Annotated in this window: 50 protein-coding genes and 1 tRNA gene (1 of these 51 running past the window's edge); 30 read left to right on the top strand and 21 right to left on the bottom strand. The window is 43.8% G+C overall.

The window, feature by feature from the left end:
• The 3 genes from siaM to HOP38_RS17275 all read right to left on the bottom strand — a co-directional run.
• Positions 1-906, bottom strand: the 5' portion of a protein-coding gene (siaM, locus tag HOP38_RS17285) for a sialic acid TRAP transporter large permease SiaM (RefSeq protein WP_198558574.1). The gene continues 378 nt to the left of window position 1, outside the view; the window shows 906 of its 1284 coding nt (coding positions 1-906); its start codon is at positions 904-906; the stop codon falls past the left edge of the window.
• A 9-nt stretch (positions 907-915) separates the two neighbouring features.
• Entirely contained in the window at positions 916-1425 is a 510-nt protein-coding gene (locus HOP38_RS17280) for a TRAP transporter small permease (RefSeq protein ID WP_006075311.1), read from the bottom strand.
• Between the two features lie 79 nt (positions 1426-1504).
• On the bottom strand, positions 1505-2470 hold the full coding sequence (locus HOP38_RS17275; protein WP_006075310.1) for a sialic acid TRAP transporter substrate-binding protein SiaP: 966 nt from the start codon (positions 2468-2470) through the stop codon (positions 1505-1507).
• 248 nt (positions 2471-2718) lie between these two features.
• Between HOP38_RS17275 and HOP38_RS17270 the strand changes: the two genes are divergently transcribed.
• The 3 genes from HOP38_RS17270 to nagA all read left to right on the top strand — a co-directional run bounded on the left by HOP38_RS17270 (position 2719) and on the right by nagA (position 5478).
• A complete protein-coding gene (locus tag HOP38_RS17270; RefSeq protein WP_088878935.1) occupies positions 2719-3435 on the top strand; it encodes a putative N-acetylmannosamine-6-phosphate 2-epimerase in 717 nt (238 codons plus the stop codon).
• Positions 3416-4276 (top strand): N-acetylmannosamine kinase, encoded by an 861-nt coding sequence (locus HOP38_RS17265; RefSeq protein WP_198558573.1) that lies wholly within the window; start codon positions 3416-3418, stop codon positions 4274-4276. The genes HOP38_RS17270 and HOP38_RS17265 overlap by 20 nt, the downstream gene beginning before the upstream one ends.
• Positions 4277-4341: 65 nt before the next feature.
• On the top strand, positions 4342-5478 hold the full coding sequence (nagA, locus tag HOP38_RS17260; RefSeq protein WP_198558572.1) for an N-acetylglucosamine-6-phosphate deacetylase: 1137 nt from the start codon (positions 4342-4344) through the stop codon (positions 5476-5478).
• A 15-nt stretch (positions 5479-5493) separates the two neighbouring features.
• Here the strand turns inward: nagA and HOP38_RS17255 are convergent, their stop codons facing one another.
• Entirely contained in the window at positions 5494-5967 is a 474-nt protein-coding gene (locus HOP38_RS17255; RefSeq protein WP_006069378.1) for a DM13 domain-containing protein, read from the bottom strand.
• A gap of 60 nt (positions 5968-6027) precedes the next feature.
• Positions 6028-6873: a LysR family transcriptional regulator gene (locus tag HOP38_RS17250; RefSeq protein WP_107306607.1), complete on the bottom strand. Its 846-nt coding sequence runs from the start codon at positions 6871-6873 to the stop codon at positions 6028-6030.
• A gap of 412 nt (positions 6874-7285) precedes the next feature.
• Between HOP38_RS17250 and gntH the strand changes: the two genes are divergently transcribed.
• From gntH to HOP38_RS17225, 5 genes are all read left to right on the top strand, one after another.
• Positions 7286-8914, top strand: coding sequence for a guanitoxin biosynthesis MBL fold metallo-hydrolase GntH (gene gntH, locus HOP38_RS17245; RefSeq protein WP_198558571.1), 1629 nt, complete (start codon positions 7286-7288; stop codon positions 8912-8914).
• Between the two features lie 80 nt (positions 8915-8994).
• Positions 8995-9366, top strand: a complete 372-nt coding sequence (locus tag HOP38_RS17240; RefSeq protein WP_107306605.1) for a hypothetical protein — start codon at positions 8995-8997, stop codon at positions 9364-9366.
• Positions 9363-9791, top strand: coding sequence for a hypothetical protein (locus HOP38_RS17235; protein ID WP_031494541.1), 429 nt, complete (start codon positions 9363-9365; stop codon positions 9789-9791). Before HOP38_RS17240 ends, HOP38_RS17235 begins: the two co-directional genes overlap by 4 nt.
• Positions 9792-9965: 174 nt before the next feature.
• Positions 9966-12149, top strand: a complete 2184-nt coding sequence (locus HOP38_RS17230; RefSeq protein ID WP_198558570.1) for a TonB-dependent receptor domain-containing protein — start codon at positions 9966-9968, stop codon at positions 12147-12149.
• Between the two features lie 151 nt (positions 12150-12300).
• Positions 12301-13185, top strand: coding sequence for a DMT family transporter (locus HOP38_RS17225; protein ID WP_198558569.1), 885 nt, complete (start codon positions 12301-12303; stop codon positions 13183-13185).
• A gap of 41 nt (positions 13186-13226) precedes the next feature.
• Here HOP38_RS17225 and HOP38_RS17220 read toward each other — a convergent pair whose 3' ends face one another.
• A complete protein-coding gene (locus HOP38_RS17220) occupies positions 13227-16277 on the bottom strand; it encodes an efflux RND transporter permease subunit (protein ID WP_124941715.1) in 3051 nt (1016 codons plus the stop codon).
• A gap of 263 nt (positions 16278-16540) precedes the next feature.
• Here HOP38_RS17220 and HOP38_RS17215 point away from each other — a divergent pair, with 263 nt between their 5' ends.
• From HOP38_RS17215 to HOP38_RS17205, 3 genes are all read left to right on the top strand, one after another.
• Positions 16541-17803 carry a serine hydrolase domain-containing protein gene (locus HOP38_RS17215; protein ID WP_198558568.1) on the top strand — a complete coding sequence of 421 codons (1263 nt, stop codon included), beginning with the start codon at positions 16541-16543 and terminating at the stop codon, positions 17801-17803.
• A gap of 11 nt (positions 17804-17814) precedes the next feature.
• Complete coding sequence (locus HOP38_RS17210; RefSeq protein WP_124941717.1) at positions 17815-18153, top strand: hypothetical protein; 339 nt, start codon at positions 17815-17817, stop codon at positions 18151-18153.
• A gap of 248 nt (positions 18154-18401) precedes the next feature.
• Positions 18402-19214 carry a hypothetical protein gene (locus HOP38_RS17205; RefSeq protein ID WP_198558567.1) on the top strand — a complete coding sequence of 271 codons (813 nt, stop codon included), beginning with the start codon at positions 18402-18404 and terminating at the stop codon, positions 19212-19214.
• A 118-nt stretch (positions 19215-19332) separates the two neighbouring features.
• Here the strand turns inward: HOP38_RS17205 and HOP38_RS17200 are convergent, their stop codons facing one another.
• From HOP38_RS17200 to HOP38_RS17185, 4 genes are all read right to left on the bottom strand, one after another.
• Positions 19333-20016: a hypothetical protein gene (locus HOP38_RS17200; protein WP_198558566.1), complete on the bottom strand. Its 684-nt coding sequence runs from the start codon at positions 20014-20016 to the stop codon at positions 19333-19335.
• 275 nt (positions 20017-20291) lie between these two features.
• A complete protein-coding gene (locus HOP38_RS17195) occupies positions 20292-21323 on the bottom strand; it encodes an HlyD family secretion protein (protein WP_198558565.1) in 1032 nt (343 codons plus the stop codon).
• Positions 21320-21781 carry a hypothetical protein gene (locus tag HOP38_RS17190; protein WP_006069365.1) on the bottom strand — a complete coding sequence of 154 codons (462 nt, stop codon included), beginning with the start codon at positions 21779-21781 and terminating at the stop codon, positions 21320-21322. The genes HOP38_RS17195 and HOP38_RS17190 overlap by 4 nt, the downstream gene beginning before the upstream one ends.
• A gap of 7 nt (positions 21782-21788) precedes the next feature.
• Positions 21789-21962, bottom strand: coding sequence for a hypothetical protein (locus tag HOP38_RS17185; protein WP_006069364.1), 174 nt, complete (start codon positions 21960-21962; stop codon positions 21789-21791).
• Between the two features lie 628 nt (positions 21963-22590).
• Here HOP38_RS17185 and HOP38_RS17180 point away from each other — a divergent pair.
• A tRNA-Leu gene (locus HOP38_RS17180) sits at positions 22591-22674 on the top strand.
• Between the two features lie 59 nt (positions 22675-22733).
• Positions 22734-23336, top strand: a complete 603-nt coding sequence (locus tag HOP38_RS17175) for a DUF2913 family protein (RefSeq protein ID WP_006069363.1) — start codon at positions 22734-22736, stop codon at positions 23334-23336.
• 59 nt (positions 23337-23395) lie between these two features.
• Here HOP38_RS17175 and HOP38_RS17170 read toward each other — a convergent pair whose 3' ends face one another.
• From HOP38_RS17170 to HOP38_RS17155, 4 genes are all read right to left on the bottom strand, one after another.
• A complete protein-coding gene (locus HOP38_RS17170) occupies positions 23396-26509 on the bottom strand; it encodes an efflux RND transporter permease subunit (RefSeq protein WP_006069362.1) in 3114 nt (1037 codons plus the stop codon).
• A gap of 9 nt (positions 26510-26518) precedes the next feature.
• Entirely contained in the window at positions 26519-27682 is a 1164-nt protein-coding gene (locus HOP38_RS17165; RefSeq protein WP_198558564.1) for an efflux RND transporter periplasmic adaptor subunit, read from the bottom strand.
• Between the two features lie 209 nt (positions 27683-27891).
• Positions 27892-29898, bottom strand: coding sequence for a TonB-dependent receptor domain-containing protein (locus HOP38_RS17160; protein WP_198558563.1), 2007 nt, complete (start codon positions 29896-29898; stop codon positions 27892-27894).
• A gap of 214 nt (positions 29899-30112) precedes the next feature.
• On the bottom strand, positions 30113-31036 hold the full coding sequence (locus HOP38_RS17155) for a LysR family transcriptional regulator (RefSeq protein ID WP_006069359.1): 924 nt from the start codon (positions 31034-31036) through the stop codon (positions 30113-30115).
• Positions 31037-31273: 237 nt separating this feature from the next.
• Between HOP38_RS17155 and HOP38_RS17150 the strand changes: the two genes are divergently transcribed.
• Positions 31274-32299 (top strand): HlyD family secretion protein, encoded by a 1026-nt coding sequence (locus tag HOP38_RS17150; protein ID WP_198558562.1) that lies wholly within the window; start codon positions 31274-31276, stop codon positions 32297-32299.
• A complete protein-coding gene (locus HOP38_RS17145; RefSeq protein ID WP_062458657.1) occupies positions 32296-33783 on the top strand; it encodes an MDR family MFS transporter in 1488 nt (495 codons plus the stop codon). The genes HOP38_RS17150 and HOP38_RS17145 overlap by 4 nt, the downstream gene beginning before the upstream one ends.
• Before the next feature lie 92 nt (positions 33784-33875).
• On the opposite strand, the gene HOP38_RS17140 is transcribed toward HOP38_RS17145, so the two are convergent.
• Positions 33876-34472: a TetR/AcrR family transcriptional regulator gene (locus HOP38_RS17140; RefSeq protein WP_198558561.1), complete on the bottom strand. Its 597-nt coding sequence runs from the start codon at positions 34470-34472 to the stop codon at positions 33876-33878.
• Between the two features lie 130 nt (positions 34473-34602).
• On the bottom strand, positions 34603-35028 hold the full coding sequence (locus HOP38_RS17135) for a universal stress protein (RefSeq protein WP_006069355.1): 426 nt from the start codon (positions 35026-35028) through the stop codon (positions 34603-34605).
• A 311-nt stretch (positions 35029-35339) separates the two neighbouring features.
• Here HOP38_RS17135 and HOP38_RS17130 point away from each other — a divergent pair, with 311 nt between their 5' ends.
• Positions 35340-35999: a nitroreductase family protein gene (locus tag HOP38_RS17130; RefSeq protein ID WP_006069354.1), complete on the top strand. Its 660-nt coding sequence runs from the start codon at positions 35340-35342 to the stop codon at positions 35997-35999.
• Between the two features lie 237 nt (positions 36000-36236).
• Positions 36237-36623: a hypothetical protein gene (locus tag HOP38_RS17125; protein WP_038230703.1), complete on the top strand. Its 387-nt coding sequence runs from the start codon at positions 36237-36239 to the stop codon at positions 36621-36623.
• A gap of 68 nt (positions 36624-36691) precedes the next feature.
• On the opposite strand, the gene yghU is transcribed toward HOP38_RS17125, so the two are convergent.
• Entirely contained in the window at positions 36692-37552 is an 861-nt protein-coding gene (gene yghU, locus HOP38_RS17120) for a glutathione-dependent disulfide-bond oxidoreductase (protein WP_006069352.1), read from the bottom strand.
• Positions 37553-37697: 145 nt separating this feature from the next.
• Positions 37698-38573, bottom strand: a complete 876-nt coding sequence (locus HOP38_RS17115; protein WP_198558560.1) for a LysR family transcriptional regulator — start codon at positions 38571-38573, stop codon at positions 37698-37700.
• 253 nt (positions 38574-38826) lie between these two features.
• On the opposite strand from HOP38_RS17115, the gene HOP38_RS17110 reads away from it, so the two are divergent.
• From HOP38_RS17110 to HOP38_RS17080, 7 genes are all read left to right on the top strand, one after another.
• Positions 38827-39747 (top strand): DUF1989 domain-containing protein, encoded by a 921-nt coding sequence (locus tag HOP38_RS17110; protein ID WP_198558559.1) that lies wholly within the window; start codon positions 38827-38829, stop codon positions 39745-39747.
• Between the two features lie 12 nt (positions 39748-39759).
• Positions 39760-40059: a hypothetical protein gene (locus HOP38_RS17105; RefSeq protein WP_006069349.1), complete on the top strand. Its 300-nt coding sequence runs from the start codon at positions 39760-39762 to the stop codon at positions 40057-40059.
• Between the two features lie 118 nt (positions 40060-40177).
• On the top strand, positions 40178-41188 hold the full coding sequence (locus HOP38_RS17100) for a DUF1989 domain-containing protein (RefSeq protein WP_006069348.1): 1011 nt from the start codon (positions 40178-40180) through the stop codon (positions 41186-41188).
• A 97-nt stretch (positions 41189-41285) separates the two neighbouring features.
• Positions 41286-41900, top strand: coding sequence for an outer membrane beta-barrel protein (locus HOP38_RS17095; protein WP_198558558.1), 615 nt, complete (start codon positions 41286-41288; stop codon positions 41898-41900).
• Between the two features lie 193 nt (positions 41901-42093).
• The gene (locus HOP38_RS17090) at positions 42094-42318 is read left to right on the top strand and encodes a YqaE/Pmp3 family membrane protein (protein ID WP_086027610.1); all 225 of its coding nucleotides are present in this window, start codon (positions 42094-42096) and stop codon (positions 42316-42318) included.
• Positions 42319-42379: 61 nt separating this feature from the next.
• On the top strand, positions 42380-42916 hold the full coding sequence (locus tag HOP38_RS17085; protein WP_198558557.1) for a PadR family transcriptional regulator: 537 nt from the start codon (positions 42380-42382) through the stop codon (positions 42914-42916).
• A 17-nt stretch (positions 42917-42933) separates the two neighbouring features.
• Positions 42934-43755, top strand: a complete 822-nt coding sequence (locus HOP38_RS17080; RefSeq protein ID WP_198558556.1) for a hypothetical protein — start codon at positions 42934-42936, stop codon at positions 43753-43755.
• A 129-nt stretch (positions 43756-43884) separates the two neighbouring features.
• Here the strand turns inward: HOP38_RS17080 and HOP38_RS17075 are convergent, their stop codons facing one another.
• Both HOP38_RS17075 and HOP38_RS17070 read right to left on the bottom strand, forming a co-directional pair.
• Positions 43885-45804, bottom strand: a complete 1920-nt coding sequence (locus tag HOP38_RS17075; RefSeq protein ID WP_198558555.1) for a PTS fructose transporter subunit IIABC — start codon at positions 45802-45804, stop codon at positions 43885-43887.
• Between the two features lie 312 nt (positions 45805-46116).
• Complete coding sequence (locus HOP38_RS17070; RefSeq protein WP_198558554.1) at positions 46117-46803, bottom strand: GntR family transcriptional regulator; 687 nt, start codon at positions 46801-46803, stop codon at positions 46117-46119.
• A 261-nt stretch (positions 46804-47064) separates the two neighbouring features.
• On the opposite strand from HOP38_RS17070, the gene HOP38_RS17065 reads away from it, so the two are divergent.
• From HOP38_RS17065 to HOP38_RS17055, 3 genes are all read left to right on the top strand, one after another.
• A complete protein-coding gene (locus tag HOP38_RS17065; RefSeq protein WP_198558553.1) occupies positions 47065-49356 on the top strand; it encodes a pyruvate formate lyase family protein in 2292 nt (763 codons plus the stop codon).
• 70 nt (positions 49357-49426) lie between these two features.
• Positions 49427-50377, top strand: coding sequence for a glycyl-radical enzyme activating protein (locus HOP38_RS17060; protein WP_198558552.1), 951 nt, complete (start codon positions 49427-49429; stop codon positions 50375-50377).
• An 86-nt stretch (positions 50378-50463) separates the two neighbouring features.
• Complete coding sequence (locus HOP38_RS17055) at positions 50464-51630, top strand: MFS transporter (protein WP_340138504.1); 1167 nt, start codon at positions 50464-50466, stop codon at positions 51628-51630.
• 61 nt (positions 51631-51691) lie between these two features.
• Here HOP38_RS17055 and glgC read toward each other — a convergent pair whose 3' ends face one another.
• On the bottom strand, positions 51692-53005 hold the full coding sequence (gene glgC / locus HOP38_RS17050) for a glucose-1-phosphate adenylyltransferase (protein ID WP_124941733.1): 1314 nt from the start codon (positions 53003-53005) through the stop codon (positions 51692-51694).
• A 352-nt stretch (positions 53006-53357) separates the two neighbouring features.
• Here glgC and HOP38_RS17045 point away from each other — a divergent pair, with 352 nt between their 5' ends.
• The 3 genes from HOP38_RS17045 to HOP38_RS17035 all read left to right on the top strand — a co-directional run.
• A complete protein-coding gene (locus HOP38_RS17045; protein ID WP_198558550.1) occupies positions 53358-56216 on the top strand; it encodes a M16 family metallopeptidase in 2859 nt (952 codons plus the stop codon).
• 282 nt (positions 56217-56498) lie between these two features.
• On the top strand, positions 56499-56918 hold the full coding sequence (locus HOP38_RS17040) for an Hsp20 family protein (protein WP_031493751.1): 420 nt from the start codon (positions 56499-56501) through the stop codon (positions 56916-56918).
• A gap of 203 nt (positions 56919-57121) precedes the next feature.
• The coding region (locus HOP38_RS17035) for an Hsp70 family protein (RefSeq protein ID WP_198558549.1) at positions 57122-57671 on the top strand (550 nt) is incomplete at its 3' end.

The raw sequence follows: 57671 nt of genomic DNA, 5'->3' as shown, positions 1-57671 counted from the left end.
ATAGTCTGCTAGCATTTGCGGTAATTGTTCACGAGCGACAATCCAACCGAAGACGGTGACGCCCATAACCATAAGCGCAACAACAGCCGTGGTATTGACAGTTTCTTTTAGAATGTCGACGAAACCTGAGAGTGTGAGCTGCTTGTATACCACCGTACCCAAAAACAGAGCGTAAAGAGAGGATACGACCGCTGCTTCTGTTGGTGTGAATTTACCTGAGAAAATACCACCGATGATGATCACGGGTGTAAGCAGGGATAAAAAGGCTTCTTTTAGCGACTTAAACTGCTCTTTGCGAGTTGCTTTTGGTAGCGTCATGTAACCGCGTTTTTTACAGATGAAGTAGCTCATCACCATTAACGCACCACAACATAGGATGCCGGGAACTGCGCCCGCCAAGAACAGCGCACCAATAGAGGTATTGGAAACTACACCATAAATAACAAGTGGCACAGACGGCGGTACTAGCGGCCCGATGATACAAGATGCTGCGGTTAAACCACCTGCAAAGTCATCATGATACTTTGCGTCGCGCATGGATTTGATTTCAAGCTGACCTAAGCCGCCGGCATCCGCGAGAGCAGAGCCAGACATACCAGAGAACAGTAAGCTTGCCATGATGTTTACATGCCCTAAGCTACCGGTCACGTGGCCGACCATAGATTTAGCAAAGTTGAAAATACGTTCGGTTATTCCCGCGCTGTTCATCAAGTGTCCAGTGAGAACAAAGAACGGTACTGCGAGTAACGTAAAGTTATCAATGCCGCCAAGCATTTGCTGAGCTGCAAAGTTGATTCCAGTACTGTTGGTTAATACCAAGAATACTAAAGCAACAAATATCAGTGAGAAGCCAACGGGCATACCTGCAAATAACAGCGCTAGCCAGCCGAAAATTGAACCTGCCATGAGAACTCCTTACCTCTGGGCAACTTGCGATGAGCTAGAAGCGTCTTCGCTTTTAGCTTGTTTAAACTCAGCTCCAATCGAGAAGATCTTTTGTAACTGTCGGACGACCATGAACACGCCACCAAGAGGTAGGCTGTAGTTCATCCATTTACTAGAAATGCCTAAGGTGATGAGTTCAAAGAAAGCAGTACGTTGTACGTGCTGATACCCGAGGTAAATGATGGCGAAAATGGACACCAACACAGCGAGTTCGAGTGCGATTACTAATGAATAACGGATATTTTGTGGAAGCTTATCCGAGAAAAAGGTGATGTTGACGTGGGTGCCTCGTTTGATGGCCATCGCGCAACCGATGAGTGACATATACATAAACAGCACACGAGCTAATTCCTCACTCCACAAAGAAGGATCGTTCAGCAACCAGCGTGTTCCTATTTGCCAAGTCAGCACCACTAACAGGGCAGCCATCAGCGGCACTGTTATGATTTCTTCAATATTATCAAATATTTTGCGTATCATTTTAGGCTCCAAGGCTGACCAAATCGGCCAGCCGAGATTACAACTTCAATTCAAGCGAACGTCGAATTGATTGCGGCAATTACATTGCAGCAAGTTTCTTAACGATAGGCTCGCCAATCTTTTCTTCGAATTCCGTATATAGAGGCTGCATTGCTTCACGGAATGGTGCGAGATCAGGGTAAGTGACTTTCACGCCCTCAGATTCAAAGAAAGAGATAAGCTCTGCTTCTTGTTTTTTAACCGATGCGGTATGAGCGGCTCCCGCTTTTGCTACTGCGTCAGTAATGATCTTCTTATCGGCATCAGACAGTTTTTGCCATGTTGACTCAGAAATAATCACCATTTGGTCGTTAACAATGTGGTTAGTAATGGCGAGGTTGTCCTGAACTTCGTAGAACTTCATTGTCTTAATGGTTGGTAATGGGTTTTCTTGACCGTCAACCGCGTTGGTTTGCAGTGCTAGATACACTTCTGAGAACGCCATTGGTGTTGGTGAAGCACCAGAAAGTTTTGCGTAGTTTAGGTTCGGTTTAGCGTTAGGAACGCGTAGCTTCAGACCTTTGAAATCTTCAATCGTGTTTAGAGGACGGTTAGAGGTGGTTTCACGAGTACCGTTGTACCAAGTATCTAGAGCACGCCAGTTGAATTTAGTCAGCATTTCTTCACGTACGCCTTGACCAAAATCTGAATCAAACATGCGACGTAGGTGTTCGTAGTCTTTGGCAACGTAAGGTAGGGTTACTGCTTCTGCTCGTGGGATCCATAGACCCATACGGCCAAATTCAGCGTAAGTAATATCGAGATCGCCAAGGGTTAATTGCTGAAGCATAGCGCGGTCATCACCAAGTTGCGCGCTAGGGTATAAAGCAATTTTAATGTCGCCGTTACTCATCTCTTCTACTGTATCGGCAAGAAGTTTCGCAGAGGTATATTCCACAGATCCAACAGAGGCTTGCATGCCCATCTTAAGTGTTGTCGCCGCTTGTACTGAAACTGCACATCCTAATGTCAGCATAGCGATAGTAATTTTATTTATAGCTTTCATGTTCTTCCCTTTTGTCCATTGTTTGGCGAGATTCGCGAGTTTCAAAAAAAAATTTTATTTTGTTTGAAAAAAATCTTCGTTATGGATTATTATGGTCGTGAAGATTATTTTCAAATCAACTTTTCACAAACTGTGATCACGGACAAAATTTAGCCTAACTTATCTGTTTAAAGACTCGTTAAGCGGTTTTGGGACAAGGAAGCATGTCCAATATTTCGTTGACGCCAACATAAGACGAGAGGCTCGAAGTGAGAGATAAAAGTCTAAAAATCAGAGAATTAAAAGAGCAATTGCGTGGGCAAACGGTAGTATCTATTCAGCCAGTTGTCGGAAGTCCACTCGAGAAAACCGAATTTATTGTTGCCATGGCTCTAGCTGCGCAGCAAGCGGGTGCCAAAGCTTTACGTATCGAAGGTGTTAAAAATGTTGCGGCTGTAGCAGCTAATGTGACTATACCAATTATCGGTATCGTGAAACGTGACCTTATTGACAGTCCAGTTAGAATTACTCCTTATGTTGAGGATGTGGAAGCGCTAGCGGCCGCGGGCGCAACAATTATTGCGTTTGATGCAACCAGTCGAGTTCGTCCTGAATCTAGAGCGGTGATTGTAGATGCCATTCAACGCACGCCTTGTTTTGGTATGGCGGATTGTTCATGTTTTGAGGATGGCGCTTGGGCTTATGAGCAAGGTGTGGAAATCATTGGTTCGACGTTGTCAGGCTATGTGGGGGGCGAAGAGCCTACCGAGCCCGATCTAAATCTAGTTCGAAGATTTGCAGCCGAAGGCTTCTTTACCATGGCAGAAGGGCGATACAATACGCCTGAGTTAGCAGCAAAAGCGATTGCCAATGGTGCGATAGCCGTTACAGTAGGCTCTGCACTGACAAGATTAGAAGTGGTGACTCAATGGTTCAATGCGGCAACTCAAGCAGAGGTGAAACAGTATGAGCACGTTAGCTATTGATATTGGTGGTACTAAAGTCGCTCTAGGATTGGTTCAAAATGGTGAACTGATAGAGCGTGCTCAGCTAGCGACGCCTGAGACGACATGTGTACAAGAGTTTGCTAGTCAAATTCTTCTACAGTGTCCGTCATGGATACACCAAGTCACACAGATTGGGATTTCTACTACGGGATGGGTGAAACCGGAAGGCATTACTTCTATTAATCCCGATACTCTTGCCTTCCCTCAACCGTTTCCTTTACATCAAGAGATAGAAGCACAAACAGATAAGCCTGTTGCTATTCTCAATGATGCTCAAGCGGCTGCTTGGTATGAATATCGCTCTCTCAAAACCCCCGTAAACAATATGGCTTATATAACGGTATCAACTGGTGTAGGTGGTGGTTTGGTTCTTAACGGGCAATTGTATAAAGGGAGTCAGCATCTCGCTGGACATATCGGCCATACCAGTATTGATATCAATGGTCCTGTCTGTGGTTGTGGGCAACGTGGTTGTGTTGAAAGCATTGCCTCCGGAACGGCAATTAACCGAGCTGCTCGTCAAGCTATTCACCCGACAATCTCAAATATTGAGTTGTTTGAACTCGCCAGTGACAATGCGCAAGCAATGGACATCATCAAAAAGAGTGCGCATGCAGTTGCTCAGCTGTGTTGCAATTTGAAAGCTACACTAGACTTAGATCTTGTTTGTCTTGGTGGAGGAATAGGGCTGACAGAGGTGTACATCCCATTAGTTCTGGACTATATCGAAACAATGCCAGCAGCATTTCGAGTAGATGTCGTTAAGGCAACCGGTGATTATGATGCATGTTTATTGGGTGCTGCAGCCCAATTCTCATAGCGAAATGGGTAAAAATTAGTGTTTCACAGCCTCATAGGTTGTTGATGGAAGGAATAGATAGACAAATGACGATACGAGCAATCACAGCCACGACGATTTTCGATGGCGAGCAGTACCATTCCGACTCTGCATTGGTTTGGAAAGGAGACCGGATTGTAGACATAGTCCCCACGTCTACATTGCCTAGCTCAGTCATTGTTACTGATGTTGGCGACAAAATTGTTGCGCCGGGATTTATCGATATTCAAGTGAATGGCGGCGGCGATGTCATGTTTAACTCTGATACAACTGTTGACGGTATAGACACTATTTGTCGAGCCCATCGTCAACACGGTACAGCCTATCTATTACCAACCTTGATCAGCGCAACGCCAGAGGAAATGAAAACGGCGTTGATTGCTGCGGAGAGTGCGATCGAGCAGGGTGTGGCAGGTGTACTAGGTGTTCACCTAGAAGGACCTTGGCTTAATAAAGACAAGAAAGGCGCGCACGATGACAGTAAGTTTTATAGCCCAACGATTGAACAGTTAGAAGCTTTTCCGTGGTTAGAGCGAGGGGTTAGCTTGGTCACGTTAGCGGCAGAGAATGTCGATACGCAGGCACTAAATTGGTTACAGCAGCATCACGTTGTGGTGTCTTGTGGGCACAGTAACGCAACTCAGCATCAGTTAACGGCAGAAAAACTTGCTTCAGTAAATGGTTTTACGCATTTGTTTAATGCGATGTCGCCGCTTGAAGGGCGTGAGCCGGGTACTGTTGGCACGGCATTGATGACCGATCATGCTTGGTGCTCAATTATTGTCGACGGTATTCATGTTGCAACGCAAAACGTTTTGATGGCTCATAAGCTTAAGCCAGAAGGGAAGCTGCTTATTGTGACCGATGCGATGGCGAGTGTCGGCAGTAGAACCAATCGCTTTGTCTTAGATGGTGAAGAAATTTCGGTACAAGATGGAAAATTGGTGAACTCAAGTGGATCTCTAGCTGGTGCGCATATTGGCATGGACCAGTCTGTCGCTAATGCCATTGCCTGGGGACTGAATGAGGCTGAGGTATTGAGAATGGCTTCAACCTATCCAGCCGAGGCGCTTAATCTGGACGACGTGGGTATTTTGAAGCCGGGTTACCGAGCCGCTGCAACCATACTTAATTCTGATTACAGCTCCTATGCGGTATTAGTTGATGGTGCGCTAAACCCTTAGCTTCTGGTTATGAAGTTAGTTTGCTTGTAATTTCGCTGAGGTAATAAACTCGCCAAAGCTTTCACACCAAATGATCGCTGCCGTGTACTGGCTTAAATCTGTGCCTTCTGGCAGCGATAGCAAGAATCTATCGAAGGTTTTCACATCTCCCACCTGTAACATGTTGGCTTTGTTAGTATTAAAGTCCGCTTCCGTTTCCACATATATTGGAGATAGGTACAGTTTGTAGTCAGGCCCCGGAGCAAGTTCGCCAATAAACATAGCGCTGTCATTGGTAAAACTGATATCGCCTTCACCCCAATGAAAAAGATCGCTGTCTTGTCGGTCTTTATCGAATGTCCCTTTGACGACGATTTGATTGGCATCCGCAGTGACGCTTGCGATTGAGGGGGAATCAGGCTGAGTAAGAATCGGCAGGACATAAATACCCAACATAAACCCAAAGAATAAGGCTGCAAGGTGGCTAAAAAGTAACAGAACTCGCTTCATGTTCACTCCTTGAACAAATAATTTTATCTTAATTTACTTAAACATAGTTCAAGCAATACGTCATTGGAACTGATGATTTTGGATCGTTGATATGATTTTTTCTCGCGTCGCTTTATGGTCCTCATCATTGACGAATCGACGGTGATAGATCATGCGATATTGCACATTGCGAATATCAAGGGGAATGGGCATGACTTTGAGACCCAGCATGGGCGCGAGGTGATTCGCTAAGGACAAGGTTGATGCGCCCAGCAGATCCGTTGTCGCTGCGAGTGCTAACATACTTGAAACGGACCCTGTTTCAGCCTTTATCGTTCTTATAGGCATTGGTTTTTCTGCTAAAAAATCCATCATGTTAACGTTGTTACGACGTATTTTTAGCGCAATATGTTGTTGTTCGAGGTACTGTTCCGTTGTTAGTGATGTGCCAATATTCGGATGGTCTTTTCGGCAAACACACACCGCAGGCTCATCAAAAATGTCTTCAACGATATGTGATTGGCTTTTGCTAGTGGCAATGTCGATTGCGAGATGGACTTTCTGCGAATCGATGTCAGCGAGAAGTTGCTGCTCGCTTAGCGGGGTTTCGATAAACGACAATCCCGGCAAATCACAAAGCAGGTGCATCAGGCTTTCGTTGCAATAGACTCGAGTGACTTCCTGTTTTTTCTCAATGGTCTCTAGAATGGCAAGGGGCGTCTCAATCTTATCTGCCAACGCAACGGCCGCTCCTGTTGGTGCAATTCCACGTCCAGAACGGACAAATAGCGTTTTCCCCACCACGACTTCTAATCGTTTTAATGCCGCACTTACTGCTGGCTGAGTCAGTTCCAACTCTTCTGCTGCCATTGTTATAGAGCGATGACGATAAACCGCGCCAAAAGTTGTAAGTAGATTTAAGTCCATAACGACCTGATTTAGTGAGTGTTATTTCTTATCCTAGCAGAGCAAAGGTGACTGTCAATTGACCTTAGTTGGAGTGCGCTGATTCGAATTTAGATTAAAACACATAAATTAAATTTATATATAAAGCTAAATTTGCTCTATTTTTCGTATCTTAGGTTATGGTTAAGATGGTGAACATAGACACACGGATGTGATTTTTCCATTCAATTAAGAGATTTCGAGAAAATGAAAAATGTCCGTATTGTCTCAATTATGGCTTTAATCGCACTCATCTTTAGTGGTTTAGCCTACTCCCAAAACTGCAACGTTGAACCGTTAGAAGCAACAGAATATTCGTTGCTCAGCAACAACTGATTTCTCTCATTTATATTCATTTATTACTTTTCCCTGTTATGGGAGAGGAGGAATTATTATGCCAAAAATCCATATAATGACTGCTGTTGCTGGCTCGATTCTTCTATCGGCGCCAGTTTTAGCTCAAACGCCTTTTGAACATTATCAGTCTGAAAATTCAGCTAGTTTCTCAGGTTACAAGCACTATAACTACGAACAAAACGTCAATACCGAAGAGTTGATGAAACAGGGTGGGAAAATCTATTCTTCACCAGAGGAAATACATGCCATTTTGCAAGGAGGGCTCAAAACAGATATCCAGACTGGCGAAGAACTCTGGAAAGAAGGTCTAATGTTTGATGGCATTGAACCAATGGATCATATGGTTACTGCCGCCAATTGGTACCCAAGGACGGAAGAGCTGTTAACTAATGAAATGCGTGTGACCTTCATGGGGACATCCCCTATGATTCGCCCAGGTCAAGCTAATACCTCCATATACGTAGAGTTAGGCAACGGTGACAATTTCGTGTTCGATATTGGTGAGGCGTCAATTGCTAACTATATTGGGGCTGGTGTTGCGCTAAACGAACTGGACAAAATTTTCATAACTCATTTGCATGTAGACCATTTTGGCTCTCTTCCTTATTTGTACCAATTTGGAGGTTGGAATGGACGGTGGGAAAAACCACTAACGATTTATGGTCCATCAGGTCGCAACCCGGAAGATGGGACGCGACATATGGTAGAAGGCATGTTGCAAATGCTTTCTTGGCATCAAGACGCGTTTGATGTTTTCCCATCAGGTAATGATATAGAAGTTGTTGAGTTCGACTTCAAAGACGATGGCGGCATTATCTATGATGTTGATGGCGTCAAAGTATCACATTGGAGACGTTCTCACGCAAAAGATGGTGCCTCAGCATATCGCCTTGATTGGACAATCAATGACGAGGAGTCGCTCTGTTTTGTCTGGACTGGGGATGGTCGACCTACCGAACTTGATATTCAGTATGCCAAAGGTTGCGATTTGTTCGTAACCGAGGTTCAGACTGAGCTCGTCGGATTAGCGTCCATCGTTCAAGGAGTGCCTGCTTTTCTAACACGCTATACCATTGATACTCATCATACGTCAGGCTATGCGGCGGGATGGCTAGCAGATCAAATACAACCACGTTTGTTTATGACTACTCATATGGAGTTTGACCCTTACTACAATAACGAAACTGTGGCTCAGGTACGTGAACATTGGAAAGGTCCATATCACTTTGGCGCCCCCGATATGATAGTCGCGAACATTACACCGGACAAAGCATGGGTCCGAGAGGGGATTATTCCAGATTTTCCAAATAACCGAGCTCCCCAGTTTAATCTCAATGACGGTGAAGTATTTCGTGTTCCAATGCCGAAAAATTCACGAGCCGATATTCAAGAGCAAGAGATTCGTGATTTAGAAATTGATGAAGCACTGTATTACCCCGAAGGTTACCACCCTCAACTATTGAAAGATTGGCCGTTGGATCGTGACCTGATCGTGCCAACGGAAGTATTGCCAGAAAGCATGAAGCAAGGGATGGGCGAGAAGCAGCGAATGGTTGATAAAATGCGCGAAGCTCATGGATTGGAACCTCGTTCCGTGCATCGTAAAGATTCAGCAGACCCATATCGCGACACTCGTGAAGGCAATACCAAACAAGAACAAGAGTAGTGACTTTGTTTGTGGGCATAGAGCTCTTGTGCTCACAAACTCAAACTCCTTCCCAAACTTCAACAACGAGTAACCTATTTATGCGACGACTTACGATTGTAGTAACAGCGCTATATCTATGCACGTTTAAAGCAATGGCAGCGCAACACTCTCACGACACGTTATTTAGCCGAGACAACGCAATAATGGCTGCGGCCGCAGTGGAAACCGTCAATGTGTATTGTGTTGGAACTGGCTCTATGACCTTAGAGTATACCGAACACAACTCGAAAATAGTCCGTGAAACAATAGAAGGACTTTCTGAAGATGTGCTTAACGAACCTTACGTCTTTAATGAGGAAGATCCTCTGTACCTTCAAGGTGTTGCTTTAGGTGAGCAACTCATTCAAGAAGCAGAACAGAAAGATCACGTTAGTCAAATGTGTACACAGCCAGAGGAACAAAAACGATGAAAAAGACCACGATGATTTTAGCCACCTTCATTCCTTCATTAGCTATTGCTTGCGGTGCACATGTTCATAATACGTTGCCCCACTATGAAAATTATACCGAGTCGTTGGTGGCGATGTCTGTTTGCAAGGTAAATGAGCATATTTCAGAGCAACAATCTGCAGTGTGGTTTAAAAAATTAGCATGGGTAGCGAATGGCACTGACGAAGAATTGTTTGAGCATTATGCACATTTTGCCGCAGAACACGTGAGTAACATTGCTAATGATCCCGATATGTTACCTAAGTGGAATGCGAGTTATTGTAAGGATCAATTCTTTGATGTGATGGAAATGGATCAAGTCGTTTTGGAAGACCTTTACGATGAGCAAGAACTCGCTGATCGAGAGTTTAACCGGCAAATAAAAGAAAGTGGCCTGTCGGGTTGATAGGTTTCACTGCGTTGGTGCCCACTCTGTTGTATTCATAGATTGGGCATTTTAATTTCATAACGTCATTGTTTGTAGAGTTGAGTATAGATATTGTAATGATAATGATTATCATTTTGATCTATAAGTGGAGTAAATGTACTATTCGCGACTCCTGATAACTACATAAATATAATGATGAATGTAACTCTTAGAAAAGCGATTTTGCTTGCTTTTGCTCTTCCTCAAGTGACGTTTTTTGCGGTGGCAGAGAGCTCAACAAATGATGATACCGAAGTCATGGATGTCTACGGGACAGGCTACACGAGGCCGTTAACGATTGATAAACCGGGTGAAACCTTGGTGACTCAAGAAAAGATTGAAATTGAACAGCCAACAAACATAGCAGAGCTGTTTGAAGACATCCCAGGAGTCTCTTTTGACGGTGGTGCTCGTGCTGGTGGCGAACGCATTAGCATTTGGGGGTTTTCTGACCCTAGTGATCTTGGCGTGTATGTTGATGGTGCACCTATTGGTTTTGAGCAATATCGATATGGTTCGTTCTTTTTTGACCCGTACTTAATTGGTGAAGCTGAAGTCACCAAAGGCGCTCACGATGTTCAAGCGGGTAGTAAGTTTGGTGGTACTATCCGGATTAGAACGAAGTCGGTAGATGAACTGCTAAAAGCGGGCCGTAAAGTTGGTGCTCGAGTTCATTTAGGTTACAACGATAACGATGACCAGACTCATATCGGTGTCACGGCGTTCGGTAAAGCGGACAATGGAATTTACGCACTCGCTTCTGGAACGTGGAAAGACGCTAATGATATTCGAGTTGGTGGAGGAGACTCGCTTGAATACTCTGCATATAGCCAAAACAATGGTCTATTTAAAATCGGATACGAGAATGCAGTCCATCTCTTTGAAATCAGCCATACCTTTTATAGCGATGAGGGTCGACAACCTTGGGCGACCCGCCGTGGAGCCTTTGCCAAGATAAGTGACTACAATATTCGCAAATACGGCTCATTAGAAGCGGCAAAATACGCCTACACAGTGCAAAACGAATACAAAGATAAAACCACATCGGCCCGATATTCATATAACCCAAGCTCACCTTTAGTGAACCTAAAAATCACAGCGGCACATAGTGACAATGAGAGGCACTGGCGTCGTCCTGATGTTGCTTGGAAGAAGATGTTCGTATCCATTGGCGCGTATGGTCATGAATCGTGGGCATCGTATCAGCGAGATTATGTCGACATTAACAATGAAATGAAAATTGGTCGCCATACCATTACTGCTGGTCTGCAATATGAGAGAAACAATCGAGATACGCTCGTTCATAATGCTACCAAGATTTATAATAAGCCGAAGAAAAACTATGGTATCTTCATCCCTTATTACGATCCATCGGGCACGCAAACCACGTATTCCGCTTACTTGGCTGATAAAATTGAAGTCACCGATCGTTTTCGTGTAACCCCATCTTTACGCTATGACTATGTTACGTCTAAAGGCAAAGAAAATCCTGCGCCGGACTACAATGACCCAGCTGCAGGGCACGACTACAGTAAAGTGTCGCATGCCGGATTCAGCCCAAGGATTCAATTGGATTATGATCTTACGGATCAAACGTTATTGAACTTTGCCTATGCCTATCAAATGAAAGCCCCTTCAGTTGATGATATCTACGCGGTGCAATATGCGCGTGCCAAAGCCTCTGCGACAGCAAGAGAATTGGAAGCACAGCGCATTCATGCCTATCGTGCATCTATGATCAACAGCCTGTCTGGTCTGTTTGCTAACAAAGATATGTTATCGACGGAAATCACTGGCTTCTATAACGATGTCACCAACAATGTAATGAACCGAACTGGTGTGAATCTGGACAGTGACCCGAATACGTTGCAGAGCTGGAAAGTGAATTTGGATGGCTATCGTAACTATGGTGTTGATGTGCAAGCACAGTATCGTGTTGCCGCATTTTTCGCCGATATCAGTGCAAGCTACATCGCAGGCAAACACAAGGGCTCATTGACAGATTCTAGTGGCGAAGATCAATATATGTACGGCATTCCACCGATGAGTGTAAAACTTGGCTTGGGCTATGAGTGGATTAAAGGGCTCACTACAGGCTATAAATTGCGTTGGTATGATGCACAAGAAAATGTTGAAGATTCCATCTACTTTGCCCAAGCGAGTGAACAATACACTCTTCAGGATATTTATGTCAGTTGGCAGCCTCAAGCGCACAAGGATCTTATGCTAAGAGCTACCGTGAAGAATATCGCAGATGTGTATTACGAACCTTATCTTTCAAATGGCGTTCCAGGGCCTGGTCGTGAGGTCAGGTTGAGTATGACTTACGATTTCTAACGCGCACTTCAATGCTGAATAGATGGTGCTCTCGACATCATCTATTCGCCATTTTCGGTAGTGTAAGCGGAATAAGCCTTTGGTAGGGGTTGTGGTTTTTCTAACCATCACGCAAAGTAAGGACAACGATTATCAGACATAAGTAACAACCATGAATTTGGCAAGCTTTTTAAGACTCGTACTATTGGCATCAATATGGGGTGGATCTTTTCTCTTCATGCGTATTGCCGCTAATGTCATGGGGCCTGCTGTGCTCATTGAGGCGCGGGTCTTCTTTGCTGCCCTTGCGCTTCTTATCATCAGTGTTTATTTAAAAAAGAAACTTGAGTTTACCAAGCACACCAAACACTTTTTTATTATCGGGCTGTTTAATACGGCATTGCCTTTCTTGTTATTTGCCTATGCCGCGCAAACACTCAACGCATCCACTCTTTCTATACTCAACTCTACCGCAGCGATCTGGGGGGCAGTTATTGGTGTATTTTGGACCAAAACACCGCTAACTAAGCGCGGTGCACTTGGTTTATTGATTGGGATTGTTGGAGTTGCGGTATTGGTTGGTTGGGATGCAGTTCGTATTGGTGAGCAAGCGACATTGCCGATAATTGCTGGCGTGATGGCGGCCTGTTGTTATGGCATCGCAACCAATTATGCGAAAAATGCACCGTCTGTTCCTGCATTTAATAATGCACACGGTAGCATGTGGGCTGCTTGTCTTATCGTGTTGCCGTTGGTTCCATTTGTGCCAATGCGAGAAACACCTACTCAAGAAGTTTGGATCTCGGTCGTGTTACTTGGTGTTGTATGCACTGGCGCAGCTTATCTGTTGTATTTCCGGTTAGTTAACGACATTGGTCCGTCTTCGGCTTTATCAGTAACGTTCCTTATCCCAATGTTTGGTATTTTATGGGGAAATCTATTCTTAGGAGAGCCAATAGGTGTGAATACCATTGTTGGAACGGTTCTGGTTATTAGTGGCACAATGCTGGTTACTGGCTTCTCGTTGTCATCGCTTCGCCGAGCGCCAACATCATAACAAATTGGTCGCAGAGCCTAGGGAAGGCTCTGCGAGTTTGCTTAAGCGGGAATAGACTTAAAGTGTTCCCGAATTTGTTGAATGACGACAAAGAACACGCTCGCCATGATACAGCCAATGAAAGTTGCTGAAACTATTCCGCCAAATGATGCCCAACCTAACGCTTGTTGACCTCCAGAGCCAACTGCGTTAGCTAACATCAGTGGTACAAGTCCGACACCAAATGAAAATGCCGTCATAAATACTGCTCTAGCACGAAGACGTAACGCTTGTACGGCTGCTTCTTTGATGGTGAAGTTGTTGTCGTCTCGTAGTGTTTTGGCAAACTCTACGATGAGAATCGCATTTCGAACTGTCATACCAATTAGTAGTATAGCGGCGAGTTGCGTGAGAATATTGATGTTGCCTTGAATATGTATAACGCCTTCTACAATTCCAATAATGGCAGTGGGGACGGTAAGCATAATCGCCAATGGAATTAGCCAAGATTCGTATTGGGCGACAAGAACAAGAAATGTCACGAGCATCGCTAAGCCCATCACAATAGCCACTGTATTGCCCGCGGAGACTTCTTCTTTAGCAGCACCAGTAAACTCCACTCGATAACCTAACTCATCCGCTAGTTCTTGAATTGCACTAATGGCTTGGCCGGTGGAAACGGCAGGGATAACATCAATGAAAACACCTTGTTCTGCATTGTATCGGGTGATGAAGTTAGGCACTTTGATCTCTTCAAAATCAAAGAATTTATCGTAAGTTATTCGGGTGCCGTTAGCCTTAGAAAGTCCGGTTTTCTTTAAAGCTTCTGGGTCTAATCGGAATTTGGGATCGTTTTGCACCATGACCTTGTAATTGCGACCATCCATATTAAACGTGTTGATATACATACCACCAAAATGCGTTTGCATACCTTCCACTACTTCAGCAAACGTAGCGCCATATTTGAGGAGGTCTTGCCGCTTGATGTTCAGTTTCATCGATGGTTTGGTGACTTCAAATTGTCCCATCGCTAAACCAACTCGCTCGTCTTCCATCAAGCGAGAATTGAATTCCAGAGTTAGTTCGTATAACTCAACGGGACTCAGCTCTGGTGCTAGCAGGACGAAATTAACACCATCAACCATCCCTAGTTCCGGGATTACTGGCGGTTTAAATGCGAACGCTTGGATATCGGTATTCTCAGACAAAACATGGTTAATTTGTTCCGTCAATTCCGCATCACTTGCTTGACGACTCAGCATGTCATCCAATGACAGTAACATCATAAAACTGCTCATCTCGGCGGTATTGGTCAGTAAGTTAAAACCTGACGCTTCAACACTGGTCGAGATTCCTGGAATTTTGTTGAGTTGCTGAGTTAATGTTGCCAAATACTGATCTGTTGCTGCAAGAGCAGTACCTTGAGGGAAACTGCCAACAACAAAAATGGCGCTGGTATCTTCTTCGGGAAGCAGGCCAGTAGGCAGGTTTACACCACGGTCAATGGAGAGATAAAGGCCACCAGCCAATAGTAAGATCGTTATCAAAGGCAGACGGGTCGCTGTCCACGCTAAACCAGCAAAGGCACGAATTTTCTGAGTAATCACCCATTCAACAGATTTGGCGATGATGTTCTTTTTGGGTGGTTTCATAAATAACGAACAAAGTGCTGGTGTTAGCGTCAAGGCCACTAAGGTCGAAACAACAACCGAGGCACACAGCACTATGCCAAACTCAGAGTAAATGGTTCCAGCCATTCCTGGAATAAACAACGATGGAGTGAATACAGCGAGCAAGACTAGCATTGAAGCGATAATTGGTGAGAAAGTGATATCCAATGCTTTAGAGACGGCCTGCTTAACGCTAAGTTCGGGGTTCTCGTGAAGCTGATGCTCTGCGTTCTCAATGACAATGATGGCAGCGTCTACGACGATCCCTATTGCCATGACTAAGCCAAACATAGAGATGATATTAACTTGAATACCTAACGCACTCATGACGGCGAAGGTTCCGATTAAAGATACTGGAATGGCCGTAACGGTAATTAGTGTTAGCCTGAAGTTTTGCATGAAAATCAGAGTAACTAAAGACACGATTGCAACCGCAAGTACTAAGGTCTCCAGCACACTATAAATAGCACCATCGATGAAGGTAGTGGCATCATAAACGACTTTAATTTGGTACGGGTTAGGTTGCTCTAACAGTGCCTTAATCTCTTTAGCGACATTCATCGCGTTTGCTTCTGGTGTTTTGTAAATGAATAAAACCGTTCCGTTAGCATTTTCGCCATAGGCATTGGCGGTGTATATTTCACTACCAAGCTCAATGTTAGCAACGTCTTTCAAATAGATGGTCTTACCTAGTTCGTCTGAGCGAACTACAATATCTCCAAACTCCTCTGGAGTGGCGAGACCACCATTCACAGTAATTGGGAACTCCAGTTTGTCATCAACGAGGCTGCCTGCTGAAGCTATCTTGTTTTGTGTAGCGATAGCATCATTGATGTCTCCTACGTTGATAGAGTAATACTTCATTTTATCTGGATTGAGCCAAACCCGAATGGAGTACTTCTTTTCTCCGAGGACATCTACTTTCGACACGCCGTTCACACGTTGGATTTTCTCTTTTAATGGGCCTCCAGAGAAGGCGCTGATATCAATAGCAGAGGCGCCGCCTGACGGGTCGGTGATAGATATCCCAAGCATTAAACCGTTAGAGAGCTTTTCTACCTTGACACCATTGCGCATGACATCCCCAGGCAACTCCGGTAGCGCAAGGTTTACACGATTTTGGACGAGGTTCACTGCTTTGTCTGAGTCTGTCCCACTTTCAAACACCACTTCCAGCGTATAGGTACCGTCGGCTCCGCTGGTGGATTTCATGTATTCCATACCAGATACGCCGTTAACTTGTTTTTCTATTTCGGGCGCGACGGATTTAGCCATGACATTAGCACTTGCTCCATCCATAAAGGTTCGGACTTCGACAGTAACAGGCGCGACATCTGGATACCTGCCTATGGGTGAGTTTGCTGCAGAAATGGCTCCTATTAGCGAAATGAGTAGGGCTATTACTATCGCGAATTTAGGTCTTTCTATGAACATTTTAAACATGCCAGCCACCGAGTTATTGGAAATTGTCCGGATATTACGCTCGTGAATTTTTAATAACAAATGAGTTACTAGTCGATCTATTGAGATGTTTGGCAGGTTTTATTTGCGGTTCGAATACACCAATTTTCGATATCTTTTTGGACAGTTCTTTGTGTTAATTTATTCGAATTTTCAATGGTAGCTATTTTTGTAGGAATGAGTATTGAGGATAAAGTTTGCACTATAAATCGATGGTGTTCGGCACCCAATTACTTGAGGCTACTATGAGAAAATCTATTTTAACCCTTTCACTTGCTGTACTTATGGGATCGTTTGGTGCAAATGCAAACCCAGCAGAAGGAAAAACACGTGTTGAAATGGGCATCAATGAATCGAACCTATTGGCGGCAGACCAAAATCGATACACCTATAAAAATATGCAAGAGTTCATGAAAACCAAAAATGTTGACTCAGGAGCGAGCACTCCCATTTTACTCTCATATGCTGAGCAGCATTTAGGTGACGTCCATTTTCTTCATCAAGGCAAGCCGATGACTTTACAAGGCATGTTGGAGAAGCATCGTGCGGATGCCTTCGTTGTATTGAAAGATGGGAAAATTGTGCATGAGCAGTATTTCGATGGCCAAACAGAGCGAACTCAGCATCAAATGATGTCAGTGACGAAGTCGTTTACAGGAATCATTGCAGCGACGCTAGTAGCGGAAGGAAAACTTAAGCGCCAAGTACAGATATCTGAGTACATTCCGGAGCTAAAAGGGTCAGCATTCGGTGATGCTTCGGTTGGTAAAGTGCTGGATATGAGTAATAACGTCAAATACTCAGAAAAATACGAAGATCCTAACGCGGAAGTATTTCAGCATATGAAAACCATTGGCTTTGCCCCAATGGAAAATGACTATAACGGTCCTAAAACCATTCATGAATTTTTGAGCACACTGAATAAAGAAGGTTCACGCCAACATGGAGAAGAATTCCATTACATTTCAGCCAACACTGACGTGGTGGCTTGGTTGATTGAACGTGTTGAAGGTAAACCCTTTAATGTAGTGTTGTCGGAAAGAATCTGGTCAAAACTAGGTATGGAGCGAGACGCCTTCATTATTGTTGACGATGAAGGGACGGCTTTGGCATCGGGTGGACTCAACGCGACAGCGCGCGACTTAGCCAAATTTGGTCAGATGTTGGTCTCTCAAGGCAAGAATCTAGTGGGCGAACAAGTATTACCTAAAGAAGCCATTCAATCGACGCAAAATGGCGGTGATGTTGATGCTTTCGAGAAAGGAGGATATGGAGCGAAAGGCGAAGTTTTTGAAGGCTGGAGCTACCGAAACCAATTTTGGCACACTAACAATAGCAACCAAGCTTATACAGCTCTGGGTATCTTTGGACAGTGGATTTATGTAGACCCAACGGAAAACGTAGTCATCGTTAGACAAGCTAGCGCTCCAACTTCCATCAATGATGTATGGGATGGTGAGATGCTTTCGGCGATCGACGCCATCATTAGTCAATTGCACCAACAATAGAGGCTGAATCGATGAAAATAAAACAGCTTCAAACAAGGTTATGGTTAAGCGCTATTCTTGTCACTTGTTCAGCAAACGTGTTTGCCTATCATCCTTGCGATGGAGGTAATGTAATTACTGATGCTGTTGATGGTGCAATAGTTGGTGGTGTCGTAGGAGCAGTCGCCGGTGATGCCAAATCAGGAGCAATGATTGGTGGTGCCGTTGGTGTAATTGATGGTGCATATGCGGATGCAGAATGTGATCAGTTAATTGGTGAAGCAGTTGTTGAAGATGCGATTATTTCAGACTATGAAGACGCTGTGGTTGAGGATGCTATTGTTGACGCTGCGATTGATGATAGCTGGTGATCGAGTGATGTAATTAACACTTTTGTCAGTCTTTGAGGCGATATAATTGATAACTAACTGGCTGATTCTTATTAACTTATATTCGAGTCAATAATCGCAGAGTAATAGAGGCTATAACCTTGAGTTAATTGAGGTTATAGCCTCTCGCTTTTAGGCTTCCCCAGCATTTTATGGATGAGGTGCTGCCAATCGAGAAAGTAGTGTTGGTAATACAAAAGGAGGTTTGTTTTGTATTAGGGTGAGTTTATATGCGTGCACACATTTCTTTTCTAACGGCGGCCACAGTCGCAGTTTGTTCTTTTTCTTCTTTTGCAGACCAAAATTCTGATCCTGAAATCCAAGATATGTCTGACCCTTTAGCGGTTTATACTCAAGCGGGTGCTGGGACATCGGACAAAGGTTTAAACATCAAAGTCGGACGCACATACGATACAGGTAACCCTGATACCATGGCGATGAACATCATCGAAGTGAAGGGAATAGCTGGAGAATATTTCGGTTGGTCTGGAACGGGTAGTCGTGATAATTCAATTGATAGCGTTCGTTTTCGAAACTTTAGTGTGGACACCACCAATGGTCGCGGTAGTCAACTTGATCTGAACTATAACGTGGAGCAAGAAAGTTTGAATGCGTCCTATAGTTTTATTCAAGCATTGCCAAAATGGGGCAACCTTAACCTCTATCCACTTGCAGGGTTGGGCGTCAATGTACGCAATGGGAATTTTCCTAGCTGCACCGATGCTAACGATTGTCAAACTGAACCACAAGATAATGGTTACACAGTTCCAGGAACATACGCAGTAGTGGGGGCTTATACCAAATATGCGATTACGGATAAGCTATGGCTTAACTACAATCCGATGTGGTTAACGACTCTATCTGGTTCTAAATCTTATGTCGACAATGCATACGGCGTAGGAATGAGTTCTATCTTTACTAATGAATTTGCGGTGTCTTATCAGTTTACGCCTCGCTTTAACGTGCGCTATTTTGCCAACTGGACGCAAGAACAAAGCTATTTTGAAGGTGACCAGAGGGTAGAGTTTAATTACCAGTTCTAGTGTTGTTTTGAAGATATTGAGCGGTAAGACTGTTCGAAGGGGTGAAGAAGGAATAATAGGTTCGCTGTAAGATATTCATTCCTTCGAATATCTTTGCGCTTTAACTAATAGTGTCAAATTAGAATGGGAAAACAACGCCTACTTTGCCGTAGGTATTGCGCTTACCATCACCGAATTGACCCTCGTTACCGACTTCTACATAAGGGATTAGGTTATCGATCGCCGTGAAGGTAGCACGCAGCTCAACATTGTAGATAGTGTCTTTCGTTTTGTTGTCACGAGTAATTAGTGCTTTATTAGTTTGCTTTTGACCGACCAGTTTAGCATTTAAGTAGACGCGCTCTGTGACTTGCTTGCCTGCCGCTAAATCAAAACGATAGATGTTGCTACGCTCACTGCCATTACCTGAGTTTAAATCTGTGTCTTTACGCAAACGCAATGAGGTATCGAATAGTTCCGCAACGTTACCACCAACGGTAATACCAAATTTGTTTTGGTCGTTAGCTGGCTGTTGACGACTCTTCTTATCAACGAACTCATATTCGCCTTTTAGCCAGATGTTACCAAAATCATGGGTGTAGTTAAGGTTGTACTCATTTTCAAAGTTTGCTTTGCGTTTAGCCGAAGCACCGAAACCTTCATAACCGATGAACGCTTTGATACCAGAGCCATTATCTGCTTTATATTCGGCTGCACCATCTACGAACTTAGCATCTAGTTCCACACCACCCGTTACACCTTCTGCCATAGCATTAGTTGCAAATACTGAAGTTAACGCTAGAACGATTGCTGTCTTTTTCATTTTAATTACCTTTTATTGATACTCTTCTTGTTGAGAGCGATGCAAAAGATAATGAAAAGTTCCGATAGGAGTTAGTTGGTTCGTATTCGCTTTTCGAATGGATTGGATTGCTATTTGTGTATTTAGGGTAAGAGACTATTAAGCTGGCATAATGGCGAGAAATATCCGGTTAAAGATAAAAAAACACCCCACATAAGTGAGGTGTTGTAGGCCCAATTTTCCTTACCAGTTCCAATCAGAGTTCCAACTATGCGCGGGCCTTAAAAGGGTTAATATTAAATAGCGCTTAGATAAGCTTTAAGTGCTTTCAATCGTACTGTTGCACCACCGATGATGTCCATAAAACCAAGTGCCTGGGACGGCTTGCTTGCTGATATCCAGCCTGAACCTGTGGCGCCAAGTGGCACGTCGTAGCCTTCCGGTTCATTAAATTCAATAACAACAGTACGACCATGTGCACCGGTATTGTTTCCTACGTGCTGGCGAACTTGTTGCGTGTTACCGCGAGCAGATACGGTCGCTTCACCGGTATTGGTTGTAATGCTGTGCACTCGACCGCGAAATACTTCACCTGGATGAGAATTAACATAAAACTCGGCGAATTGACCTTCCTTTATATGTCGGAAAGTTTGGTCACTTACGCGCATTTCGACGAATTTTCTCTCGATGTTATAGAGATACAAGTTGCCAGTACGAGAGCCTTTGGCAATGTTAATGACACCTACTACACCATCAAAAGGTGCTCTAATCTGGTTACGGTCGTTCAACCATTGCTTTTGATTGATCTGAGCTTGTATACCATCAACATCGGAGCGAGCCGCCATTAGGTCTGCGTTCCCTTGTTGTATTTTGGTATGCAGCTCATCTCTTTCTTGTTCAGAGCTAAATTCATCTAGATTGATTAAGCGTTGATGGTTCTTAACATCAATCGCAATCTGCTCTTCTATGCTGATAATTCGATGTTCAGCTGCAATAAGGCTAGAGTTCAAACTCTTCAACTCTTCGTCTGTGTCTTCTGACTCTAGCGTGTACAGTAACTCACCTTTCTTGACTCGTTGGTTATGAGTCACGTAAATGTCTTTGACTTGCTGCCCAAACAAAGGGCTTAGTACCGCATGAGGCGCTTTTACTGTGGTGCTGTCTGTCAAATCAGCGGGTGACCAAAATCGGTGCGCAGTAAACAGCATAAATGCTAAAAAGGCACCAAATCCAACGCTAATCACCGCATTACGGAGGGTCCACTTAATGACGCCTAATTTCACTAGTAACCAAACAATCAGGACATACGGAAGCATAATTTCTTTCATGACGATTGCTCCTGCTTTTTGTCGCCGTGGATTCCGGTGTGAATGACCTTACTTAATGCTGAAGCCAACGCTTCCCAGTTAGTGAAGGCAATAATCACAGCTAATACCCACCATAATTTGTCGATAAATAACCCACAAAGGGATAGTGCAAATACTAGGTTGGCGTGAGCGCTCTGCATGTATTGACTACGGTGAACCGCGACTTCATGTAATTGCCACAACAGGTATAAGACGTAAACGATGATAGAAATGGTGATAACGAAAATAATACCCATAAAGAGCTCTGAGTTAAGAAGCCCTAATATGCTAGGCATACCATCGCTGAAATAGCTTTCAGGAAGGTCTTTACCATGTACTTTCGATAGTAATGAAAAGAAATAGCTTAGTGATAGAAAACCACTGACTATTAACATCCACTTGGTTAAGAAACGGAGTACTGCAGTTAATTTGTTTTTCATGATTCGATTACTCGTTCGGCTTTGCGACATCGTGGTATGGCTTCAGATCGGTACCGAGTAGGTACAAGGGAACTTCCTGAGGACCAAGTTTAAGCCTATCGGATGATTGGCGTTCACTTGCAAAGGCCAGCGTTGGGACGGCGCTGGTAACCAGTAATGAGTGTTTCAATAGTCTGAACATGTCATTGCCTTGTTTCAGGCTATCCTTAGCATTGTTGGATTGAAATTAACTTAGGTGTTGGAGCAATATTATGGCTCGAACCTATCGCTTTCTTGTAATAAGGACTGTACGACGCGAGATTTATGAGTGCTATTCTGCTCTCTTAATTATCGTCGTACGGCCTGTCAGTCATGTTGAGCGTCTGACTTTTGTGACTCGTTCTTTCAAAGGCTGACTCGTAATTTGTACTCAATATCGATTAGGTATGTAGGCAAACCTTGTACAGATGGGCTTTATACTTCGTCAATATGCGTCGATGTAAGCGTTCAGCTTGAATATGTAAGGGGATATATTATCTGGCTTGATCACACCAATACACTAAGTGAACTATAATTCAGATATCATTTTCATTAATGTATTGAGCATTTGGTTGGTATTAATCACGTACCCAAGCGTGGGTGTTTAGGTTCGTATACTCAAAATGAGTGGATGTGAAATCGCCAATGTGATTATTTGTTCATCAAACGAACTGGTTTTATTGATTTTATCTATTGAAACGCTATACAAGTAAAAAATCGTCAGTTAACATTTCGGAATCCGCTAAAACAGCGGTGATAAATAGATGCGATTTAGTGATGCATTTATCGATGCCGAGATGGTGAAATTGGTAGACACGCTAGCATGAGGTGCTAGTGCCTTTGGTGTGAGGGTTCGAGTCCCTCTCTCGGCACCATTCCCTTTCTTTAATACCAACAGACTACAATGCAGAACAAAGGATCCAGTTCAAAGCAAATGAGTACGTCTAACTCGGTATCAATTCAGTTATTGACCGAGGTGTCTTTGCACGCCTTGTTACATCTAGAATTCAAGAAGTTAGAGTCCAAATCCCAATTATTCGATCTTGCCAAGAAGAACGAGTTATTGGTTCGATGGCTAAAGCCGAAACTAAAAAGCAATAAATACAAAGCGATTAGAAAACAATTAAAAGCCATGAGCTTGCAAGCAAAGAAATCGCAAGTAGATTTAGAAGATGTTTTATTGCGAGGAGTTGAAGCTAAGCCTGACGTTTCGCAGCCACATTTAGATAGCTATCTATTATTAATTCGTGAGTTGGAAAAGAAACTGGGTACCACAGTGCTGTTATCGAGTCCTGAGAAAGTGGATCTCAACCATGATGAGAATGGTTGTTTGCTGTGCGTGCTATCAACGGACCTAAACGCACATTTCGGTGCACGTAACCAATTGTTATCAGGAATATCGATTTTATTTAGAGGAACGGTACGTGAAAAGCACCTGTTCCTAAAAACGATATATGCCAATGATATCTTTAGCTACCAGATACAATACGAAGACGACAACTTTGTGAGAATTACACTCGAACTTGATAAGTCGTAGTCTCTATTTTAGAAATAATAAAAAAGCCTGATAAATCAGGCTTTTTTTGTTGGAGTGTGTTAAGAGCTACGTCCTTTTACCTTCTCTCGAAGTGATTGCAACATCACGTAGAACACTGGAACAAGACAGGTACCTACAATAGTGGCCGCAATCATACCGCCCATCACCGCATAACCTAATGAGACACGACTTGCAGCACCTGCACCGGTTGCGATGACCAGTGGGATTACCCCCAAAATGAACGAGAAGGCTGTCATCAAGACCGCCCGGAAACGCAGTCGCGCGGCCTTAATGGCTGAGTCGGTGATACTCATACCGCTTTCCCTGAGCTGTTTGGCGAACTCTACAATCAGAATCGCGTTCTTACAGGCAAGACCGATTAGTAGTACCAAGCCGATTTGGGTGTATAAGTTAACGTCAGACCCCATTATCCAAATGTAGATAAATGCCCCTAGAATAGCGACTGGAACAGCGAGCATAACTGACACTGGAATCGTCCAACTTTCATACTGTGCAACTAAGAATAGATAGGTAAAGATAAGTGCTAAGGTAAAGATGAATGGCGCTAAGTTACCTGCTTTTAACTCTTGGTAAGTTTGCCCTGACCACTCATAGGTGTAGCCGTTCGGGAAAGTCGTATCCGCGATTCGCTTCACAGCATCAATCGCCTGTCCTGAACTGTAGCCTGGTGCTGGGAATGCGTTGACTTTAACTGCGCTATATAAGTTGAATTGGTTGATGTATTCAGGGCCTAGCTTAGGCTCTACGTTAACCAAGGTATTAAGCGGCACCATAACATCGTATTTGTTTCGGATGTAGAAACGAGCGATGTCTCGGTCTGAATCGCGAAATTCGGTTTCCGCTTGCATGTTCACACGGAAAACCTTACCAAATCGGTTGAAGTCGTTTACATACATTGAACCAAGCATCGTTTGTAATGTAGTGAAAATACTGCTTAGTTCAACACCTTGTACTTTGGCTTTGTTTCTATCTACGTCGACGAATAGTTGTGGTACGTCAGCCTGGAACGTACTAAACGCCGTTGTTAGCTCAGGCTCAGAAGTTGCTTGGATGGACATTGCTCGCATGACACCTGCGAGCTCGGCTGGCGTTCTGCCCAAGGTATCTTGGATATAGAACTCTACACCGGAAACCGTACCTACACCCGGTAACGCTGGTAGGGAAAAACCAGCCGCCGTCGCTTCACTGTATTGCGATAGTGCGGCGTTAGCTCGTCGTACGATCTGCGATTCTACCAAGGATGGATCTTGTCGCTCATCCCAATGAGAAAGAATGACAACCATCAAGCCTGCATTAGACGATACCGCGCCAGAAATAATCGAATAACCACTTGCTGAAATCACATTGGTTACGCCATCCATTTGGTTTAGTTCGTCTACCATTTGAGTCATAACTTCTTTGGTACGGTTGATGGAAGAGCCATTAGGTAATTGCACATCGACGAAGAATGCTTTTTTATCTTCCGTAGGGACAAACCCGGTAGGGAGCGAAGTAGCCAGATAGCCCGTTGCACCGATCAAGGCGACATAGACGACGCCAACGAGCATTAGTTTACGCACCATTCCCGAAACAAAGTTGGTGTACTTTCCGGTTGCCTTCTCAAACAAAACGTTGAATTTGGCATGGAACCCTTTTTCATGCGTTTTTGGTGGCTTAAGTAGTGAAGCACATAACGCAGGGCTGAGTGTTAATGCGTTCACCGAGGAAATTAGAACCGAAATACAGATGGTGATAGAGAACTGCGCGTACATTTGCCCAGTTATACCGGGCATAACTGCCGTTGGCGCGAATACCGCGAGTAGCACCAGAGTTGTAGCGATAACGGGCCCCGTTACCTCCTGCATGGATTTGGTTGTGGCATCGACGGCGTTGAGCCCTTCTTCCTCCATTAAACGAGTGGTGTTTTCTACAACAACGATAGCATCATCTACTACGATACCGATCGCGAGGATCAAGGCGAAGAGCGACACGGTATTGATGCTCATGCCTGTTGCCAGTAGGAATGCAAATGTACCAACTAAAGACACCGGAATGGCGATAGCAGGAACTAACGTTTGTCGAACATCCTGCAAGAATATATACACAACGAAGATAACCAGTGCTACGGCAATCAACAGTGTTTCAATCATTTCATCGATGGACGTTTCTACGAACTGAGTGGTGTCGTAGAGAACTTTGTAGTCCATATCTTCAGGAAATTGCTCGCGAAGACGGGATAATTCTTCGTGGACACCTTTCGCTACTTCGAGTGCATTTGCGCCACTTGATTGGTAAATGAAAAGTAGTGCAGATGGTTTGTTATCCAGCATCGCTTCCGCATCGTAACTTGCAGCACCAAGCTCAATACGCGCAATATCACTCATATAAACTGCGCTACCATCTGGGTTCGAACGGATGATGATTTGTTCAAACTCTTCTGGGTGGCTCAAGCGACCTTTGGTGGAGAGGGTGTACTGAAATTGTTGATCTCGAGGTACTGGTGCTGCGCCAATACGTCCCGCCGCAACTTGGATATTTTGCTCTTGAATTGAGGCAATGGCCTCTTCTACGGTAACACCTAAACTTGCCATGCGATCGGGGTTGAGCCAGATCCGCATGGAGTAATCCATACCACCGATAATGCTTACTTTAGAGACACCGTTAACACGAGCAAGGTTATCCTTAATATTAATGCCCATGTAGTTGTTTAAAAATAGGTTATCTAGACTTCCATCTGGTGATACCAAGTTAAGCATCATTAAGATGTTTGGGTCTTGTTTCTCAACTTTTACCCCGTTTCGTTGAACTTCTTGGGGAAGCCTAGGCATGGCTTGTTGTACCCGGTTTTGGACGTTAACCTGTGCCATATCGACATTGGTTCCCACCTCAAAGGTAACATTGAGCGAGTAGCTACCATCGTTTGCGCCCTTGGACTCCATGTAAATCATGTTTTCCACCCCGTTGACTTCGGCCTCGATAACCTTAGAAACGGTGTCGGCAACAACCTCAGCACTCGCACCCGGATAGGATGTAGTCACAGAGACCATTGGAGGGGAGATGTTAGGGAATTCTGCCACGGGCAGAGCAGGAATCGACAACAGACCGGACAAAGTCAGGACTATAGAGATAACGAAGGCAAACTTCGGCCTATGTATAAAAAACTTACTAATCATAACTTGTCCTTAAGAGTCGTTTTCATCGAAAGGCTGTACGGTATCCATTTCGTACTCGACTTCAGCGCCTACACGGGCTTTTTGTAACCCTTCAGTTATGACCAGTTCACCTTTCTCTAAGCCTTCTTCTAGCTCCCAGTCAACACCATATCGTTTACCCAAAGTGACGTTTTTACGTTTGACGACGTTTTCCTTATTAACAGTTAATACATAACGACCTTGCTGGTCTTCTTGCACCGCGCGTTGGGGGATGAGCATAACTTCTTGAACTCGTGGAGCTTCGATTATTGCCGTCACGTAAAGTCCGGGCACAATTAGGTGTTCTGTATTGGCAAACTCAGCACGGACAGCCAGAGTACCGGTAGTGGCGTCAACACGGTTATCGATGAAATCTATCATGCCTGTTTCTTCAAACATCGACCCGTCAGGGAATCGCAGTTTTACTGGTAGGTCTTCGATTTTGTATTGATTTTGAGCGTCACGAGCTGCTTTTTGAGCGTTGATAATGACTTTTTCTGGTAACTGGAAGTTGACCCAAATCGGTTCCATTTGTACCAAGTTCACCATTTCGGTTTGTTCAGGAATGATCAAATCACCTGAAAACACTTCTGCACGGCCAATTCTTCCGGCAAATGGCGCATGAATCTTGGTGTAACCCAGTTCAAGTTTGGCATTGTCTAACTCAGCGTTGGCACTCTGTAGCGCTGCTGCATTTTGCAGTTTGGCGGATAATAGATTGTCGTAATCCGCTTGGCTGATGTACTTGTCTTTAATCAATCCTTCGCCACGTTTAAAGTTACGAACTGCCGTGTCATAGGCAGCACGTGATTGAGCCACAAGTGCTTTGGAGGACTTGAGGGCGGCTTCATATTGTTCAGGGTCAATCTCAAACAACAATTGTCCTTCTTCAACCATACTGCCTTCTTCAAAATAGGCTTTTAGTAAGTTGCCTCTTACCTTTGCTTTAAGTTCGATGTCTTGAGTTGCCTCAGTGCGACCCACGAACTCTTCACTTGGTGTTATTTCTTTCATGGACACTTCGAGAACTTTTACACTGGGCTTGACTGCCGGAGGAGCTTCGACGGTTTTTTCGCAACCTGAAAGGAGGAGAATAGGTAGCGCAACGATGAGTCCTTTAGCGATGACACCATCTGCTTTGGGAAAGTAAGACATAGACAATCCTTGTTTCTGATAATTATATAAAATGTTTATTGTTTGAGTTTAGACCATAAATGACGAATGTCTGTGAAGCATTTGGGAAAATTAATGAATTGAATTAATGGGTTAAGTAGTGTGAACGGATTATGTTGGTCGTGAGGAATTTTTTCAGGTGAAAAAACGCCAACCTGGTTGGTGGTTGGCGTGGAAGTGGTTTTGATGGATTAGAAGTTTAACGTTGTTCCGACGTACCAATTACGTGGTGTGACTACATAGCCACGGCGTGTCACATCGTAGTCGTTGAATTGTTCATTGGTGACATTCTTAACGCCAGCTCTTAGCCGCCAGTCGTTGTTAACGAAGTAGTTCATACCAAGGTCGGCGGTCACGTAAGATGGACGGTATACGTTATCGTCAACTGAAAGCAAGGTTCTACTTGTGTAGTTAACGCGAGCGAATGTGCTGATTGAATCGACAGGTTCCCAAACCAACCTTGCCATTGCCATGTGATTTGGGCGGTTCTCTAATTCTTCACCGGTAGTTTTGTCTTCCGTAGTAAGGTAGGTGTAGGTGCCGTTCAGACGAAGATTTGCCAAAATATCGTACTCACCGCTGAACTCCGCGCCTTGAATAATCGCTTCATCAATATTCTTGTAGGTATAGACATCTCGACCGCCTACATTATCAACTGGATTATCGAGGTCTCGGTCAATTAGATTAGAAATTTCATTTCTAAATAATCCAGCTTCCATCGACCAATAGGTATCGACATAACTTGTAGAGAGCTCATAGTTAAGACTTGTTTCAGGCTGCAGGTCAGGGTTACCGACGAGTAGGCAGTTACCCTTACAGCTGTTGACGATGTTTTCAGAGGATAACTGAGTTAAAGAGGGGGCTTTAAATGCAGTACCTACGCCACCTTTGATCGTCCATTGATCCGTTGCAGAATGAACGAGGTAGGCTCGTGGACTCCAGTGAGTACCAAAACTTTCATGCATATCAACACGCGTACCGTAAGTTAGTGTGTTTTTCTGGCTCAATGCCCATTGATCCTGGATAAATAGTGCTTGCTGGTTAACCGTTGCATTGCCGGTTTGAGTCAGGCTGTCTGGGTTCTTTAGTTCGGTGTATTTCCACTCTCCACCAAACGTCAATGTGTGATTGCCAACGACTGTAGTGCCGTGTCCGTCAACAGTATGATTGACTTCATTTACATCATATAAACCTAGGTCGGCATTTCTGTCATTGAAATTGTCTTTGGTTTCAAATGCATCACGATTATATCGCAGTAACGCATCACCCCAATCATAGGTGCCGTTGTAGGTCAAAGCTTGAGTATTACGAACGACTTTAGACTCAGAGTCTGTTAGACCATTGGTTGACTCAATCACGCCATCACGCTGGTCGTCAGCGTAGCTAAAGTCAAACGCGAGATCGTGCTCGTTGTTGATATACCACTGGAGACTACCACTTGCTGTAAGGGTGTCTCGCTGTTCTAAAGTGGTTGCTTGAGAACGGTCATAGACATTTCCATTATCGCTAACCCCCTGACCAGAAAAGGCGTGCCACGGATCACGAGAAGACTTATTCATAGAAAGTGATAAAAACAGTTCATCTTCTAGTAACGCGCCAGATGTATTGAATCCTGCGGTGTATTCAGAACCACCATCGTCGTCGCGATATCCATAATCACCACTGACTTGAGATTGCCATTCATTGGTTGGCTTCTTGGTGATAACGTTGATTACGCCTCCTAGCGCCTCTGAACCATAAAGCGCGGACATTGGACCACGAATGATCTCAATGCGCTGAATACTCTCTTTAGGAACCGCTGCAAGATCAAAGTCATTGCCACGGAATACTGCGTTCGAAGAGCTGAGTTTACGACCGTTTACTAGAATCATAGTGAACCCAGCATCCATGCCTCGAATAGAAATCATTTCACGTCCAGCTCTACCTCCGTCCATTTGACTTTCAACACCAGCAATGTTTTTGACTAAGTCATTCAGTGCTAGACCTGGTTCGGATAGGATATCTTCTTCGGTGATGACTGAGATTGAAGCCGGTGCTTTCGTTGTCGATACTTCAGTATGCGTGGCAGTAATAACCATCTGTTCGTCGATACGCGTATCCGAATGACTTTCTGAGTCTGTTTGGGCGATTACTGGGTAAGAAAGGATTGTCGAAATCGCCACTGCTAAGGGCGTAATTGCATGTGTTATGCGGGTCATATTAAACCTAATAGTTGGAGTATTTTTATGGGAAAGGTATTGCTAATGATAACTATTGTCATTAGATATCAATCCATAAATTGGCTCAATATAACTAGCATCCGGATATTGCATAATCACTATTCACAAATAGCATGGAGGTAAATGAGGTGTAGTTAAGGTGAATTTGCTGTGAAAATTGGCTGTTTTTTTCAATGATTTTGCGTAACAAAAATTAATTTGGATAGAGCGTTTTGAATATTTCTCTAACCCATTGGCACATGGGGTCATTGTGGTAGCGTTTATGCCAATACAAATAAATGTCACTGTAAGGTGAGCGTAATTCCTCAGGTACTTCTCTCGTCACCACGTTATGACTGCGTGCGGCATCCTCTGCAAACGGCGTAGGGAGGTGGAAAATGACGTCTGACATTTCAGCCATTTTTGGCGCAGCATTGAAGTTACTTAATCTCAATGGTGTAGAGAGCGGTCGGTCATTGGTGGACAAACCGATGTCGTTAAAACGACTTTGGATAGAGAGAGCTCGGTCGCCATGGAGCGATATTTGCCCAAAGTGACAATCTTTTAAATTATCAGGAGTTAAGGGTTGCTGAGCCAAAGGGTGGTCTTTGTTCATAAGCAGGCGAAAATCACGAGTGGCGATGAGCATTCGATACAGGTTTTGATCGGCTGCCGGCGGCGTTTGGCTCGAGATAGAAAAGTGTACTTCGCCCGCAATTAATTTATCGAAATGCTTTTGAGGGACAGTATCAATATCGAGGACCATATTAGGCGCGTGTTCTCTAAGGTGCTTGAATACGGGAGGCAATAGCCAATTCACCTGAGGGACTAAACCGAAAAACTTGATGGTCTTGCGTGATTCGCTTGGGTTAAATTCAGAACCATCAACTAGATTGTCCAACATAGCCAGAATAGAGCCTATGTCTTGTCGAATTAGTTCGCCTTTGGGAGTCAATTCATAACCGTGAGTAGTGCGAACCAAAAGTTCGTCTTTAAATAAATCACGGCCTTTTTGAAGAGCGCGACTGACGGTCGGTTGACTGATATTTAGTGTCAACGCGGTATTAGAAACATGCTTCTTCTCTAATAAGTGTTTTAATATCAGAAGATTACTTAAATCTAGCTGGCTAAGATTCATTTAAGATAGGTACTGGTACGGTAAAAAACTGAAAAAACAGTAGCACTACTTATACGAACGTAGCAACTAAATCCTATAAAATTCATCGATATAAGCTATTTTGATTAATATCAATTGCACACTGTTCAGTGAATTTTTCAATCTGTAAAAGTGGTTAATAAAGTTTCAACTCATAATATTGTTTGGTGATAAAAAAATCCTACACTGATCACATAAATATAAAGGTAGGTTATGTAAATGAGTGATAACTCCGATCAGAAAAAATCATCCCGTTCTAGCTTGACAAAAATTCTCTTTCTACTTGTTTGTGCAGCAGTATTTGGTGCTCTGTATTGGTCATGGATCTATGCAGACAGTCATCCTAGTACCGAGGATGCTTATGTTAGAGCGAAGATCCTCTCTGTCGCTCCTCAGGTTCAAGGACAGGTTGTCTCTGTTGAAGTTGCGGATTTCCAGCGCATCAACAAAGGCGACTTGCTGCTTAGAATTGACCAACGACCATACTTACTTGCAGTAAAGCAAGCAAAAGCAGCATACCAGTTAGCGGTACAGCAGCATGATGTCGCTGACAAACAGGTGACGGAAGCGGTTGCTGGACTGGATGCAGCGCGAGCAAACTTGAGCGAAGCGCAGATCGAATACAAGCGTACCGACTCATTGGTCACTCGAAAATTGGCGTCTCCACAAGACTTAGATACTGCTAAGAATAAATTAGCTAATGCTCAGGCAAGCTTGGAGCAAGCAAGAGCAAATGTTGAGAAAGCTATTGCGAATCGAGGTGAGCAAGGACTGGAAGCTGCTATCGTCCAACAAGCGGCAGCGCAGCTTGCTCAGGCTGAACTCAACCTCAGTTATACCGATATTACCTCGCCAGTAGACGGACTATCAGGAGAAGTTAGTGCGCACGTAGGAACGGTTGTTTCTGTTGGTCAAACGCTGTTTCCGGTGATCATTGACAACAGCTACTGGGTCCGAGCTAACTTCAAGGAGACAGATCTCACTCATCTTAAACCAGGTCAGAAGGCTGAGATCAAGATCGACATGTATCCTGATTTGGTATGGAACGCGACGATAGAAAGTTTATCGCCAGCCAGCGGTACCTCGTTTTCTCTTATGCCCCCTGAAAATGCGACAGGTAATTGGGTGAAAATTAAACAACGCTTCCCTGTGCGACTTAAATTGGAGGTGCCAAAAAACTCGCCTCAACTTCGTGTAGGTGCAAGTGTCGAGGTGACTGTCGATCTGAAAAGTGACTCGAAATGACCAACCAAATCACCGCTGATAAACGAGGTATCGCTACCGTAGCGGTCATGTTGTCTGCCATCATGGTTTTAATCGATATGACAGTGGCGAATGTGTCATTGTCACATATGATGGGAGCTTTGGGGGCAACGGCGGACCAAATTACCTGGGTGTTAACGGGATACAGTATGGCGGAAGCTATTTTTATCCCTATGACCAGCTTCTGGGTGTCGCGATTTGGCGAGCGTAAAGTGATGCTCGTTGCTGTTATCGGTTTCGTTATCGCGAGTGCACTGTGTGGCCAAGCTAGTTCCTTGGAAGAGATGGTACTATTCCGGATTATTCAAGGCGCGTTCGGTGCTTCGGTTATTCCTTTGGCTCAATCTACCTTGGTTCAGATTTATCCATCTGAGCAGAAAGGTAAAGCCATGGCCATTTTTTCAATTGGTATCCTGCTTGGGCCTATCTTAGGCCCAGTTGTTGGCGGTGTCATTACGGATAACCTCAACTGGCGTTGGATCTTCTATGTAAATTTGCCTTTTGGTTTGGTTTGTACCGCGCTTATCTATAAATACATTCACCTATCGAATAAATCTAAACCCAACTTTGATTGGTGGATCATTGGATTTATGGCACTAGGTGTAGGTGCGCTGCAGTTTGTCCTCGATAAAGGCAATGACGAAGACTGGTTAGACTCCCGAATTATTCAAACCGCAATTGTCCTGTCTGTGATAGGTTTGATTATGTGGGCGTATCGCAGCTGGAAAACTAAGAGTCCCATTGCACCTCTTTGGCTGTTGCGAGATAAGAACTTGATGGTGTCGTCGCTGATGATGGCAGTCGTCTCCATGGCCATGTTTGGCTTGACTACTCAGCAGCCAATGTTCTTAGAAAGTTTGCTGGACTATCCGGTTGCAACAACGGGAATGCTCATGGCTCCAAGAGGTCTTGCCTCGGCTTGTATGCTGATTCTGGTGATTCGGCTGAATCCTCAGTTTGATCCGCGACTCAAGATAGTATTTGGATTGACCTGCATTGGTATCGGTTCGTATCTCATGACTCTGTATTCGATGGAGATTGATACTTTTTGGATCGTAACGCCAAGTATTATTCAAGGCTTAGGCTTAGGTTTGACCTTCTCAACGTTATCGTCTTTGGCGTATCTGACATTACCAAGAGAAGAGTCGGTAGCGGGCGCTAGTATCTTTAACTTGTTCCGAACTATCGGTAGCTCATTTGGTATCTCAATTGCCACCACTTACCAGTACCGTGATAGCCAGCAGCAATGGCACGCGCTAAGCGAAGGTTTTAATACCTATAATCCTGCACTGCAAAACTGGGCGGCATCGCAAGGCTTATCAATGACCGACCCACTGGCGTTGCAACAGTATCAAATGATGTTGCACGAACAATCTCAGATGGTTGCGTACGTTCATACGTTCCAATTAGTTGGAGTGATGTTTGTAATTATGATGCCGATGCTGATTTTCATCCGTTCTAAATAGTGCACCGTTAACAGAATAATGGGTGTCATTTTTGAGTAAGAGGAGAAAACATACCCATCAACCACACATAGGTTGATGGGTTAAGCTGTTTATTACTTAACTCTAAACATGTATCCGGAGAAGAGCTCTTCAACCAAAACTCTAGTTTGAGCCTGCGAACAGTCGGTAGCGTGAATATAGGTCTTTATTCCCATAATCTGAATCTGAAGGTGCTGCGCTAGTCGCATAGGAGAGAGTTCTTGATTGACCTCTCCGAGGGATTGGGCTTCGGCAATAATTTCAGCAAACTTGGCTTCATTTTTTCTAAGTGAGTAACGCGCAAGCTCTAATAACTCTTCATTTTCTTCGGTAAGTTCTGCGACGGTTTTAGCCAACATACACATAGCGTTAGGGTTATCCACACTACAAGGCTGCACAGACTGTAAGATAAAAGCCTTAAGTCCTTGAAGAGGTGAAGAAAACTGCTTTACGAGATCGTCTAAACGAGCCTGTCCCTGAGTCGAATAATGCTCAATCGCTGCTTTAAACAAGCCTTCCTTGCTACCAAACTCTGCATAAATACTTCCTGGGCGCATATCGATAGCATCTTGCAGGCAACGCATTGATGTGGCGTGGAATCCTTTTTCCCAATAAAGCAACATGGCTTTATGGATAACTTCACTACGATTAAATTTTGTTGGTTTGGCCATAACGGAAGAAATCTATACTGTTGAACGACTGTTCAACAGTATAGCAGGCAGAGAAGAAATTAAGAAAGCAGGCAAAATAAAGGCTGCATATGAGCAGCCTAGCTAGGTGTGTATGCCCTTGAATCTAACTTTATTCTTCAAGTGGCACAACAAGAACATCCACTGGTGACGTATTAATAAGTTGTCGAGAGCTAGAAACAATTTTGCTCCAAAAATCATGATGATGGCCACAAATAATGAGATCAAAACCATGCTCGGCAATGGCGCTCTTTAGCTTATCTCCCAAGTCACCAGTACCCACAATGAAGTGCTTAACCGGACATTTGGCGTACTCGGCAAACTCATGCAGTTGGTCCATGGTTTCTAAATGAAGTGGTCGCTGATCTGGGTTGAGTCTGATATCAACTAGTTCAGGATAAATCTCTCCATGGGTGCCATCAACGTGTATCAATGACACATCAGCATCCAGAAGCTCGGATAGAAAAACGGCTCTATCTATTAACACGTGGCTCTCTTTGGAAAGCTCTACTGCTACTAGTATATGTTTGTACTTCATAACCATGCCCTCACGTTGTAAGTCTTATTACTAGCATAGTCCTATGTTATTCAAAATGTTGTCGATGAGATCGCGGATTGAAGAGAAAATAAGCAGAGCAAGTTTGAATCTTGACCGTTTTAGCATTGTGGAATTAATTATCCATAATGTCTGGATCGTTTGGTTCTTTTTCTTCGCCTTCAATACGCCTAACCTACACCTCATCAACAAGCTTGGCTTAAGGGTTAGAGTAGCGGCTTACGGTACTGAAACTCACCGAAAAAGCATAATTCCCCCAAGCTATTAGAGATTCTATAAGTGGAGAGAGCACAGTGACTCATCAAATCATAAAAGACCTAAACAACCGCTATACAGCTAAAAAATACGACGCAGCTAAACGTATTTCTGCGGAAGATATGGAAGTCATTAAAGAAGCGATTCGCCTTTCTGCATCTTCAATTAACTCACAGCCTTGGAAGTTTATTGTGATTGAAAGTGATGAAGCTAAGCAGCGATTTCACGATACGTTCGCCAACATGCATCAGTTCAATCAACCGCATGCCAAAGAAGCGTCACATACGATTCTGTTTGCGCATAACCCACACTTCACCAAAGACGACTATAAGAAAGTGGTGGATGTAGAGGTTACTTCCGGTCACCTGCCTGCAGAAATGTTTGACCAAATGTTGAATGGCGCGTTTGGCTTTGCGGAGCTGAATACCGATGAAAATGGTTACAACGGTCAGTGGACCAAAGCTCAAACGTATATTGCACTGGGCAACCTTTTACACACTCTAGCGCGTATGGGGATTGCGTCTACTCCGATGGAAGGTGTCGATTCCGCGTTGATCGGTGACATCTTTAAAGATGAATTGGGTGGTTATGTATGCGACTTTGCTTTAGCTCTTGGTTACCACAAAGATGGTGAAGACTACAACTACGGCTTACCAAAGGCGCGCTTAGCTCAAGAAGACATCATTACGGTACTTTAAGATAATGTAGTGTTTCCAAACGACCGTCCTATGGCGGTCGTTTTTCGTTGCACCCTACCTTCTACTTTCTTGTTTTACACTCTAAATGTGAGCAACTATTTCTACCGAGTTACGCCTGCGTCAATTCTGCTCAAGTGTTATTCAGCACTGTGAAACATAGGTCAAGCCCATAGACCGCTAACAATATATTGAAATTACTGACTTACTTTGGCGGCTTTTACAAGCAGTGGAACAGTAATGAAAAAACGTATCAGACTACTCTTAGTCATTGCACTATTTTCGGTATCAATGGCTAAAGCAGACACCGGTATTGGCTTATTCGTTGGCGACCCTTATTGGGGACTCGATGTTAAACATAATGATTTACGTTTTAACGTCAGCCTCGACGATAAAATGGGCTTTGGTGTCAACAAAGTTTTTGGCATACAGAATACGCCGATTTATTTTTTCGCAGGTGGGCACTATGTGAATCGCAATAGTCGTTATATCGCCTTTACACCGGGAATCGGAGCGGAATTTAGAGTGAAGCCTGTGGGGTTTTATGTGGACGTGACCCCGGCGATCTATTTGGATCAATTTGATATAGAGCTTGAGGCCAGAGCGGGTTTTAGGGTGTATTTCTAATTATCAAGATACAAACGAAGAGCGAGAACTGGGAAGAACTCGCTCTTAAATTGATTCAATGGTGCTATTTACTTAGGCTGCTTCGCCAATACTGCGTCAATATCAGCAGCGCTATGGCGCTCAGTGAGTGTTTCCCATTCTTCGCCCCAAGAGCGGTTAACAATACGACCACGTTGAACGGCTGGTCGTGCTGCGATGTCTTTAGCCCAGCGAATGAGGTTTGGATAGCTTTCTACGTCTAAAAACTCAGCGGCATTGTATTGGTTGTTAATCACTAGATTGCCATACCAAGGCCAAGTTGCGATATCAGCAATGCTGTATTCGTCGCCACCAAGGTATTGATTCTCAGCGAGTCTAGCGTCCAATAAATGTAACTGGCGTTTTGTTTCCATAGTGAAACGGTTAATTGGGTATTCGAACTTTTCTGGTGCGTAAGCGTAGAAGTGGCCGAAACCGCCGCCAAGATAAGGGGCAGAGCCTTGAAGCCAGAATAACCAGTTCATCGCTTCAACGCGCTTAGCAGGATCGCTCGGCAGTAAAGCACCGAACTTCTCTGCTAAATAGAGTAGGATGTTTCCCGATTCAAATACTCGTACAGGTGTGTCACCGGAACGATCTAGCAATGCAGGGATCTTTGAGTTTGGGTTAACGTCTACAAAGCCAGAACCAAATTGATCGCCTTCGCCAATGTTGATTAAGTAAGCGTCGTATTCAGCGTCAGATTTACCCAGAGCAAGCAGCTCTTCTAGCATGATGGTAACCTTCTGCCCATTTGGTGTAGCGAGAGAGTAAAGCTGTAAAGCATGCTCTCCAACAGGCAGCGCTTGTTCATGGCGTGCTCCAGAATCCGGCCTGTTAATGCTAGCCCATTGGCCGCCGCTTTCACTGTCGTGAGTCCAAACTTTAGGTGGGATATATTCGTTACTCATAGCATCTCCTAATGCATTGAATGGAAGCTTATTTGCTTCATCAGAATCCGACTTGATAGAAAAATCCTAACTCGTTTTTATTAGTATCGCAAATGTTTTGAACAATCGTTCAATTATAATATATGACGAGAAAGTTACTGGTCTTTTAGTCCAGCTTCTGCTCGGTATACAAAGCGCGAATTGCGTTGTGAACCCGCCCTGACTCATCACCAATTTTCCATATCAAAGCCGCAGGAATACTCTTTTTCAGCGATGACTCAACATTGAGTTTTACGAGCTTCCCTGAAGTAATTTGCGGTCCAATAAAGGGTTCAACCGCCATACCCCAGCAAGTTCCATAGGCGATAGCTGTCTTGGCCGCTGATATAGACTCACACTCCCAGACGTTGGCTGAGATGCTGGTATCCTTAACGTTGACGTCGTGGGAAAGATAGGCTTGCCTGTGACGTTGTAAGTCCACGAGTGTCACCTTTTCCAGCTTGGCTAGTGGGTGCTCGGGACTAGCCACGTATAGTAGCTCCGCTGAAGGTAGAGCGATGGATCCTAGATTGCTGAAAATAGGCTGCTCTAGCAGAGTGAAACCAATGTTAGCCTCACCTTTTACTACTGATGCAATAACTCCGGAGGAAGGCTTCTCGACCAGTTTGAGTTTAAGCTTTGGAAATTTGTCGGCGAGCAACGTCAGAATCTCTTTTTCCATCGGAACGCTGTAAACACTATCCAGCGCCAAGGTAAATTCCGTTTCTTCTTCTGGGTCAAGTTCATTAGCCAAGCGCTCAAAATTCTCACATTGTGCTAAGACAAGTTTGGCCTCTTTTAGAAGAACTTCTCCAGCTGCCGTCAAGGTGGGGTTTCGCGTGGCACGATCAAACAACGCTTGATTAACATCTAACTCTAAATTGGAGATGGTCATGCTTATTGCTGAATGAGTTTTTTTCATTTTTCTAGCTGCGGCAGAAAACGAACCTGTTTCCGCAGCGAGAACGAATGCCTGAAGTTGGAGCAGATTAACAGTTAACATGTCAGTAAAACTTACACCTAAGTTCTTCATCTTGTAGATAACACTTAATGTTAGGTGAATTCATGAGCTTTGCAACTCGGGGTAGCTGCTAAGGTTTTTGTTTTGTTCTGTCAATTATTCTTAAGGTTTACTGAATTTGTATTTCAGAAAAAATGACTAATATAAGCGTTGTCAGAGGGGGAAACGGCAACAACGTTTTGACAATACATAGTTGAACGGACGCGCTTTATTATAGTTAGAGAAGGTAAAGACCATGACAACTGACATCAAATCTGTATACAACGAAGACATTGACCCAGTAAAAACCTATGAGCGTAAAGTCTCACCAAACGTCGCTTTCTATGAAGACGTTCGTGGCACTAAAGCCAATGGCACACGCCAGCATGTCTATGATGATGTGTTGTTACCTCACACGGGTAATGCATTTTTGGTGAAAGCAGGTCAGGTCATTCGTTTTGAACAGCGTCCAAGCCTACACAATAATCGCACTCAAATCATTGACGTTCATTTTGTCACTCCAGATCTTGAACAATATGGTGACCACCTAAATACCAGCGCGGTAGAAGGTCTGAATCAAAGGTTGTACAGCGCAGTTTGGTCACAAAGCCGTTATATGGAGAAAATCGTAACCTTGGTTGAAGATGAGTTTCCATATGAAAAAATGGATGAAGATTTTAGTCACATCTTCTTCGCAGCGCATTGCTGCCCTGAATGGCTACATATGTGTTATGGCGAAGAAGGCAACGTGAATAGCTGCCAAGAGAACTTTATTCAAGGCTTCAACCGAGTCCCGGCAATTGCAGCTATTGAAAATGAAACGCTACGACGTCAAGTGGTACAGACGTTTGCTGACCGAAATGATGTGAACATGTTCCAACCAAATAAATTCACTCAAGACGATAATGGTATTACGCGCTGTGTCTTAGCTCCTACGCCGACGGTTGATGATGGTGTCGGCTGTGAGTTCTATGCTGAAAAAGATATTTATGTAGTGGTAAGCAATTGTCCTTATGCAGACCAAGCATTGCCTTACCCAGCGGCTCGTCCTAACCCAGTGTATGTGAGCGTTTATGACACGGGAATTCAACCGGAAACCAAACACTTGGGAGATATCGGTGGTTGGGAAGAACGAATCTACCAACGCATTGCGACCAAAGATAACTCGATTAAATAGAGAGGGGTCTTTATGTCGAATCAACCAGACTCAAATCTAACAATGTTGGTTGATACTCCGATAAAGAAGGTGGCGCTGGTTGCCTTCATTATTACCAACATAGGAATGTTTGCTGTGCCAGCAGGACTTGGAGCGCTAGGTGCTTCAATGAGTTGGTCAGCAGAACAAACGGTATCGATAGTCGGCATTGGGTTTGCCATTAATGAAGTCATTTTATTTGGCTCCATCGCCATTCTAGGAAAGCCTCTCGTAGGCTTGATAAAGCGCAAGATTAAGACGTTGTTTAAATCTTCAAAGCGCAATAGTAAGTAACAGACATCAATCTTCTAAAGGACAAAAACTGAGCAAGGACGCTTACTAAATTTCTGAAGTCGAGCCAGGAACCCTCGGCCGTAGCCTACATGGATGTTGCAATCATAGGTAAATACTTATGTGCCATAAACATGTAAATCAAGTAGAAAACTTCGACTCTAGTTATAACTCTGATGTTGATCCAGTAGAGACGTTTGCGAGAGCAATCAGCCCTGACTTGGACTTCTACCAAAAAGTGAGAGCGACTAAGTCTGGTAAAAAACGTCAATTGGTTTACACGGACGTACTTGAAGCAGAAACCGGTAATGCCTTCTTAGTGAAAAAAGGTCAGGTTATTCGTATTGAGCAGCGTCCAAACGCGAAAGGTAACAATGGTCGTACTCAGATTATGGACGTGCTGATGGTAACCCCAGACTTAGAGCAATACAGCTGTCATTTAAGCTCTACAGCTGTTGAAGGGCTTAACCAAAGACTCTATTCCGGTATTTGGTCTCAAAGCCGTCATTTCGAAAAGATGGCGACGCTGGTGGAAGATGAGTTCCCATATGACGAATTACCAGAAGGTTTCTCGCATATTTGGTTAGCAGCGCATTGTTCTCCTGAGTTGATTGGATTGGCACAAGGTAAAGAAAACGTGCGTAACTCTTGTCATGAGAACTTTATTCATGGCTTTGGGCGAATTCCTGCCATTGCTAACATTGAAGATGACACCTTGCGTCAGGAAGTGATTCAATTTTTCTCGGACCGTAATGATTGGAATATCTTTCAAGGCAATCGCTTTACCCAAGATGAGAACAGAATTACGCGAGCTCGAATGTGTCCAACCCCACCTGTGAAAGATGGAACGGCGATTGAGTGGTACGCAGAAAAAGACCTGTATGTTGTGATTTCAAACTGTCCTTATGGTGACCAACACACCTGCTATTCAAAGATTAAGAATAACGATGTGTTTATTGAAGTGTATGACACGGGTATTGCTCCTATACACGGCGAAGCCACTAAGCGGATTCAAGGTTGGGAACAAGCTGCATTGGAGCGTGTTGCCAAGCGCGACCAAACGCTAGCCCATGATTGCCCAGTCGACGAGATTAAACTACCTGTCGAATTAGCCCACTTAGCTTCAAGGTAGTACATACCTCTTCCTCCTTCTTCCCCCGCTTTTTAGCGGGGTTAGGCGGTTGTCACTTGCGCTATTTGCGCGTCATTTCTAAAGACAGAGGTAGTAAATGAAAAAAGTACTGTTAGTTGCATTGGTAACGGGTTTCTCGAGCATGGCTCAAGCAAGCAATGACTATGCTGGTTTGCGTATCGGGGCCGGAGCAACAACAGGGATGAAAGTGGATGGGGTAGGGACACTAAAGGCACAGCCAAAAATAGAGGTTGGTTATGATTTTAATCGGATTTTCTCGGTTAATGGTTCATTAATGAGGTTTGACGGTGAGCACAATCAGTACTCATCTAAGGCGTTGTATGGTGGCAAGACGGATGGCTACGATGCGCGAATTGAAGGTGAAATAGGTTATGCTTTTAATATCGCGGATGGGTGGGACCTAAAGCCTTATGCTGCTTTTGGCGGTGCACACGTAAGTGGTTCTATTGAGTCGCACAATGTGGGACTTTTAGTCGCTATTACTAGCGACACCCAAGATAATATTGATTCATATAGTGGCAATTTTTCAGGAAATTATCTGACGTCTGCTGCGGGTTTAAGGCTAACAACGCCGGTGGGGATCTATGCAGATGCAAGAGTACAAAGTCTTTATATGACAGGAAATCAAGAAGTGCGAACCCCAGTGAAAGAGAACGCCCAATTTGGTTTTACCGTAGGGTTTAAATTCTAAATGAACTGCCAGAGGAGATCGCCTGATTTCTTCTGGCTTTATTTTTAGGTTGCCGTAATTAATTGGCGCATTGGCCGAGTTCGCGGATTCTAATAGATGCCAACCTATTAAGAATGAAGGAAACAAAGCAAGAATAATCGGACATCAATGTTTTCGAGTGAAAGATATACTAGTGCAATATTTTCAATGGTAGATGACCAACTTTTTGGTCAATAGAGAAACACTAATGAGACTATTAATAGCGATTCTTATTCCATGGTTGCAATTTTTCACAATCGGAAAACCTGTAGCGGGGGTGATCTGTTTGATTCTGCAAATAACTTTAATTGGTTGGATACCTGCGGTTATTTGGTCTGTGTACGCACTGAATCAATACGAAACAGATAAAAAAATAAATGTTGCCTTAGATGATGAATAGAGAAGGTTTTGAACTTAGCTCTAGAGAATGTTAAACCAACTCCTTGAATCATCTGGCGAATATGGCACTCAAATACATTTTATTGACTCACCTTAGTACAAAAGCGGTGAATGGTGCGACGTTAGTTCGAACTATCAATGCGTTACCATACTGGCAAGTTAACTCTCAACAGGTATATACCGAACTAAAACGAATGACCTCGTATGGTTGGATTAGTACGAGTACGACCGAGCACAGCTATCAGCCAACAGAACGACAATATATAGTTGAAAAAGAGGGGAGAGAGGCACTTGCCAATTGGCTTGGGCGAAAGCTAGCATTTCCTGCAACACGAGATGAGCTGTGCGCAAAATTGATGGCAAGCGGAAGTATGGATTCTAGTGATGTCATACATTCACATTTGCTCAGTGGCTTGCACCAAACTCAACAAGCGCTGAACAACATTCTGCTTTATCTAGAAAATGTTGCTCACGACAGGCAGAAAGCTTCTTCCGCTAAGCTTCAATGTAAACAGCTACAAGCACGAATCCAATGGCTAAACGAATGCATTGATGAAACGCTAGAGCGAGAGGTCATGATCGTTCCAGAAGTGCTGTAAAGGAACTCGCTTTGGGAATGTACACTTTGCTTGCTTCACACTACAAACGGTTCGCTCTAACCGTCTTACTTATCAATAGCTTTCCACTGTTAGCGCTTGAACATGAAAGTGCGGCTACCGAGTACGTACAAGAGCGTTGTGATACAACGCGATACTCATCATTTTTGCCGCTTCTATCACCGGACTGTCCTATTGGTCAGGGGCTGTATGGAAATGATGAACCTGACGAAAAGCCTGCTTTTTATTGGGTGCAATGCGGAGCCTCTTCTAATCCATTTCATGTTGATGATACTCACCGAAAGGTGGCAATTGCTACGCAAAGTAACCTAGTGCAATCTTTTGACGGAGAGTACTACCGATGCTTGAGTGGTCCTTACTTTCAATATATCGATGCCAAGGTGGTTGGACGTTATATTTCAAGCCTGATTAAAAAAGAGACTTTTCTCCGGCAGCACGTATTCATCTCTGCGAATCGTAGTCAAGTGACATCAGTCCTTCAGAGTTACAACGAACCAAAGGTTGTTATTGAGACCCAACAACAAGTTGGCGAACAGACTTTCTTTATTCCTACCTATCCGGAGAGTCCACGCATTTCTAACTGGGAAGCTAACCAACGTTGGCAACGTTTCTCTTATGAAGTAGCGAAGCAAACATGCCAATCGCTAAATGCCAGTTTAGTAACTAAGCCGGATATTGAAGCTCTAAAACGTCATATTGATGTGACTGCATGGCCCGTAGCTTTACCCTTTTGGCTAGATGAGGAACAGGCCGCGTTTCTTAGTGGAAAAAGCGTATCTGCAACCCCCAAATCGAAACTCTATTTAATGTGTAAACGATAACTCGGACGGTCATGATTGTAGTGCGCCGACCTGTGCGTATTTGGCTAAACTAAAAAGCCAGCAGAGTTCACTGCTGGCTTATGACGTCGCCTGGTTACTTATGGTTGAGACTACGAATATGCAAGGGACTTAGCTCATTGCTAACTGTGTCGCTTGTTCTTTTTGCGCTTTGTTATAGCGAATCTTCTTCAGCGTAATCGCAACAGCGGCCGTAGTGACAACACCGATAGCCATTGCGAGCAATGCTAGAACAGGTTTGTTGAACGCACCAAGTAGAACGACGATTGGGCCACCGTGTGCAACGTTACAAGTTAGACCGAAGGTAAAGCCAAGCACACAAGCTACTGCTGAACCAATCATGTTCGCAGGGATTACAGCAAATGGGTCACGTGCAGCGAACGGAATGGCGCCTTCGGAGATACCGACCATGCCCATAGCGGTTGCTGCTTTTGCGTTTTCGACTTCTTCGCGTTCGAACAGTTTCATGCGGCTACCGAGGAATGCAGCTAATGCCATACCTAATGGAGCAACTGGAATGGCTGCCGCTTGTGCACCCATAAACTGAGTTTGTCCTTCGGCAATCAGACCAACACTGAATAGGAAGGCCACTTTACCAAATGGACCACCCATATCGAAACCTTGCATCAAACCGATGACCAAACCAATGATGATTACGTTCCCGGTTGATAAGTTCGCTAGGACGTTGTTCATGGTTTCCATGATGCCCGCGATTGGGGCACCGATGATGAAGATGAATACGGCGGCAATAAAGAGCGAGCCAGCGATTGGCGCGATCATAATAGGGACCAGTGGTTGAATCATCTTCGAGTAATTGAAGCTGACAATCCATTTCACGAAGTAACCAACCAAGAGACCAGCAATGATTGCACCAATAAAACCTGTACCAGCATCAGCGTCATAGAATGAACCGTTGTTGGCAATCCAGCCACCAATGAGGCCCGGTGCAAGCCCTGGACGGTCCGCGATAGCGTAAGCAATATAACCGGCTAGAACCGGAATCATTAGGGTGAAGCCGACCACACCGACATCAAGGATCTTGTTCCACAAACTGCCTTCAGGAATAGCAAGGCCGCCCGGTGTTGGTTCTCCGCCGATAGCTAGGGAAATGGCAATCAAAATACCGCCGACGACTACAAATGGGATCATGTGAGATACGCCATTCATTAGGTACTTGTATAGGTCTTTACCTGAGCCACCAGGACTCGTTGTCGCTTGGCTCGCGCTAGGCTTACCATCACCCGCATAGAGAGGGGCAGCAAGGGCTTGTTCAATCAACTTGTCAGCATCTTTGATGGCTTTTTTGACACCCGTGATAATAACGCGCTTACCTTTAAAGCGATTAAGATCAACTTGTTTATCGCAAGCCACAACAATGGCATCGGCACGAGCAATTTCTTCTTCGGTAGGGATGTTTTTAACACCGACAGAGCCGTTTGTTTCAACTTTGCACTCGTACCCCATTTCGGCGGCAGCATTTTCGATGCCCTCTGCTGCTAAGTAAGTGTGTGCAACCCCTACCGGACAACCCGTCACACCAATAATAAAGCCTTTGGTAGCTTCGACAGTTGGTTGCGATGCTTTGTCGTCTGCCACTAATAAGGCAAGCGCCTCTTCATTAGATGTCGTGCTTCGTAGGTTTTCTAAAAATGTAGGCTCAACTATCTTTGAAGATAATTTCGCAAGGACTTCGACATGGAAGTTGCTCGCTTTTTCAGGCGAAGCAATCATAAAGAAGATATTAGAAGGTTGTCCGTCTTCCGCGCCGTATTCGATGCCTTGTTTGCTGATACCAACGGCAATCGCTGGCGAAACAACTGAGGCGCTCTTGGCATGTGGCAGTGCAATGCCATCTTCAAAACCTGTGTTACCAGTTTTTTCGCGTTCCCAGACATCTTTCACAAATTGTTGTTTGTCAGATACTTTGCCAGCATTGACTAGCACATCTGCTAACTCATTGAATACCGCGTCCTTGTCGGTTGCCGCCAAATCAAGCTTGATTAGCTGCGCGTTTAGGATCTCTTTCATCATAATGTAGATCTCTTCTTGGTAGGGATTTTTAATTTATGTATTTACAAATTTAAAATAATCTTAGTAATGGTTTTGTAGATAGAGATTGATCTAAATCATTATATTGTGTGTGGGTATATTGATTTGTGGTGAACTGTGAGGTGGATAACGAATATTGGAAACCAAAGCACTGCCAAAGTCACAAAAATATTTGTTAAGTCAAGTGGTGGTTTTTACTGGGCCTTAACCAAAGGCGTGGGGTAGTTGAGGAGGAAGCACAGGCGGTTTTAATAGGATAAAGCCGCCTATATGGTGATTTAAATAACTGATAAATCAGCGTATTGATACAGTGGTCAGTTCGTTTGAAGCCAAGGTTTCAATTGTGTATTGCGCGAGTACTGAATGCAGGAGATACACATTATGTTGGATAGAAAGGCACAAGTGTCCGGGCTCGACTCTTAGCAGGAATGCTTCTTTGTCATTCAGCATCTTGCCGGAGATGGTTTTTGCATCATGACTTATGTTATGCCCTGCAACTTGCTCCACGTAGGTAAGAACAGAGTGCTCACAGTGAGCTTCTGTGAAGTCAGGAAATAAACTCTTTGGCATCCAAGTTTCTTCAAGAATAGCGGGTTCACCATTGATGATACGCATTCTTTTGAAGTGATGAAGACTAGCGCCAACTTCTAAACGAAACTTATCTGCAAGTGATTGATCTGCTGGGACTGAACTAAATTCTAGCACGATGTTTTTTAAGTCAGTGTCTTTATTAATTCGCTCAGAAATACTAGTTAAATTGTTGTCTTGGTAGAATTCTGGCGGATTGACAAAAATACCAGAACCTTGTCTGGAGTGCACAAAAGACTCTTGTTTTAACTTCTCAATCGCTTTTCTTAACGTTGGGCGACTGACACCAAATTTATCTGATAGTGCGTGCTCACCTTCGAGCTGAGACCAAGCTGGAGAAAGGCCATTGATAATGTCAGCCTTGATTGCTTGATAAACTTCTACGTATTTCATTACTTCATTTACAACTATACAAATTGCTGACCAAAGCCTCTTAAGCCGATACCTGTTAACACATATCTAGTAAAAGGTATCGAGAGACCATCCGTTAATACTCAAGATGTTACCAGAAAAGCCCATTCCAAAACAAAGTGGTTAGTAACATTTTTTGATGCATGATCTCGATCATTCTTTTGGCAAAATCACCAATATTTGTATTTACATATTTTTAGTGTGGATTTATGGTTATCTCATAAAGATACGAGGAGCCCTACCATGTCATCCAAAATCGAAAATAATCCAAGCCAAGTAGACGTAAACAAGAAAATTCCATGCGAGAAGCCAGCAATAATGCAGCTTGAAATTATGGAAGCTTATACGCGAGCCCATCAAAGCGAAGAAAATCTTTATAAACGAGAAGTGGCTTGCTTGTCTGAACTCTATCCTGTGTTGTTCCGCCAAATCGAATCGGAAGATATCGTCGTGGGTCGTCTAGACGCTCTGCATATTGGTTTTGGTAGTGTGACTTCTGTCGGTGGCGTGGGTCACTACTGTAATTTTGACAAACTTGAAGCCTTTAAAACGGAACTTTCTCCTGAAGAGCATAGCCGAGTAGACGTATTGTTGGACTACTGGAAAGAGAGAGACACGCGCTCCATTTACTTCCGCCAAACGTTAACCGAAGCCACGCTTGGTAAGTTTGTTGACGTAAACTATCCTGCTATTGCCACAGCACGCCTTAGCGGCATGTACCTTGATTACAATAAGCTGATTGATAATGGTATCGGCGGTATGCGCCGCCTAATTGGTGACAAGCTCGATTCTGCTCGCGCTTGTCACGATACAAAAGCCATTGCGCTGCATGAATCCTTCTTGGGTTGCTTTGATATTGTTGAGAAGGTCATTGATCACCATATCAAACTGTGTGCGAAAGAGCTTGAAGTCACCACTGACCTAACGCGCAAACATCAAATGAATGACTTGATCGATGCGCTCAATGCCATTCGCAATGATAAACCACAAACATTCTTACAAGGTATCCAGCTCTCATGGTTGTATAGCTTATGTTCTGGGGTGGTGAACTTTGGTCGTATGGATGATTATTTAGGTGATTTACTGGTAGCTGACTTGGAGACTGGGCGCATTACTGAACGTCAAGCTATCAATTATATTCGATCACACTATCGCCTTATTGAAGCTCGTAAAACCACGGTTAATGGTCGAGTCGTTGTTGGTGGTCTTGGTCGACGCAATCCTGAAACCGCAGATGTATATTGCAAGCTTGCGATTCAGGCAGTGCGTGAGAACAAAGATACTGAGCCGCAGTTTACTCTTCGAATTTACAAAGGGATGAATCAGGGAGTTTACCAAGATGCCCTAGAAGCGATTGGCGAAGGCCTGACCTATCCGATTCTTTATAATGATGATGTGAACGTACCTGCCGTAATGAACTCGATGCAGATTTCCGAACAAGATGCACAACACTATGTTCCATTCGGCTGTGGTGAATTTGTGCTATCTGGTAAAAGTGTTGGAACTCCGAACACGTGTATCAACATCCTAAAAATTCTAAACATTTCGCTTACAGGCGGCACGGACTTCTGGGACGGTCAAAACAAAAGTGGCGGCACCACATTGCTACAACCTGAGCAAGTCACAAGCTTTGATGATGTGGTCAAGAACTACAAAGACCTGCTGGATTTCTATATTGAACTGACCTCGAAAGCTCAAGCATTCTCTTATCAAGTGATGAATCAGGAAGTGGGTTTCTTGTTTACCAGTATTTTGACGGATGACTGTATTGGTCGTAGTAAAGCTCTACTGGATGGTGGCGTGTATAAGTTGGGTGGTACTAATGAAACGTACGGCAACACCAACGCTTACGATTCTTTAGCGGCAATCAAAAAAGTCATCTTTGAGGACAAAAAATACAGTTATAGCGAGCTTATTCAGGCACTACGCGTCAATTTTGATGGTTATGACCGTATGAAATACGATCTGATCAACGCACCTAAGTTTGGTAATGATGATGCGTATGTCGATGATATCGCGCTGGAAATGCACGAGTACATATGCAACGGCATTAAAGATTCCGCAGCAAAGGTGGGTATGGATAGCTACTTGGTAGTCATCATCAATAACCAAGTGAACACTGAGTGGGGACGTGCAACCAGCGCGTCGGCTGATGGCCGTCATACTGGTGTTTATATGAGTAATGCCAACAATCCGCAAAGTGGTGCTGATAAAAACGGACCAACGGCGATGCTAAACTCGCTGGCAAAATTGAAAGCCGAGATACATGCGGGTTCGGTGCAAAACATGAAGTTCAGTAAGAACATGTACCAAAACAAACGCATGATCGTTGAAGCTTTACTGGATGGCTACTTTGAACAGGGCGGGCCACAAATTATGGTCAGCGTAGTTGGCAAAGGTGAGCTTGAAGATGCTTATCACAATCCCGAAAAATACCCGAATCTTGTGGTTCGTGTGGGTGGATTTAGTGCCAAATTCGTCAACCTAGATAAAGACGTACAGCTAGAAATTCTAAATCGCACGCTTAACGACTAAACACCTCCGATTGGGCGAACACGGCAGTTTAGGTTCGCCCTTTTTTCTTGCGACAGTTATGAGGCAAAACATGCTCATCAAAGACTCCACTTCTCAAACATCCTTCGCTCAATCATCAACTATAGGTGTGGTATTCGACATCCAGAAATTCAGTGTCAATGACGGCCCAGGTGTTAGAACAGCAGTGTTTATGAAAGGTTGTCAAATGAAGTGTGTGTGGTGCCACAATCCTGAATCGCTGAGCGCTCAGAAACAGCTCGCGTTCAATGCGGATAAATGTGTTGGTTGTCGTCGCTGCGAGCAAGTATGTCCTAACAATGTACATAGTTTTGATGCTGAAGGTAACCACAATGTTGATTTTGAAGCTTGTCAAACCTGTGGTCAATGCGTTGATGCTTGTATGCAAGATGCACTCAAGATCTATGGGAAGGAGATGACGGTAGAACAGGTTTTTGCTGAGGTCATTAAAGACAAGGTGTATTTCGACAAGTCAGGCGGCGGTATTACACTATCCGGTGGGGAAGCGCTTAAGCAATTCGAATTTTGTTTAGCGTTGGCGAAAATGTGCAAAGCTAATGATGTGCATGTGTGTGTTGAAACCAATGGTGCTTCCAAAACGGAACATTATCGAATGATAGCACCGTATGTCGATCTGTTCTTATTTGACTACAAGGCCACTGGAGATGAGCTTCATAAAACGCTAACGGGCATGACCCGCCGCTTGGTAGATACCAACCTTCAACTGCTTAACGAAATCAACGCATCAGTGATTCTACGTTGCCCTATAATCCCCGGTTACAACCTTTCTGATGACCACTTTGCGGCAATAGCACAACATGCGAAGTCTATGACAAATATCCAAAAGGTAGAGGTGCTTCCTTATCATAATTTTGGCAAAGGAAAAGCGACCGAAATTGGTAAAACGTATGATGTCGATGCGGAAATGCCTGACGACAACGAAGTAAACTCTTGGATTGAATCGATAAAACACTATGGTGAGATTAACGTTACGCTGAGTTAGTTGTGAATTTTCGTTATCTAGACGTTGAGGAGGACTAGGATTAAAAGAGTAGATATACCACCAAATTGATATTTTTATTACTTGCTATGACTAACCAGCAAAGAAATAACCTCGCAATTCTTATGTACCTGCTCATCTCTCTAGGTGGGATAGTAGTGGATATTGTGGTGCCATCTCTTCCTTCCATCAAAATCGAGTTTTCGGCTACTGAAACGGTAACTCAATGGTCATTTACGTCAGCAATGTTGGGGTTTGGCCTTGGGCAGCTAGTTGCTGGTTTTATTGTCGATGCATACGGCCGCAAGACACCAATGCTTATAGGAGTCTTCCTGCTAGTTGCTGCCTTGCTCCTGTCCATCATTTCTCCCAACATCTACAGCTTAATTGTACTTCGATTGGTTGAAGGACTAGCCGTGTCTCTGATTTGTGTTGGAGGCAGGGCAGTAATCAAAGATATGTATCATGGAGCAGAGTATCTGAAAGCGGTTAACTGGATTACGATTTCGTTTGCGATGGGAATTACCTTGTCCCCGTTTGTAGGCGGTCATTTAGAATCTATGTTTGGTTGGCAATCGGTCTTTATCGCTCTGGCAATCTGGGTCGCATTAGGAGGCGTTTTTCTTTGCTTGTTTTTTCGTGAAACACTGCAAATTGTGCAGCCATTACGTGGGGAGCAAATTAAAAGCAATCTTACCGAGATCGTTTTTAATCGAAACTTTCAACGTACAGCCATCATTTGTGGTGTTTTCTACAGTATTTTGCCAGCGTTCAATACCGTCGGCCCTTTTATCATCCAATCTCGTTTGGGTTATAGTCCGGTATTTTATGGCAATATTGCATTAGCGTTGGGTGCATGTTGGTTGCTAGGTAATTTGGCAAATCGTTTTTTATTTAGTGTATCCGCTGAACGGAAAACCAACGTTGCAATCACTGCGTCGCTAGCCGCGTTATTGATTGGTATGTCATTTCAATATATTTATGGGTTGAATTTGTTGGCGTTCTTGTTGCCAGTTGCCGTGATTATAGTTTCTCTGGGAATGCTATTTCCGTTATATCTGGGAAAGGCGTTATTACCTTTCCCGCATATTGCCGGAGTCGCTAACGCCATTGTTTTTTCGGGCAGTTGGTTGTGTACAGCGTTGGTCTCGTTTGTTGCTTCGACTTTGCCTGTCGGTTCTGCATTTCCGCTTCTTGGACTGTACTTTGTACTTCTTGTGATGATCGTAGCTATTAAGAACTCACGCAACGTATAACCTAATAAACACAAAACGCCCTAATAGTTAGGGCGTTTTGATAGAGGAATGCGAGAAGCCGTTACGCGGTTTGAGCGTTTTTCTCACCTTCGGAAACGAGAGGGCTGTCCTCTTTTAGCGGGAACATGTCCTGAGTGACGAGGACGATGCCTTCGTCAGTAACAGTAAAGCGCTGCTTATCCAGTTCCACGTCAAAGCCGATTTCCATACTGTTTGGAATGTGACAGTTTTCGCCGACAATCACTTTCTTCAGCTTGCAGTTTTGTCCTACCGAAGCACTTGGCAGCAAAATGCTGTCAGTGATTTCGGTAAAATCATCGATGCGAACATCAGAAGAGACCAAAGTATGTGTAACCTGTGCACCCGAGATAATTGCGCCGGCGCAAACCACTGAGTCTACGGCATATCCACGACGATTTGGGTCATTAAACAGAAACTTAGCTCCAGGACGCTGAACTTGGTTGGTCATAATAGGCCAGCTCTTGTCATAGATATCTAGTTCTGGTGTCGGAGCGAGTAAGTCCATCGTGGCAGCATAATATTCATCTACATGACCGACATCTCGCCAATAGCCATTGGCGCCCGGGTGACCACGTTCTGTAAACACATAGCCTTTGAGATTGCTGCGACCGATAAGGCTAGGGATGATGTTGTGTCCGAAATCGTGCTTATAGTCAGGACAGGTAAGAGCCTGACGCAATTCAGCATCTAGAACATCTACGTTAAAAATGTAGATTCCCATTGAAATGAGAGCCTTAGAGTCATCATTAGGCATAGGGGTTGGGTTTGCTGGTTTCTCTACAAAGTTGATGATATCGCCTTCGTCGTTTAATCCCATTACGCCAAATTCAGATGCTTGCTCGATGGGTTTTTGAATACAAGCCACGGTGACATCAGCGCCGCTTTCCACATGGAAGTTGATCATTCGGGAGTAGTCCATCTTGTAGATATGGTCTCCACCAAGAATCAAGATGCGCTCAGTTTGATCGTGTCGTTTTATCAGGTCGAGGTTTTGGTAAATAGCGTCCGCAGTGCCTCGATACCAGTTTTCGCCAACACGTTGTTGCGCAGGAATGATATGGACACCTTCACCTAAGGCAGAATAGGACGATTGCCAACCTGATTGTATATGGCTAATTAGGTCTTGAGCCATGTACTGAGTGAGTACACCAACTTTGCGAATACCAGAGTTAATACAGTTTGATAAGGCAAAGTCGATGATTTTGAATTTGCCGCCAAATGAGACCGCTGGTTTAGCAATAGTTGAGGTGAGTTCTTTAAGCCGTGTTCCCTTACCTCCCGCTAGGATCATCGCGGTGGTATTGCGAAGACGAGCGTTACTAGAAATGTGGGAATATTGATTTTCCTTCGGCATTGTATAACTCCTTATATTACAAGCACAAAAGACGTTTCGGGGGAGTGTGGCTGTCGTCGTCCTTCTTTGGGACGGTTATTTGTCGACTCTCACGCTCGATGACGTCGTTAATAATCCTTTCCATAAGAGCAGAATTTTCTTATGCAATCCATACCATAATGGGTAAAGATTTATCAAAAATTATGAAATAGGTGATTTGTCACATATGCCTCGCAACAATGTAATTGCGAAACACGCTACTACAGACTATTACAAAGACATTGGTTAGTTTTTAATACAATAAGAAACTATGCACACTATCTGTGTATTGTTACGCCCAAGTGACAACACCAACTTTCAGGGAATTTTTGATATGGTTTTTCCTCAATTAGGTCGAGCTTATCTGATGAAATCATCAGTATTTATCGTTACCTTGCTCCTTCTATCATTCTCATATGCAACCAATGCGCATGTTGAGACGCCGAATAATAAAGCAACCCTTTGGTTTGAACAGTCTGATTTGCCGTTGAATGAGAAATTGCATGTAAAAGTCTTAGACAATGGTATGCGGGTTGTCGTAATTCAGAACGTAAAACCGAAAAAAGCGATTTCGATTCGAATGCGAGTTGGTGCGGGATCGCTACAAGAAACTGGCAAACAACCGGGTCTTGCGCACTTTTTAGAGCATATGGCGTTTAACGGTTCTACTAATGTGCCTGAAGGCGACATGATTCAAATTCTAGAGCGACACGGACTGTCTTTTGGTAAGGACAGTAACGCAGAAACGAACTTTAAGCAGACGGTTTACATGTTAGATCTGCCAAAAAACGATAAAGAGACGTTATCGACGGCCTTGTTTTTGATGAGAGAAACGGCATCAGAATTAACACTAGATAAGGATGCTATTGCTCGTGAGTTACCCGTTATTTCTTCAGAAGTTCGCGAACGAACAACTTTAGATTTAAGAATACTTAAAGATTGGTCTAGCTATGTACTTCAAGGGGCGAATATTATCGATCGCATTCCACTTGGCACGTTAGAAGGAATGAAGGAAGTTAATCAATCGAGATTAAAAGCGTTCTACCACAACTATTATACGCCTAATCATACAACCTTAGTTATTGCAGGAGATGTTGACGTCCAATCTGTGTTCTCTATGGTAGAGAAACAATTTGCAAGCTGGAATAACAAAGGTCATGACATTGTTCCTTATAGCAAGCAAGTGATGTTTCCAACCACAGCTGAAGCAAGAGTCTTTAAAGATAGCAATGTGACGACACATGTTGAATTTAACTATTTAGAGCCTATAAATCGAGCGCCTGATTCTCATGCCAAGCGAGTTGAAGAGTTCATGCTTTATGTAGCTAATCAGGCGCTTCAATACCGTTTAGAGACAACCGCTTTCGCAAGCCAAGGCGAACTGTTATCTCCCTATGTTGGCTCTTACAATCAGTTTGATGTTGTTACGAGTAATCAACTGAGTGTCGCGACAAAGTCGGACCAATGGCAGGCAGGGGTCAATATGCTGGAATCATCCCTAAGGCAGGCGGTTAAGTACGGGTTTTCTAAACAAGAAATTCAGCGTCAATTAGATAAATATCACACATTATTAAAGCTGGATGCCGAAGCCACTAAAGATACGCTGAGTTCGAGCTACGCAGCAGGTGTCGTTAATGATATCAACAATAAAGCGGTATCAACGAGCAATGAATTTGCATTGTCATTATTCGAAAGTGATGTGTTACCGAAAGAGATTTCTGCGTATAACCAAATATTCAACAAGCATTGGAGCGATAAGCATCCAAGAATTTATGTGATGGACAAACCCCAGTCCAAGGTTACGGCCCAGACGGTACTAGAGGCATACAAAGACAGTGAATCGACACAAGTTAAGCCATATGCAGAAGCAGAAAAAGTACAGTTTGCGTATCAGAACTTTGGGCAACCAGGGAAAGCCAAGCTAATCGAGAAAACCGCCTTTGGAGATGTGACACGATATCGATTCGACAATGGCGTTTATCTCAATGTTAAACCAACTGAGTTTGAATCCAATGCGGTCTATATCAGTGTTCGAGTGGGCAAAGGCAAGCTTGATCTCGCAAAGAAAGATGCCCCATTAGCTACCTTGTTTGACTCTGCCTTCATCGCTGGTGGCTTGGAAGCTCATGATATTAACGATTTACGGTCAATTTTCTCAGGGCGACAAATTGGTGCCAGTTACTACCTGACTGATGATGCTATCGAAGGTCACTACCGAGTTCCACCACAAGATACTCTAGACCAACTAAAAGTGGCAGCGGCATTTTTGACACATCCTGGATACAGACCAAGCGGTCATGCTCTTGCCGTACAGAGCCTCAAGTCAGTATATGACAGTTACCCGACAACTCCAGAGGGCGTATTAGGTTTTAATGTTGGCAAGGTGTTGTATCAAGATGACCCTCGCTGGGAATACCCGAAAGTGGAGGTAATCGACAAACTACCGTTAACCGCATTGAAGCAGTTTGTCGATCGCTCTGTCAATCAAGGTCCAATCGAAGTGTCTTTGCTGGGTAACATCACCCAACAACAGGCGGTGGATTATGTCGCTCAGACGTTTGGAGCGTTAAATATCAAGGCACAAGACTTTGTTCCTAGACCAAGAGATGATATCCAGCTTAACGTGGGTGAGCATTACACGTTGTATCACCAAGGAGAACAGAACACGGCACTAGCGTCGGGCTACGTCTCTTTGCCTGATGGACGCGATTATAAGCAAGTGGTTGGATTCGCCGTACTGCGTTCTATTTTGCAGCTGCGCGTCAACGATGCTATTCGAGAAAAGACGGGTAAGGCGTATTCACCATGGGTAGATTCGTCACAGTCACTACTGTACAAGGACTACGGTTATCTTAGTTTGAACAGCAATACCACAGTTGATAATGTCGATATCGTGTTTGATATCTATCGTAAGTTGATCAGAGACATCCAGGAAACGGGTGTATCGAATGATGAGCTTAAGCGTGCAGTGACGCCTATGATTGATGGTATTGAACAGAGCTACGAGAATAATGGTTTTTGGTTTGGTCTGATGTACAAAGCTTCAAGTTATCCCGAGAACCTTGCTAATGAGCAGACGTTTAAACAGTTAGTATCGGCGGTGACTGCGGCTGATGTTCAACAGTTAGCGAAACAAATCGTTCTGAAAGATATGATCACAGTTGCGGTACTGCCCAAAGAGAAAGAAGAATAAAAAAAACTAATATTAGTGTTGACAGGTTTATCTCGGAAGCATATATTGATTACACGAACTGCCGAATGGAGTTCCTGAGTTGTCTACTTCGCCTAATTAGGGAAGTAAAGGCAACTGTAATCAAAGGACGTTGACGTTGCAATAGTCGATATCAACAAGCTCCTTTAACCTGTTAACACTTGGAACATATGTCTTAAGGCGCCAATGAGGTGCAACAGAGTATGTTTCCGGTCTTGGTGAATCAAACATCAAGAACTATTGCTTATTTATGAGGATAGTATTATGCGTAATGTAGATTTTTCTCCCCTATACCGTCATGCCATTGGTTTTGATCGCCTATTCAACCTAGCGGAAAATAGCGCGAAAAAGCCATCTTCTAATGGATACCCTCCATACAATATCGAACAGAAAGACGAAAATAACTACCGTATAACGATGGCTGTTGCAGGCTTTTCTGAAGATGCACTAACTCTTACTCAGAACGAAAATATGCTTATCGTTTCTGGTGAAGTTAAGTCTGTAGAAACCAAACCAAACTACGTTTATCAAGGCATCGCAGAGCGTAACTTTGAACGTAAGTTCCAACTTGCTGACTACGTAACCGTTAAGGCCGCAAGCATGGAAAATGGTTTATTGCACGTTGATCTTGTTCGTGAAGTTCCAGAAGCAATGCAGCCACGTAAAATCTCAATCAACAAATAATCATTGAGAAGTGAAATGTGATAAGGCGATTTTAGAATTCGATTTGAAATTGGATCTCACTAGCCTTATCTAAAAAGTATTGCTGCCTACACATGCAGTGTAGCGACATCTAGAGTGCAAGAGTGAAATACTTGCACTCAAATAAAGAATAGAATTACATACTTTGCATTAGAAAAAATAATGCGAAGAGGAGAGGTATTATTATGAGTAAAATTATTGGTATTGATTTAGGTACAACAAATTCATGTGTTGCAGTGCTCGATGGCGACAAACCACGCGTAATCGAAAATGCTGAAGGTGAGCGCACAACCGCATCGGTTATCGCTTATACAGACGGCGAAACGCTAGTAGGTCAACCTGCAAAACGTCAAGCAGTTACAAACCCAGAGAACACGCTATTTGCTATTAAGCGTCTAATCGGTCGTCGTTTTGAAGACGAAGAAGTTCAGCGTGATATCGAAATCATGCCTTACAAAATTGTTAAGGCAGACAACGGTGATGCATGGGTAGAAGCAAAAGGCCAACAAATGGCGGCTCCTCAAGTATCTGCTGAAGTACTTAAGAAAATGAAGAAAACTGCTGAAGACTTCCTTGGTGAGGAAGTAACTGGTGCAGTTATCACAGTTCCTGCTTACTTTAACGATGCACAGCGTCAAGCAACTAAAGATGCTGGTCGTATCGCAGGTCTAGAAGTTAAACGTATCATCAACGAACCAACAGCAGCAGCACTTGCTTACGGTCTAGACAAGAAAG

Origin of the sequence: Vibrio mediterranei (assembly GCF_013364395.1) — a bacterium.
GTDB classification, from domain to species: Bacteria; Pseudomonadota; Gammaproteobacteria; order Enterobacterales; family Vibrionaceae; genus Vibrio; species Vibrio mediterranei.
Note: the sequence above shows the minus strand (reverse complement) of the source record. Positions and strands in the feature narration are given on the sequence as shown.

What these genes read in the sequence shown, in the direction of transcription:
- HOP38_RS17280 (WP_006075311.1), bottom strand. Translation starts at nt 1,425, where the DNA reads ATGATACGCAAAATATTTGATAATATTGAAGAAATCATAACAGTGCCG.
- HOP38_RS17275 (WP_006075310.1), bottom strand. Translation starts at nt 2,470, where the DNA reads ATGAAAGCTATAAATAAAATTACTATCGCTATGCTGACATTAGGATGT.
- HOP38_RS17265 (WP_198558573.1), top strand. Translation starts at nt 3,416, where the DNA reads ATGAGCACGTTAGCTATTGATATTGGTGGTACTAAAGTCGCTCTAGGA.
- nagA (WP_198558572.1), top strand. Translation starts at nt 4,342, where the DNA reads ATGACGATACGAGCAATCACAGCCACGACGATTTTCGATGGCGAGCAG.
- HOP38_RS17255 (WP_006069378.1), bottom strand. Translation starts at nt 5,967, where the DNA reads ATGAAGCGAGTTCTGTTACTTTTTAGCCACCTTGCAGCCTTATTCTTT.
- HOP38_RS17250 (WP_107306607.1), bottom strand. Translation starts at nt 6,873, where the DNA reads ATGGACTTAAATCTACTTACAACTTTTGGCGCGGTTTATCGTCATCGC.
- gntH (WP_198558571.1), top strand. Translation starts at nt 7,286, where the DNA reads ATGCCAAAAATCCATATAATGACTGCTGTTGCTGGCTCGATTCTTCTA.
- HOP38_RS17240 (WP_107306605.1), top strand. Translation starts at nt 8,995, where the DNA reads ATGCGACGACTTACGATTGTAGTAACAGCGCTATATCTATGCACGTTT.
- HOP38_RS17235 (WP_031494541.1), top strand. Translation starts at nt 9,363, where the DNA reads ATGAAAAAGACCACGATGATTTTAGCCACCTTCATTCCTTCATTAGCT.
- HOP38_RS17230 (WP_198558570.1), top strand. Translation starts at nt 9,966, where the DNA reads ATGATGAATGTAACTCTTAGAAAAGCGATTTTGCTTGCTTTTGCTCTT.
- HOP38_RS17225 (WP_198558569.1), top strand. Translation starts at nt 12,301, where the DNA reads ATGAATTTGGCAAGCTTTTTAAGACTCGTACTATTGGCATCAATATGG.
- HOP38_RS17220 (WP_124941715.1), bottom strand. Translation starts at nt 16,277, where the DNA reads ATGTTTAAAATGTTCATAGAAAGACCTAAATTCGCGATAGTAATAGCC.
- HOP38_RS17215 (WP_198558568.1), top strand. Translation starts at nt 16,541, where the DNA reads ATGAGAAAATCTATTTTAACCCTTTCACTTGCTGTACTTATGGGATCG.
- HOP38_RS17210 (WP_124941717.1), top strand. Translation starts at nt 17,815, where the DNA reads ATGAAAATAAAACAGCTTCAAACAAGGTTATGGTTAAGCGCTATTCTT.
- HOP38_RS17205 (WP_198558567.1), top strand. Translation starts at nt 18,402, where the DNA reads ATGCGTGCACACATTTCTTTTCTAACGGCGGCCACAGTCGCAGTTTGT.
- HOP38_RS17200 (WP_198558566.1), bottom strand. Translation starts at nt 20,016, where the DNA reads ATGAAAAAGACAGCAATCGTTCTAGCGTTAACTTCAGTATTTGCAACT.
- HOP38_RS17195 (WP_198558565.1), bottom strand. Translation starts at nt 21,323, where the DNA reads ATGAAAGAAATTATGCTTCCGTATGTCCTGATTGTTTGGTTACTAGTG.
- HOP38_RS17190 (WP_006069365.1), bottom strand. Translation starts at nt 21,781, where the DNA reads ATGAAAAACAAATTAACTGCAGTACTCCGTTTCTTAACCAAGTGGATG.
- HOP38_RS17185 (WP_006069364.1), bottom strand. Translation starts at nt 21,962, where the DNA reads ATGTTCAGACTATTGAAACACTCATTACTGGTTACCAGCGCCGTCCCA.
- HOP38_RS17175 (WP_006069363.1), top strand. Translation starts at nt 22,734, where the DNA reads ATGAGTACGTCTAACTCGGTATCAATTCAGTTATTGACCGAGGTGTCT.
- HOP38_RS17170 (WP_006069362.1), bottom strand. Translation starts at nt 26,509, where the DNA reads ATGATTAGTAAGTTTTTTATACATAGGCCGAAGTTTGCCTTCGTTATC.
- HOP38_RS17165 (WP_198558564.1), bottom strand. Translation starts at nt 27,682, where the DNA reads ATGTCTTACTTTCCCAAAGCAGATGGTGTCATCGCTAAAGGACTCATC.
- HOP38_RS17160 (WP_198558563.1), bottom strand. Translation starts at nt 29,898, where the DNA reads ATGACCCGCATAACACATGCAATTACGCCCTTAGCAGTGGCGATTTCG.
- HOP38_RS17155 (WP_006069359.1), bottom strand. Translation starts at nt 31,036, where the DNA reads ATGAATCTTAGCCAGCTAGATTTAAGTAATCTTCTGATATTAAAACAC.
- HOP38_RS17150 (WP_198558562.1), top strand. Translation starts at nt 31,274, where the DNA reads ATGAGTGATAACTCCGATCAGAAAAAATCATCCCGTTCTAGCTTGACA.
- HOP38_RS17145 (WP_062458657.1), top strand. Translation starts at nt 32,296, where the DNA reads ATGACCAACCAAATCACCGCTGATAAACGAGGTATCGCTACCGTAGCG.
- HOP38_RS17140 (WP_198558561.1), bottom strand. Translation starts at nt 34,472, where the DNA reads ATGGCCAAACCAACAAAATTTAATCGTAGTGAAGTTATCCATAAAGCC.
- HOP38_RS17135 (WP_006069355.1), bottom strand. Translation starts at nt 35,028, where the DNA reads ATGAAGTACAAACATATACTAGTAGCAGTAGAGCTTTCCAAAGAGAGC.
- HOP38_RS17125 (WP_038230703.1), top strand. Translation starts at nt 36,237, where the DNA reads ATGAAAAAACGTATCAGACTACTCTTAGTCATTGCACTATTTTCGGTA.
- yghU (WP_006069352.1), bottom strand. Translation starts at nt 37,552, where the DNA reads ATGAGTAACGAATATATCCCACCTAAAGTTTGGACTCACGACAGTGAA.
- HOP38_RS17115 (WP_198558560.1), bottom strand. Translation starts at nt 38,573, where the DNA reads ATGTTAACTGTTAATCTGCTCCAACTTCAGGCATTCGTTCTCGCTGCG.
- HOP38_RS17110 (WP_198558559.1), top strand. Translation starts at nt 38,827, where the DNA reads ATGACAACTGACATCAAATCTGTATACAACGAAGACATTGACCCAGTA.
- HOP38_RS17105 (WP_006069349.1), top strand. Translation starts at nt 39,760, where the DNA reads ATGTCGAATCAACCAGACTCAAATCTAACAATGTTGGTTGATACTCCG.
- HOP38_RS17100 (WP_006069348.1), top strand. Translation starts at nt 40,178, where the DNA reads ATGTGCCATAAACATGTAAATCAAGTAGAAAACTTCGACTCTAGTTAT.
- HOP38_RS17095 (WP_198558558.1), top strand. Translation starts at nt 41,286, where the DNA reads ATGAAAAAAGTACTGTTAGTTGCATTGGTAACGGGTTTCTCGAGCATG.
- HOP38_RS17090 (WP_086027610.1), top strand. Translation starts at nt 42,094, where the DNA reads ATGACCAACTTTTTGGTCAATAGAGAAACACTAATGAGACTATTAATA.
- HOP38_RS17085 (WP_198558557.1), top strand. Translation starts at nt 42,380, where the DNA reads ATGGCACTCAAATACATTTTATTGACTCACCTTAGTACAAAAGCGGTG.
- HOP38_RS17080 (WP_198558556.1), top strand. Translation starts at nt 42,934, where the DNA reads ATGTACACTTTGCTTGCTTCACACTACAAACGGTTCGCTCTAACCGTC.
- HOP38_RS17075 (WP_198558555.1), bottom strand. Translation starts at nt 45,804, where the DNA reads ATGATGAAAGAGATCCTAAACGCGCAGCTAATCAAGCTTGATTTGGCG.
- HOP38_RS17070 (WP_198558554.1), bottom strand. Translation starts at nt 46,803, where the DNA reads ATGAAATACGTAGAAGTTTATCAAGCAATCAAGGCTGACATTATCAAT.
- HOP38_RS17065 (WP_198558553.1), top strand. Translation starts at nt 47,065, where the DNA reads ATGTCATCCAAAATCGAAAATAATCCAAGCCAAGTAGACGTAAACAAG.
- HOP38_RS17060 (WP_198558552.1), top strand. Translation starts at nt 49,427, where the DNA reads ATGCTCATCAAAGACTCCACTTCTCAAACATCCTTCGCTCAATCATCA.
- HOP38_RS17055 (WP_340138504.1), top strand. Translation starts at nt 50,464, where the DNA reads ATGACTAACCAGCAAAGAAATAACCTCGCAATTCTTATGTACCTGCTC.
- glgC (WP_124941733.1), bottom strand. Translation starts at nt 53,005, where the DNA reads ATGCCGAAGGAAAATCAATATTCCCACATTTCTAGTAACGCTCGTCTT.
- HOP38_RS17045 (WP_198558550.1), top strand. Translation starts at nt 53,358, where the DNA reads ATGGTTTTTCCTCAATTAGGTCGAGCTTATCTGATGAAATCATCAGTA.
- HOP38_RS17040 (WP_031493751.1), top strand. Translation starts at nt 56,499, where the DNA reads ATGCGTAATGTAGATTTTTCTCCCCTATACCGTCATGCCATTGGTTTT.